The organism is Priestia sp. YIM B13490 (assembly GCF_042787735.1).
Classification (GTDB): domain Bacteria; phylum Bacillota; class Bacilli; order Bacillales; family Bacillaceae_H; genus Priestia; species Priestia megaterium.
Map to the genome: position 1 here is coordinate 230687 of NZ_JBHZOT010000006.1, position 57049 is coordinate 287735.

The 57049-nt window shown below is 39.2% G+C and carries 60 protein-coding genes, 1 tRNA gene and 1 other RNA gene (2 of these 62 cut by a window edge); 47 read left to right on the forward strand and 15 right to left on the reverse strand.

The window, feature by feature from the left end; genetic code table 11:
• The 15 genes from ACFX4R_RS19250 to ACFX4R_RS19320 form a co-directional block, all read left to right on the forward strand.
• A protein-coding gene (locus ACFX4R_RS19250; protein ID WP_043977360.1) for an ATP phosphoribosyltransferase regulatory subunit crosses the window boundary here: on the forward strand, nt 1-255 show its 3' portion. The gene continues 927 nt to the left of window position 1, outside the view; the window shows 255 of its 1182 coding nt (coding positions 928-1182); its start codon lies beyond the left edge, outside the window; its stop codon occupies nt 253-255.
• The gene (hisG, locus tag ACFX4R_RS19255) at nt 255-887 is read left to right on the forward strand and encodes an ATP phosphoribosyltransferase (RefSeq protein ID WP_013059721.1); all 633 of its coding nucleotides are present in this window, start codon (nt 255-257) and stop codon (nt 885-887) included. The genes ACFX4R_RS19250 and hisG overlap by 1 nt, the downstream gene beginning before the upstream one ends.
• Nucleotides 888-902: 15 nt before the next feature.
• Nucleotides 903-2171 carry a histidinol dehydrogenase gene (hisD, locus tag ACFX4R_RS19260; RefSeq protein ID WP_013085399.1) on the forward strand — a complete coding sequence of 423 codons (1269 nt, stop codon included), beginning with the start codon at nt 903-905 and terminating at the stop codon, nt 2169-2171.
• 75 nt (nt 2172-2246) lie between these two features.
• Nucleotides 2247-2831: an imidazoleglycerol-phosphate dehydratase HisB gene (gene hisB / locus ACFX4R_RS19265; RefSeq protein WP_043977358.1), complete on the forward strand. Its 585-nt coding sequence runs from the start codon at nt 2247-2249 to the stop codon at nt 2829-2831.
• Nucleotides 2832-3479 (forward strand): imidazole glycerol phosphate synthase subunit HisH, encoded by a 648-nt coding sequence (hisH, locus tag ACFX4R_RS19270; RefSeq protein ID WP_377570089.1) that lies wholly within the window; start codon nt 2832-2834, stop codon nt 3477-3479.
• Nucleotides 3466-4200 carry a 1-(5-phosphoribosyl)-5-[(5-phosphoribosylamino)methylideneamino]imidazole-4-carboxamide isomerase gene (hisA, locus tag ACFX4R_RS19275; RefSeq protein ID WP_377570091.1) on the forward strand — a complete coding sequence of 245 codons (735 nt, stop codon included), beginning with the start codon at nt 3466-3468 and terminating at the stop codon, nt 4198-4200. The genes hisH and hisA overlap by 14 nt, the downstream gene beginning before the upstream one ends.
• A complete protein-coding gene (hisF, locus tag ACFX4R_RS19280; RefSeq protein WP_016765868.1) occupies nt 4200-4958 on the forward strand; it encodes an imidazole glycerol phosphate synthase subunit HisF in 759 nt (252 codons plus the stop codon). Before hisA ends, hisF begins: the two co-directional genes overlap by 1 nt.
• Entirely contained in the window at nt 4955-5578 is a 624-nt protein-coding gene (gene hisIE / locus ACFX4R_RS19285; RefSeq protein WP_013059715.1) for a bifunctional phosphoribosyl-AMP cyclohydrolase/phosphoribosyl-ATP diphosphatase HisIE, read from the forward strand. The genes hisF and hisIE overlap by 4 nt, the downstream gene beginning before the upstream one ends.
• 181 nt (nt 5579-5759) lie before the next feature.
• Nucleotides 5760-7262, forward strand: a complete 1503-nt coding sequence (locus tag ACFX4R_RS19290; protein WP_043977338.1) for a tetratricopeptide repeat protein — start codon at nt 5760-5762, stop codon at nt 7260-7262.
• Nucleotides 7263-7373: 111 nt separating this feature from the next.
• Nucleotides 7374-8327 carry a thioredoxin-disulfide reductase gene (trxB, locus tag ACFX4R_RS19295; RefSeq protein ID WP_013059713.1) on the forward strand — a complete coding sequence of 318 codons (954 nt, stop codon included), beginning with the start codon at nt 7374-7376 and terminating at the stop codon, nt 8325-8327.
• A gap of 303 nt (nt 8328-8630) precedes the next feature.
• On the forward strand, nt 8631-9089 hold the full coding sequence (locus ACFX4R_RS19300; protein ID WP_013059712.1) for an 8-oxo-dGTP diphosphatase: 459 nt from the start codon (nt 8631-8633) through the stop codon (nt 9087-9089).
• Between the two features lie 41 nt (nt 9090-9130).
• On the forward strand, nt 9131-10024 hold the full coding sequence (gene rapZ / locus ACFX4R_RS19305; protein ID WP_013059711.1) for an RNase adapter RapZ: 894 nt from the start codon (nt 9131-9133) through the stop codon (nt 10022-10024).
• A complete protein-coding gene (locus ACFX4R_RS19310) occupies nt 10021-11007 on the forward strand; it encodes a gluconeogenesis factor YvcK family protein (RefSeq protein ID WP_097824888.1) in 987 nt (328 codons plus the stop codon). Before rapZ ends, ACFX4R_RS19310 begins: the two co-directional genes overlap by 4 nt.
• Nucleotides 11008-11040: 33 nt before the next feature.
• On the forward strand, nt 11041-11985 hold the full coding sequence (gene whiA / locus ACFX4R_RS19315) for a DNA-binding protein WhiA (RefSeq protein ID WP_013085390.1): 945 nt from the start codon (nt 11041-11043) through the stop codon (nt 11983-11985).
• A 28-nt stretch (nt 11986-12013) separates the two neighbouring features.
• The gene (locus ACFX4R_RS19320) at nt 12014-12268 is read left to right on the forward strand and encodes an HPr family phosphocarrier protein (protein WP_013059708.1); all 255 of its coding nucleotides are present in this window, start codon (nt 12014-12016) and stop codon (nt 12266-12268) included.
• Between the two features lie 34 nt (nt 12269-12302).
• Here ACFX4R_RS19320 and clpP read toward each other — a convergent pair whose 3' ends face one another.
• Complete coding sequence (clpP, locus tag ACFX4R_RS19325) at nt 12303-12890, reverse strand: ATP-dependent Clp endopeptidase proteolytic subunit ClpP (RefSeq protein ID WP_013059707.1); 588 nt, start codon at nt 12888-12890, stop codon at nt 12303-12305.
• A gap of 220 nt (nt 12891-13110) precedes the next feature.
• On the opposite strand from clpP, the gene ACFX4R_RS19330 reads away from it, so the two are divergent.
• The 15 genes from ACFX4R_RS19330 to ssrA all read left to right on the forward strand — a co-directional run bounded on the left by ACFX4R_RS19330 (nt 13111) and on the right by ssrA (nt 28357).
• Nucleotides 13111-13182 (forward strand) — tRNA-Arg (locus ACFX4R_RS19330).
• 201 nt (nt 13183-13383) lie between these two features.
• Complete coding sequence (locus ACFX4R_RS19335; protein WP_377570093.1) at nt 13384-14058, forward strand: hypothetical protein; 675 nt, start codon at nt 13384-13386, stop codon at nt 14056-14058.
• A gap of 286 nt (nt 14059-14344) precedes the next feature.
• A complete protein-coding gene (gene rpoN / locus ACFX4R_RS19340) occupies nt 14345-15655 on the forward strand; it encodes an RNA polymerase factor sigma-54 (RefSeq protein ID WP_043977325.1) in 1311 nt (436 codons plus the stop codon).
• Nucleotides 15656-15667: 12 nt separating this feature from the next.
• On the forward strand, nt 15668-15916 hold the full coding sequence (locus ACFX4R_RS19345) for a glutaredoxin family protein (protein ID WP_043977322.1): 249 nt from the start codon (nt 15668-15670) through the stop codon (nt 15914-15916).
• 133 nt (nt 15917-16049) lie between these two features.
• Entirely contained in the window at nt 16050-17078 is a 1029-nt protein-coding gene (locus ACFX4R_RS19350; protein ID WP_043977320.1) for a sugar-binding transcriptional regulator, read from the forward strand.
• A gap of 45 nt (nt 17079-17123) precedes the next feature.
• A complete protein-coding gene (gene gap, locus ACFX4R_RS19355; protein ID WP_013059702.1) occupies nt 17124-18131 on the forward strand; it encodes a type I glyceraldehyde-3-phosphate dehydrogenase in 1008 nt (335 codons plus the stop codon).
• Between the two features lie 309 nt (nt 18132-18440).
• Nucleotides 18441-19625, forward strand: coding sequence for a phosphoglycerate kinase (locus tag ACFX4R_RS19360; RefSeq protein ID WP_013059701.1), 1185 nt, complete (start codon nt 18441-18443; stop codon nt 19623-19625).
• A 175-nt stretch (nt 19626-19800) separates the two neighbouring features.
• On the forward strand, nt 19801-20556 hold the full coding sequence (gene tpiA / locus ACFX4R_RS19365; RefSeq protein ID WP_043977318.1) for a triose-phosphate isomerase: 756 nt from the start codon (nt 19801-19803) through the stop codon (nt 20554-20556).
• On the forward strand, nt 20556-22088 hold the full coding sequence (gene gpmI / locus ACFX4R_RS19370; RefSeq protein WP_377570095.1) for a 2,3-bisphosphoglycerate-independent phosphoglycerate mutase: 1533 nt from the start codon (nt 20556-20558) through the stop codon (nt 22086-22088). The genes tpiA and gpmI overlap by 1 nt, the downstream gene beginning before the upstream one ends.
• A 24-nt stretch (nt 22089-22112) precedes the next feature.
• A complete protein-coding gene (eno, locus tag ACFX4R_RS19375; RefSeq protein ID WP_377570097.1) occupies nt 22113-23408 on the forward strand; it encodes a phosphopyruvate hydratase in 1296 nt (431 codons plus the stop codon).
• Nucleotides 23409-23616: 208 nt separating this feature from the next.
• Complete coding sequence (gene secG / locus ACFX4R_RS19380) at nt 23617-23850, forward strand: preprotein translocase subunit SecG (RefSeq protein ID WP_013059697.1); 234 nt, start codon at nt 23617-23619, stop codon at nt 23848-23850.
• 267 nt (nt 23851-24117) lie between these two features.
• Nucleotides 24118-24858, forward strand: a complete 741-nt coding sequence (locus tag ACFX4R_RS19385) for an alpha/beta hydrolase (protein ID WP_013059696.1) — start codon at nt 24118-24120, stop codon at nt 24856-24858.
• Between the two features lie 38 nt (nt 24859-24896).
• Nucleotides 24897-27239 carry a ribonuclease R gene (gene rnr / locus ACFX4R_RS19390; RefSeq protein WP_097824880.1) on the forward strand — a complete coding sequence of 781 codons (2343 nt, stop codon included), beginning with the start codon at nt 24897-24899 and terminating at the stop codon, nt 27237-27239.
• A 151-nt stretch (nt 27240-27390) separates the two neighbouring features.
• Nucleotides 27391-27858 (forward strand): SsrA-binding protein SmpB, encoded by a 468-nt coding sequence (smpB, locus tag ACFX4R_RS19395; RefSeq protein ID WP_034648422.1) that lies wholly within the window; start codon nt 27391-27393, stop codon nt 27856-27858.
• Nucleotides 27859-27995: 137 nt separating this feature from the next.
• Nucleotides 27996-28357, forward strand: a transfer-messenger RNA (tmRNA) gene (gene ssrA, locus ACFX4R_RS19400).
• 155 nt (nt 28358-28512) lie between these two features.
• On the opposite strand, the gene modB is transcribed toward ssrA, so the two are convergent.
• From modB to fdhF, 4 genes are all read right to left on the reverse strand, one after another.
• A complete protein-coding gene (gene modB, locus ACFX4R_RS19405) occupies nt 28513-29169 on the reverse strand; it encodes a molybdate ABC transporter permease subunit (protein ID WP_377570100.1) in 657 nt (218 codons plus the stop codon).
• 7 nt (nt 29170-29176) lie between these two features.
• Nucleotides 29177-29974, reverse strand: coding sequence for a molybdate ABC transporter substrate-binding protein (gene modA, locus ACFX4R_RS19410; RefSeq protein ID WP_034648423.1), 798 nt, complete (start codon nt 29972-29974; stop codon nt 29177-29179).
• 125 nt (nt 29975-30099) lie between these two features.
• Nucleotides 30100-30579 (reverse strand): helical membrane plugin domain-containing protein, encoded by a 480-nt coding sequence (locus ACFX4R_RS19415; RefSeq protein WP_013085382.1) that lies wholly within the window; start codon nt 30577-30579, stop codon nt 30100-30102.
• 11 nt (nt 30580-30590) lie between these two features.
• A complete protein-coding gene (gene fdhF, locus ACFX4R_RS19420; protein WP_097824878.1) occupies nt 30591-33530 on the reverse strand; it encodes a formate dehydrogenase subunit alpha in 2940 nt (979 codons plus the stop codon).
• A 364-nt stretch (nt 33531-33894) separates the two neighbouring features.
• Here fdhF and ACFX4R_RS19425 point away from each other — a divergent pair, with 364 nt between their 5' ends.
• The 3 genes from ACFX4R_RS19425 to moaA all read left to right on the forward strand — a co-directional run bounded on the left by ACFX4R_RS19425 (nt 33895) and on the right by moaA (nt 36115).
• Nucleotides 33895-34239: a Na-translocating system protein MpsC family protein gene (locus tag ACFX4R_RS19425; protein ID WP_013085380.1), complete on the forward strand. Its 345-nt coding sequence runs from the start codon at nt 33895-33897 to the stop codon at nt 34237-34239.
• A gap of 66 nt (nt 34240-34305) precedes the next feature.
• On the forward strand, nt 34306-35052 hold the full coding sequence (gene fdhD, locus ACFX4R_RS19430; RefSeq protein ID WP_370506938.1) for a formate dehydrogenase accessory sulfurtransferase FdhD: 747 nt from the start codon (nt 34306-34308) through the stop codon (nt 35050-35052).
• A 46-nt stretch (nt 35053-35098) separates the two neighbouring features.
• The gene (moaA, locus tag ACFX4R_RS19435; RefSeq protein WP_377570102.1) at nt 35099-36115 is read left to right on the forward strand and encodes a GTP 3',8-cyclase MoaA; all 1017 of its coding nucleotides are present in this window, start codon (nt 35099-35101) and stop codon (nt 36113-36115) included.
• Between the two features lie 12 nt (nt 36116-36127).
• On the opposite strand, the gene mobA is transcribed toward moaA, so the two are convergent.
• Nucleotides 36128-36697, reverse strand: a complete 570-nt coding sequence (mobA, locus tag ACFX4R_RS19440; protein ID WP_098333930.1) for a molybdenum cofactor guanylyltransferase — start codon at nt 36695-36697, stop codon at nt 36128-36130.
• Between the two features lie 161 nt (nt 36698-36858).
• Here mobA and ACFX4R_RS19445 point away from each other — a divergent pair, with 161 nt between their 5' ends.
• Genes ACFX4R_RS19445 through moaD form a run of 5 tightly spaced genes read left to right on the forward strand, consistent with a single transcriptional unit; the run spans nt 36859 to nt 40370 of the window.
• Nucleotides 36859-37875 carry a molybdopterin-synthase adenylyltransferase MoeB gene (locus tag ACFX4R_RS19445; RefSeq protein ID WP_043977293.1) on the forward strand — a complete coding sequence of 339 codons (1017 nt, stop codon included), beginning with the start codon at nt 36859-36861 and terminating at the stop codon, nt 37873-37875.
• A 17-nt stretch (nt 37876-37892) separates the two neighbouring features.
• Nucleotides 37893-39158, forward strand: a complete 1266-nt coding sequence (locus tag ACFX4R_RS19450) for a molybdopterin molybdotransferase MoeA (protein ID WP_377570104.1) — start codon at nt 37893-37895, stop codon at nt 39156-39158.
• Nucleotides 39146-39673, forward strand: coding sequence for a molybdopterin-guanine dinucleotide biosynthesis protein B (gene mobB / locus ACFX4R_RS19455; RefSeq protein ID WP_237075057.1), 528 nt, complete (start codon nt 39146-39148; stop codon nt 39671-39673). The genes ACFX4R_RS19450 and mobB overlap by 13 nt, the downstream gene beginning before the upstream one ends.
• A complete protein-coding gene (locus ACFX4R_RS19460) occupies nt 39670-40134 on the forward strand; it encodes a molybdenum cofactor biosynthesis protein MoaE (RefSeq protein ID WP_013059682.1) in 465 nt (154 codons plus the stop codon). The genes mobB and ACFX4R_RS19460 overlap by 4 nt, the downstream gene beginning before the upstream one ends.
• Nucleotides 40135-40136: 2 nt before the next feature.
• The gene (gene moaD, locus ACFX4R_RS19465) at nt 40137-40370 is read left to right on the forward strand and encodes a molybdopterin converting factor subunit 1 (protein WP_013085372.1); all 234 of its coding nucleotides are present in this window, start codon (nt 40137-40139) and stop codon (nt 40368-40370) included.
• Nucleotides 40371-40403: 33 nt separating this feature from the next.
• Here the strand turns inward: moaD and ACFX4R_RS19470 are convergent, their stop codons facing one another.
• The 4 genes from ACFX4R_RS19470 to ACFX4R_RS19485 all read right to left on the reverse strand — a co-directional run bounded on the left by ACFX4R_RS19470 (nt 40404) and on the right by ACFX4R_RS19485 (nt 42593).
• A complete protein-coding gene (locus ACFX4R_RS19470) occupies nt 40404-41045 on the reverse strand; it encodes a nitroreductase family protein (protein ID WP_013059680.1) in 642 nt (213 codons plus the stop codon).
• 27 nt (nt 41046-41072) lie between these two features.
• Entirely contained in the window at nt 41073-41510 is a 438-nt protein-coding gene (locus ACFX4R_RS19475) for a MarR family winged helix-turn-helix transcriptional regulator (RefSeq protein ID WP_013085370.1), read from the reverse strand.
• A gap of 168 nt (nt 41511-41678) precedes the next feature.
• Nucleotides 41679-41804 (reverse strand): hypothetical protein, encoded by a 126-nt coding sequence (locus ACFX4R_RS19480; protein ID WP_255293604.1) that lies wholly within the window; start codon nt 41802-41804, stop codon nt 41679-41681.
• 162 nt (nt 41805-41966) lie between these two features.
• Nucleotides 41967-42593, reverse strand: a complete 627-nt coding sequence (locus tag ACFX4R_RS19485) for an undecaprenyl-diphosphatase (protein ID WP_043977288.1) — start codon at nt 42591-42593, stop codon at nt 41967-41969.
• A 153-nt stretch (nt 42594-42746) separates the two neighbouring features.
• Here ACFX4R_RS19485 and ACFX4R_RS19490 point away from each other — a divergent pair, with 153 nt between their 5' ends.
• From ACFX4R_RS19490 to ACFX4R_RS19500, 3 genes are all read left to right on the forward strand, one after another.
• Nucleotides 42747-43883 carry an MGDG synthase family glycosyltransferase gene (locus ACFX4R_RS19490; protein ID WP_230586501.1) on the forward strand — a complete coding sequence of 379 codons (1137 nt, stop codon included), beginning with the start codon at nt 42747-42749 and terminating at the stop codon, nt 43881-43883.
• Nucleotides 43884-44041: 158 nt separating this feature from the next.
• Nucleotides 44042-44767: a response regulator transcription factor gene (locus ACFX4R_RS19495; protein ID WP_013059676.1), complete on the forward strand. Its 726-nt coding sequence runs from the start codon at nt 44042-44044 to the stop codon at nt 44765-44767.
• Nucleotides 44745-46100 carry a sensor histidine kinase gene (locus tag ACFX4R_RS19500; RefSeq protein ID WP_043977285.1) on the forward strand — a complete coding sequence of 452 codons (1356 nt, stop codon included), beginning with the start codon at nt 44745-44747 and terminating at the stop codon, nt 46098-46100. Before ACFX4R_RS19495 ends, ACFX4R_RS19500 begins: the two co-directional genes overlap by 23 nt.
• Before the next feature lie 30 nt (nt 46101-46130).
• Here ACFX4R_RS19500 and ACFX4R_RS19505 read toward each other — a convergent pair whose 3' ends face one another.
• Nucleotides 46131-46844 carry an FTR1 family iron permease gene (locus ACFX4R_RS19505; RefSeq protein ID WP_043977283.1) on the reverse strand — a complete coding sequence of 238 codons (714 nt, stop codon included), beginning with the start codon at nt 46842-46844 and terminating at the stop codon, nt 46131-46133.
• Between the two features lie 218 nt (nt 46845-47062).
• Between ACFX4R_RS19505 and ACFX4R_RS19510 the strand changes: the two genes are divergently transcribed.
• The 3 genes from ACFX4R_RS19510 (at nt 47063) to ACFX4R_RS19520 (ending at nt 49559) form a co-directional block, all read left to right on the forward strand.
• Nucleotides 47063-47689 carry an FMN-dependent NADH-azoreductase gene (locus tag ACFX4R_RS19510; RefSeq protein ID WP_043977282.1) on the forward strand — a complete coding sequence of 209 codons (627 nt, stop codon included), beginning with the start codon at nt 47063-47065 and terminating at the stop codon, nt 47687-47689.
• A gap of 408 nt (nt 47690-48097) precedes the next feature.
• Nucleotides 48098-48991, forward strand: a complete 894-nt coding sequence (locus ACFX4R_RS19515) for a LysR substrate-binding domain-containing protein (RefSeq protein WP_043977279.1) — start codon at nt 48098-48100, stop codon at nt 48989-48991.
• A 136-nt stretch (nt 48992-49127) separates the two neighbouring features.
• Nucleotides 49128-49559: a carboxymuconolactone decarboxylase family protein gene (locus tag ACFX4R_RS19520; protein WP_016765843.1), complete on the forward strand. Its 432-nt coding sequence runs from the start codon at nt 49128-49130 to the stop codon at nt 49557-49559.
• A 37-nt stretch (nt 49560-49596) separates the two neighbouring features.
• Here the strand turns inward: ACFX4R_RS19520 and ACFX4R_RS19525 are convergent, their stop codons facing one another.
• On the reverse strand, nt 49597-50799 hold the full coding sequence (locus ACFX4R_RS19525; RefSeq protein ID WP_043977276.1) for an MFS transporter: 1203 nt from the start codon (nt 50797-50799) through the stop codon (nt 49597-49599).
• Between the two features lie 129 nt (nt 50800-50928).
• The gene (locus ACFX4R_RS19530) at nt 50929-51723 is read right to left on the reverse strand and encodes an SDR family oxidoreductase (protein WP_025752640.1); all 795 of its coding nucleotides are present in this window, start codon (nt 51721-51723) and stop codon (nt 50929-50931) included.
• Nucleotides 51724-51894: 171 nt separating this feature from the next.
• On the opposite strand from ACFX4R_RS19530, the gene ACFX4R_RS19535 reads away from it, so the two are divergent.
• A complete protein-coding gene (locus tag ACFX4R_RS19535) occupies nt 51895-52479 on the forward strand; it encodes a DUF502 domain-containing protein (RefSeq protein ID WP_043977273.1) in 585 nt (194 codons plus the stop codon).
• Between the two features lie 24 nt (nt 52480-52503).
• Here the strand turns inward: ACFX4R_RS19535 and ACFX4R_RS19540 are convergent, their stop codons facing one another.
• The gene (locus ACFX4R_RS19540) at nt 52504-53376 is read right to left on the reverse strand and encodes a TetR/AcrR family transcriptional regulator (protein WP_013085359.1); all 873 of its coding nucleotides are present in this window, start codon (nt 53374-53376) and stop codon (nt 52504-52506) included.
• Nucleotides 53377-53645: 269 nt separating this feature from the next.
• Here ACFX4R_RS19540 and ACFX4R_RS19545 point away from each other — a divergent pair, with 269 nt between their 5' ends.
• Nucleotides 53646-56756 (forward strand): efflux RND transporter permease subunit, encoded by a 3111-nt coding sequence (locus tag ACFX4R_RS19545; protein WP_043977269.1) that lies wholly within the window; start codon nt 53646-53648, stop codon nt 56754-56756.
• 36 nt (nt 56757-56792) lie between these two features.
• On the forward strand, nt 56793-56930 hold the full coding sequence (locus ACFX4R_RS19550) for a hypothetical protein (protein ID WP_014457868.1): 138 nt from the start codon (nt 56793-56795) through the stop codon (nt 56928-56930).
• 33 nt (nt 56931-56963) lie between these two features.
• Here the strand turns inward: ACFX4R_RS19550 and ACFX4R_RS19555 are convergent, their stop codons facing one another.
• Nucleotides 56964-57049, reverse strand: partial view of a YozQ family protein gene (locus tag ACFX4R_RS19555; protein WP_013085357.1) — the 3' portion only. Its footprint extends 88 nt past the window's final position; only the last 86 of its 174 coding nucleotides appear in the window; its start codon lies beyond the right edge, outside the window — the gene reads right to left on this strand; its stop codon occupies nt 56964-56966.

The following is a 57049-nucleotide window of genomic DNA, read 5'->3' on the forward strand; positions in this document are numbered from 1 at the left end:
ACAGGATTTGGAATTCAGCTCGACCGCTTAATTGAAGCGCTGGGCGAAGAAGTATATGAGCCTTCAGCAGTATACGGCATATTATATAGCCAGGAGCGTTTAGATGAGGCATTAGCTTTAGCTGCTGAACAGCGCAAGCAAGGATACCGGGTAGTGACTCAGGAAATTGCAGGCGTTGATGATGTTGATGTATTTACTGCACAGTTTGAAGAAGTCACGTTTCTAATTGGAAAACGAGGCAAGGGGGGACAATAATGAGTGAACTATTAACAATTGCAATGCCAAAAGGACGTATTTTTGAAGAAGCAGCTGAACTTTTGCGTCAAGCAGACTTTCAATTGCCGCCAGAATTTGACGATTCGCGCAAGCTGATTGTAGACATTCCTGAAGAGAACATGCGCTTTATTTTAGCAAAACCAATGGACGTTACTACTTATGTAGAATACGGGGTAGCGGATCTTGGTATTGCAGGTAAAGACGTAATGTTAGAAGAAGAAAGAGATGTCTATGAGCTGTTGGATTTAAATATTAGTAAATGTCATCTGGCCGTTGCCGGTTTGCCTAATGCTAAAAAATCAGAAATTGCTCAAAAAGTGGCAACCAAATATCCAAATGTAGCATCTACTTATTTCAGGGAGCAAGGAGAGCAAGTAGAAATTATTAAATTGAATGGTTCCATTGAATTAGCGCCTTTAATCGGCCTGGCTGATCGGATCGTTGATATTGTATCAACAGGACAAACACTAAAAGAGAACGGACTTGTTGAATTGGAGCACATTGAAGATATTACATCGCGTTTGATTGTGAACCCTGTGAGCTATCGTTTAAAAGACGAACGAATTGATGATTTAGTGAATCGTTTAGCCCAAGTGGTTCAACCTGTATAAAAGAGGTGACATACATTGAAAATTACACGTGTAACAGAACAAGTGAGCTTAAAACGTACGATTGATCAAGGAACGAGTGCTCAAAGAGAAATTGTCGTAAATATTTTAAAGCAGGTGCAAGAGCAAAAAGACGAAGCTTTAAAAAGGTATACAGCCCAATTTGACGGCGTTGAGCTTTCTTCTTTGCTTGTGACAGAACAAGAAAAGAAGCGTGCTTATGAGCTGGTTGATGCAGATATGCTGTCAATCATTCGTGAAGCTGCTGACAACATTCGTGATTACCACGAAAGAATGGTCGAGCAGTCTTGGATGACAACAAAAGAAGATGGAACCATTTTAGGGCAGAAAGTAACGCCTTTAGATGCAGTAGGTGTTTATGTACCGGGAGGCCTTGCGGCTTATCCTTCTTCCGTTTTAATGAATGTCATTCCTGCTCAAGTGGCAGGTGTAAAACGTATCGTGATGGTTTCACCTCCAGGAAAAGACGGCGCGCTTCCTGCTGGAGTAGTGGTAGCAGCGAGTGAGCTTGGGGTCAAAGAGATTTATAAAGTAGGGGGAGCTCAGGCAGTAGGGGCACTTGCCTATGGAACAGAAACAATTCAATCCGTCGATAAAATTGTAGGGCCAGGTAATATCTTTGTTGCATTAGCGAAAAGGGAAGTATATGGCTTAGTAGACATTGACTCAATTGCTGGACCTAGTGAAATTGTCGTACTAGCAGACGATACGGCTAAGCCGAACGAAGTGGCCGCTGATTTATTGTCTCAAGCAGAACATGACAAATTAGCTTCAAGTATTTTAGTTACACCTTCTATGAAATTAGCCGAAGCTGTTAAAGAAGAAGTGGAAAGACAAGTGGAATCTTTACCTCGTAAAGAAATTGCAAAACCTTCTATTGATAACCATGGCGCTATTTATGTGACCGGGTCATTAGAAGAAGCGATTGAAGCTGTTAATCAATTAGCTCCTGAGCATTTAGAAATTATGACTGAAAGTCCGCTTGAACTTTTAGGTTCCATTCGTCATGCCGGTGCTATTTTTCTAGGAAGATACAGCTCAGAACCTGTTGGCGATTATTTCGCGGGACCAAACCATGTTCTTCCAACAAATGGGACAGCAAAATTCTCAAGTCCTTTATCAGTTGATTCATTTGTGAAAAAGTCTAGTATCATTTCATACAGCCAACAAGCTCTGCAGAAAAATGTCTCGAAAATCGCAGCATTTGCTCGTTTAGAAGGGCTAGAAGCTCATGCAAGGGCGGTTGAAGAACGCTTTAAAAAATAAGGTGGAGATTAAAAGAAAAGAGTAGAAATGTTCTTTTCTTTACTTATTACATGCACAGTTGAAAGGAGTTTCACAATGAGAGAGTCAAGTATTAAACGTACAACAAACGAAACGGATATTGCATTAGCGATTGGAATCGATGGAGAAGGAAAAGCGAGCATTGATACAGGCGTTCCTTTTTTAAATCATATGCTCGATTTATTTACAAAACACGGACAGTTTAACCTTGATGTAAAAGCAGATGGAGACACGGAGATTGATGATCACCATACAACGGAAGATATCGGTATTTGCCTTGGTCAAACGTTCAAAGAAGCGCTCGGTGATAAAAAAGGAATTAAGCGCTATGGAAATGCTTTCGTACCAATGGATGACGCGTTGGCTCAAGTGGTAGTAGATTTAAGCAATCGTCCTCATTTTGAATTTAAAGGTGATATTCCCGCGCCGCGCGTCGGTACATTTGATACAGAGCTTGTGTATGAATTTTTATGGAAATTTGCATTAGAATCTCGCATGAATGTACATGTAATTGTACACTACGGTAAAAATACGCACCACATTATTGAAGCGGTGTTTAAGGCTTTAGCACGTGCTTTGGACGAAGCGACAACGATTGATCCGCGTGTCAAAGGTGTGCCTTCGACGAAAGGGATGTTGTAAATGATTGGAATTATCGACTATGGGATGGGCAACTTATACAGCGTAAGTAAAGCTCTTGAACGATTAAACTATGATTGTATTATCTCGGCAGATCCTGCAGAACTAAGAAAGGCAAAAGGGCTGATTCTTCCTGGAGTTGGAGCATTCAAAGATGCGATGGAACAGCTGAATCAAACAAAGCTGACGGACTTTATTAAAGAAGAAGTAGCAAAAGGAATGCCTTTGCTTGGAATTTGTTTAGGTATGCAGCTTTTATTTGAAGAAAGCGATGAGAACGGCGTAACAAAAGGGCTGGAACTGTTAAAAGGGAGAGTCGAGCGTATTCCCGGCATTACTGCCGAAGGACAGACATATAAAGTTCCCCATATGGGCTGGAACTCTTTAGATTTTCATCAGCAGTCTGCTCTGCTTGATGGAATCAGTGAAGGTCATGTGTACTTTGTTCACTCTTATTACGTAAAAACAAATGATCAAGACGTGCTTTTAGCAACAAGTCCTTATGATGTCGAAGTTCCAGCAGTTGTTGGAAAAGAACACGTATTTGGCACTCAATTCCACCCTGAAAAAAGCAGTGCAATCGGAATGCAAATGCTGCAAAATTATGCAAACTTCGTAGAGAAAAGGAGCCCATCGTATGAGCAAATTTGAAATATATCCAGCCATTGATATGCGCGGAGGAAAGTGCGTCCGTTTGCTTCAAGGAGATTACTCAAAAGAAACGGTGTACGGAGATTCTCCGGTAGATATGGCCACACAATTCGCAAGTGAAGGCGCTCAGTGGATTCACATGGTTGATTTAGACGGCGCAAAAGCGGCCAAGCGCGTGAATGATGAATTTGTGCTAGGCGTGAAAAAGAAATTAGATGTACGTGTGCAAATTGGAGGAGGCATTCGCTCAGAAGCTGACGTTGCTTACTATTTAGAAAACGGAATTGACCGTGTTATTTTAGGAAGTGCAGCTATTTCTAATCCTGAATTTGTGAAAAAAATGCTGAAGGAATATGGTGCGCGTATTGCTATTGGTATTGATGCACGTGATGGCTATGTTGCGACGGAAGGCTGGGTGGAAACATCTACAATCAAAGCGACAGAACTAGGAAAAGAATTGGCTAATGTTGGTGCGGAAACATTTATTTTCACGGATATTTCTACTGATGGTATGCTGTCTGGTCCTAATGTGGAAGGAATTGTTGAAATGGCTAAGGCTACTGGAAAAGGTGTGATTGCATCAGGGGGAGTTAGTAAACTTGCTGATCTAGATGCACTAAAGAAATATGAAGCTGACGGTGTTATTGGTGCCATCGTAGGGAAAGCACTTTATACAAATAAGTTTACAGTAGCTGAAGCACTTCAAGAGGTGAAAGCGTAATGATTACAAAACGAATCATTCCTTGTTTAGATGTAAAGGACGGCCGTGTGGTAAAAGGAGTTCAGTTTGTGGAACTTCGAGATGCAGGAGATCCTGTAGAATTGGCGAAATTTTACGATGAAGAAGGCGCAGACGAATTAGTCTTTTTAGACATTTCTGCTTCTCATGAAGGACGCAAAACGATGGTACATGTTGTAGAAGAAGTAGCATCTCAGCTAGCGATTCCTTTTACGGTGGGCGGAGGAATTAATGCATTAGAAGATATGAAAAGAATGCTTCGTGCTGGTGCAGACAAAGTGTCATTAAATACAGCGGCCGTACTCAATCCAACACTGATTACAGAAGGGTCCGACTTTTTTGGAGCTCAGTGTATTGTGGTAGCCATCGATGCTAAGTACGATGAAAGCTTACAATCATGGCGAGTCTACACACACGGAGGCCGCAACGCAACGGACTGGGAAGTAATCGACTGGGCCAGAGAAGCAGTGAAGCGCGGTGCGGGTGAGATCTTGTTAACGAGTATGGATAAAGACGGTGAAAAATCAGGGTTTGATTTAGCATTAACCAAAGCAGTCAGCCAAGCGGTGAGCGTTCCTGTTATTGCTTCTGGCGGCGCAGGAAATGGTCAAGATTTTGTGGATGCGTTTGAAAAAGGGGAAGCTGACGCGGCTTTGGCGGCTTCGATCTTTCACTATAAAGAAACATCTGTAAAAGAAATTAAAAGCTATGCAAAACAACAAGGAGTGAGCATTCGATGACGATTGAAAACATTAAATTCAACAGTGATGGACTTGTGCCAGCTATTGTACAAGATGCTGTGAGCAAAGAAGTTTTAACATTGGCTTATATGAACGAAGAATCACTTCAAAAATCAATTGATACACGTGAAACATGGTTTTACAGCCGTTCTCGACAAGAGTTGTGGCATAAGGGTGCAACCTCTGGAAACACACAAAAAATTGTGAGCATGGCATATGACTGTGATGCTGATTCTCTTGTTGTAAAAGTGGAGCCTCAAGGTCCTGCTTGTCATACGGGCGCTTACAGCTGCTTTAATGAAACAATTCTTGGTGAAAATAAACAAAATGATAATCGGTTTGCTATTATTAATGAGCTAGAAGAAGTAATCGCTAAGCGTGAAGCTGAAATGCCAGAAGGAGCTTATACGACGTACTTATTCGATAAAGGCGTAGATAAAATCCTCAAAAAAGTAGGAGAAGAAGCTGGTGAAGTGATTATTGCAGCAAAAAATCGTGACCATGATGAGCTGAAGTGGGAAGTTGCAGATTTATTGTACCACGTACTTGTTTTACTTCGTGAGCAAAAGCTGCCTTTAGACGATGTCCTATCAGTATTAAAAGAGCGTCACTCTAGCTAATAGCTACATAGTGAAAGGAGAGAAGGAGTTGTCTCATTTTAGATAAAAGAGGCAAAACCTTCTCTTATTTGTGTCCAGAAACGACTGTTTACAGGCTCCTTTTTTGAATAGAGGTATTAAACTTCTTGGCAAATGTGATATACTACGAACGTCGAAATTATCAACTTATTTGGAGGGCTTAATGGAAAAACACTCAAAAGTAATTCAAAAAATGGCACAAGTAATTCCATTTTCGCAAACGGGTGACTTCTATTTCGAAAAAGCGCTGCAGGCGTTTGAAGAAGAGGAGTCGGATAAAGCGCTCAAGTATTTAACGCGTGCAAACAAAGAAAATGCCCGTAATCCACAGCTTCTTACAAACGTTGGAGTAGCTTTAACGGAGCAGGGAGATTATCAAGATGCCAACGAGCTTTTTCTCCATGTGATTCATCATATGGACGATACATTAGGAAGCTGTTACTACTATATAGCCAACAGCTATGCGCATCTTGGACTGTTTGAAGAATCAAAAAAATACGCGATGTATTACATTGAGCATTTTCCAAATGGTGACCTCTTTCGATCGGCTACAGATCTGTTAGATTTACTATCAATTGATGTGGATGAAGAAGATGAAGAGCCTAAAAATCAGCTAGGCGACATGCTGATTATAAAACAAGAACAAGCAAAACGACTGCTTGAAGCAACGAATTTTGAAGAAGCAGTGGATTTGTTAACTGAAATAATTGATGAGTATCCAGAATTCTGGTCTGCATATAATAATTTAGCGTTAGCTTATTTTTATTTAAATAAAATTGATGAGGCAATGGATTTGCTGAATGAAGTATTGGAGAAAAACCCTGGAAATCTTCATGCGTTATGCAATCAGCTGATTTTCTATTATTATTGCCATAAGCATAAAGAAGTTGAGGAGCTTACAGACGGGCTTAGCCGCGTTTATCCAATGTCATTTGAACACCGCTATAAGCTTGGAGCAACATTTGCATTGATTGGTCAATACAAACTATCATACAGATGGTTAAAAAAGCTTTATACACAAGGATTTCAAGGAGACAACTCATTTCATTATTGGCTCTCATATGCCTCTTACTATACCGGACGTGAAGCGTTCGCTAAAGAAATGTGGAAGCTGGCATTGGAAGACGTTCCCGATAAAGAAGGAGAGGAGCCTTGGCGCATCAGTCAAAAAGCTGCGAAGGTTTTTCAATCGAAAGTGGATGTTACAGCGAAAAAGAAGTGTGCAACAAAAAATGTTCACGATCAGCTTTACAGCTTGTATATGGCGAAGAAGCTTCCTGAACAGCAGCGTCTGCTCCTTTTAGAAGAAATCAAGTCGTCCATACATATGAGTACACTTTTGGATGAAGTATATACGTATGTATGGCAGGATAAACAACATGTGATTTTTGAGGTGGCAGATGTTATTGAACTGGAGATGGAATCGCAGAATGAAAGTGATACCCAGGATCTTTTAAGCTTTTGGTTTTATGTATATGTACAGGTATATAAACAATCCTATGATTTTCAGCATGTGAACGTAAATGCATGGGCCGCAGCCGTCACATATATATGGGCGAAAGAACAAAACCAGTCTATTACTCAAGCCGATGCGGCAAAACAATATTCCATTTCCGCTGCAACAGTGAGAAAGTACAGTAAAATTGTGAATACGTTATTAAATTGAGCAAAAAAATAGACGGTAATAGGAAGAACATATTAGGATAGTGGTAACGAAATAATTATCCATAAATTTGGAATCAACTACGAAGGAATTTCCTAAAAGGAGTGTAAAGCAATGACAGAAGAAAAAATTTATGATGTCATTATTATTGGGGCAGGTCCAGCAGGTATGACTGCTGCTGTATATACATCTCGTGCAGATTTATCAACACTAATGATTGAACGCGGAATTCCAGGCGGTCAAATGGCTAATACGGAAGATGTAGAAAACTATCCAGGTTATGATCATATCCTTGGTCCTGACCTTTCTAACAAAATGTTTGAGCATGCAAAAAAATTCGGTGCGGAATATGCGTACGGTGATATTAAAGAAATCATCGACGGAGAAGAATACAAGACAGTTCGTGCAGGCAGCAAAGAATATAAAACACGTTCAGTAATCGTTGCTACGGGTGCTGAATATAAAAAATTAGGCGCGCCAGGAGAAAAAGAACTAGGCGGCCGCGGCGTATCTTATTGTGCTGTATGTGACGGTGCATTCTTTAAAGGTAAAGAGCTAGTTGTTGTAGGCGGTGGAGACTCTGCGGTTGAAGAAGGCGTATATTTAACACGCTTCGCAACAAAAGTAACAATTATTCACCGACGCGATGAGCTTCGCGCGCAGAAAATCCTACAGCAGCGTGCATTTGATAACGAAAAAGTTGACTTTATTTGGAATACGACGGTCAAAGAAGTAAATGAAAAAGACGGTAAAGTAGGAAGCGTAACGTTGGTAGATACAAAAACAGGTGAAGAGCGCGAGTTTGGTGCGGACGGCGTATTCATTTATGTTGGAATGGTTCCACTAACAAAACCATTCGAAAGCCTAAACATCACGAATAAAGAAGGATATATTGAAACGAACGAGCAAATGGAAACAAAAGTACCAGGTGTGTTCGCAGCTGGAGACGTTCGTGAAAAGGCTCTTCGTCAAATTGTAACAGCTACAGGCGATGGCAGCATTGCTGCTCAAGCGGCTCAGCACTATGTAGAAGAGTTAAAAGAAAAGTTAAAAGCTATTCAGCAATAAGGCTGAAATCAATCTTTTACAAAACGTAATTCGGTTTTAACTGTTCTGTAACACCTGTGAAACATTGATGGGGTACTATATAGATAGTAATTGACCCCCTTTTATAAAATATATGTATGTCGGGCATAGGACGTGTTCCTATGCCTCTTTTTTGTGACTATAACAGATTGAATTTACGTATATAACAGCAATGGATTATTTTCAGAAAATTTAGTAATAGTTAGTTCATCTCCGTTGTGAGAGAAGTTTGTTTCGTAGTATAATAAAAGAAAATGTCAGTATACATATGATGAGGTGGAAAACATGCAAAGGGTCACAAATTGTGTATTAATGAAAGATGATAAAGTATTGTTGCTTCAAAAGCCACGAAGAAACTGGTGGGTGGCCCCGGGTGGGAAAATGGAGCAAGGAGAATCTGTAAAAGACTCTGTTGTAAGAGAATTTCGTGAAGAAACGGGAATTTATTTGAAAAATCCCACTGTAAAAGGTATCTTTACTTTTACGATGAAAGAAAACGATCAAATTTCATCTGAATGGATGATGTTTACTTTTTTTGCTACAGATTTTGATGGGACAAATGTGCTAGAATCAGAAGAAGGCAAACTCGGTTGGCATAATTTGAGTGAAGTAAGTGAATTGCCGATGGCACCGGGAGATCATCACATTATCGATTATGTAGCAAAAGGGTCGGGTGTTATTTATGGCAACTTTACGTATACAACGGATTTCGAGTTATTATCTTATCGAATTGATCCTTGTTAATGATAAATAGACATGTATGCATAGATTGAGGGGGATGGAAAATGAGTACTGGGTCTGTAAGCGATATTCAATTGGTGATTATTACTGGAATGTCAGGTGCAGGAAAAACAGTAGCAATTCAGAGTTTTGAAGATTTAGGGTTCTTTTGTGTAGATAATTTACCCCCTACATTGCTACCGAAATTTTTAGAACTCATGAAAGAGTCAGGGAATAAAATGAATAAAGTTGCTCTTGTTATGGACTTGCGAGGCAGAGAGTTTTTTGAAAGCCTGTTTGAAGCATTAGATAACATGAGTGAAACAACGTGGGTCACGCCACAAATTTTATTTTTAGATGCAAAAGATTCTGTATTGGTGACGCGCTATAAAGAAACGAGACGTTCACATCCGCTAGCTCCTTCGGGTTTACCTTTAGAAGGAATTGGTATGGAACGTGAGCTTCTTGAGGAATTAAAGGGAAGAGCTCAGCTTATTTATGAGACGTCAGAGTTAAAACCAAGAGAGCTTAGAGAAAAGATTTTAACTCAGTTTTCGTCGCACGCTTCACAGGTTTTTACTGTTAATGTGATGTCGTTTGGTTTTAAATATGGTGTACCTATTGACGCTGATTTAGTCTTTGATGTGCGCTTTTTGCCAAACCCTCACTACATTGACCATATGCGCCCTAAAACAGGGCTTGAAGAAGAGGTTTCTTCTTACGTATTAAAATGGACGGAAACTCAAAAGTTCATTGAAAAAGTAGTAGACTTACTTTCGTTTATGCTTCCACAGTACAAGCGAGAAGGTAAAAGCCAGCTGGTCATTGCTATAGGATGCACAGGCGGACAGCATCGCTCCGTCACATTAGCTGAATATTTAGGTCACCATTTCCAGAATGAATACAAAACTCATATTTCTCATCGTGACATTGAGAGGAGAAAGGAAAATCATAGATGAGCAGTGAACAGCTTCCAAAAGTTGTCGTCATTGGGGGAGGAACGGGTTTACCAGTGCTGTTAAGAGGGTTGAAGGAATACCCTCTTGATCTTACAGCCATCGTAACCGTAGCAGACGACGGGGGAAGTTCTGGCCGATTGCGCGATGAACTTGAAATCCCTGCTCCTGGTGATATTCGAAATGTGCTAGTTGCTTTATCAGATGTAGAGCCACTAGTTGAAGAGCTTTTTCAGCATCGATTTGATACAGGAAATGAGCTTACAGGCCATTCTCTTGGCAATTTGTTGCTTGCAGCTATGACGTCTATTACTGGCGATTTTGTGCATGCTATACGAGAAATGAGCAAAGTACTAAACGTCAGAGGGAAAGTACTTCCAGCAGCTAATCAAAGTGTTGTGCTGCATGCGGAGATGCAAGATGGATCCATCGTAACAGGTGAATCTAAAATTCCAGAAGTTAATAAAAAAATTAATAAAGTATTTTTATCGCCCGCCGATGTGAAGCCGCTTGTCGAGACAATAAAAGCGATTCGACGCGCTGATTTAATTGTGTTGGGGCCCGGAAGTCTTTATACAAGTATTTTGCCGAATTTACTGGTGCGGGATATTTGTAACGAGCTTTGTTCGACAAAAGCAAAGAAAGTGTACGTATGCAACGTGATGACGCAGCCGGGTGAGACATTGGGTTTTAAGGCAAGTGATCATATTAAAGCGCTTTACAATCATATGCCGTGTGCATTTTTAGATGCGATTATCGTCAATAATGCGCCTATTCCAGCGCCTTTGAAAAAGAAATATCAAGTAGAGCAGGCTCAGCCTGTAGAATATGATCGTGAAGTATTGCTAAAATTAGGGTTAGAAGTGATTGAAGATCAAATTATTCAGTATGACGGCAGCGTAATTAGGCATGATACAAAAAAAGTAGCAAAGCTTGTGTATTCTATGCTGACATCGCTGCAAGGTAAAGCGAATACGGGTGTTTAACACTATTTCCGTATGTAGATTGGAGGTGAAGTTATGTCATTTGCATCAGAAACAAAAAAAGAGTTAACGAATTTAGAAGTCAAAGATTGCTGTGCAAAAGCAGAGCTTTCTGCATTAATTCGAATGAATGGTTCACTTTCTTTTTCGAATAAAAAATTCACGGTTGATGTTCAAACAGAAAACGCAGCGATTGCTCGGCGCATTTATGTCCTGCTTAAGAAAAATTATGATGTGTCAGTAGAACTGCTTGTGCGTAAGAAAATGCGGTTGAAAAAAAACAATGTGTATATTGTTCGATTAGTAGAGAAAACGAGAATGCTTTTGGAAGACTTAAAAATTGTAGAAGAAGGATTCACGTTTACACATCGTATTTCACCAGAGCTAGTACAAAAAAAATGCTGTAAGCGATCCTACTTAAGAGGCGCATTTTTAGCCGGCGGTTCTATTAATAACCCAGAGACATCATCGTACCATCTTGAAATCTTTTCATTGTATGAAGAGCACAACGAAGCTTTATGCAATTTAATGAACGAGTTTCAATTGAATAGTAAAACATTAGAACGGAAAAAAGGCTATATTAACTATTTGAAAGAAGCTGAAAAAATTACGGAGTTTCTAAATATCATTGGAGCCCATAACGCTCTGTTACGGTTTGAGGATGTAAGAATCGTCCGAGATATGCGAAATTCCGTTAATCGCTTAGTTAATTGTGAAACAGCTAACTTAAATAAAACGATCGGAGCGGCTATTCGTCAAGTGGAAAACATTCGTTATATTGATGAAACAGCTGGCTTAGACATCTTACCAGAAAAGCTAAGAGAAATTGCTCGTTTACGTGTGGAATACCAAGACGTTACGTTAAAGGAGCTGGGTGAGATGGTATCGGGAGGTCAAATTAGCAAATCGGGCATTAACCATCGGTTGCGTAAAATTGACCAAATAGCAGACAAGCTTCGCGCCGGTCAGCCAGTCACATAAGGGGAATTGCAAGGGGGAGGATTTTATTATGGAAAAACAAGTAGAAGTAAAATTAAAAACGGGATTACAAGCTCGTGTTGCCGCACTATTTGTGCAAGAAGCAACTCGTTTTACATCTGATGTGTACTTGAAGAAAGATGAGAAAGTGGTCAACGCTAAAAGTATCATGGGGTTAATGAGCTTAGCGATTAATAACGGTTCTCTTATTACGCTCATCGTTGAAGGGGTAGATGAAAAAGAAGCAATGGATGCGTTAGTAGCTTACGTAGAGAACGACGCATAAAAAAGCCTTTCCCGCTGCGGGAAAGGCTTTTTTTTTATTTAGGGTCGTTTTCTAATACTTTGTCAATTAGACCGTATTCTAAAGCGCGTTCAGCAGTCATGAAATTATCACGATCTGTATCACGTTGTAGCACTTCTAACGGTTGACCTGTACGCTCAGCTAAAATTGAATTTAGTTTTTCGCGTAAGAATAGAATACGTTTTGCCGCAATTTCGATTTCAGTAGCTTGTCCTTGAGCACCACCAAGAGGTTGATGAATCATTACTTCGCTGTTTGGAAGAGCAAAACGTTTGCCCTTTTCACCAGCAGCCAGTAAGAAAGCACCCATTGATGCAGCCATACCGATACAAATTGTAGAAACTTTTGGCTTAATGAATTGCATCGTATCGTAGATAGCCATTCCAGCTGTAATAGAGCCACCTGGACTGTTGATATAAAGTGAGATATCTTTTTCTGGGTCTTCAGCAGCTAAGAATAGAAGCTGAGAAACGATTGAGTTAGCTACATTATCATCAATAGCACTACCTAAAATAATAATGCGGTCTTTTAACAAACGTGAATAAATGTCATAAGCACGTTCACCACGGTTTGTTTGTTCAATAACTGTAGGAATTAAGTTCATATTAAATTCCTCCTTAACAAGAATAATTTGTTATGTACCTATAATACACGTATGGTCAATAAAGGTCAAACAAAAGAACCTCTACTACACATATTCGCTTAAAAGACTATGTATTCCTCTTTGACATTATTAAAATTTTTCCCCCTTCTAAAAAAAATAAACGTAGTATTCTATTGAAAAGAGAAGTTTTCTCTCCTATAATGGAAGTTGTGACAAATATGCCCTCGTAGTGTAGTGGATAGCACAAGAGATTCCGGTTCTCTTAGGGTGGGTTCGAATCCTGTCGAGGGCGTCTTAAAACGTTGCGGATTACGCAACGTTTTTTATTTTGAGTAAAAAGGCTCATCTTCTCAAAAAATAATATTTATTTTTCTCCTCCAACCCTTTATACGCGCAAGGAAGCAAGAAATTAATTCCATTGTACCGGTTGCGGAATTTGTCAGAATACTATAAAACAGTATATAAGGAAAAGAAACACGGAGGAGGAATAAATATGAAATATATGAACAAAATTTTCATTGTCAGTGCATCGGTAGCATTATTGCTGTCTGCATGCGGGACGAACGAAGATTCTGCTCAGCCGAAGTCTAATGATCAAGCAGAAAATGTTCAGCAGGACACAGCTTCTAAATCTGATCAAACATCAGGCGCTGCAAAAGAAGATTCGAAAAAAGATGCGGATTCTTCCGAGGTCTCAGCCAAACCTTCAGGAAGTCAATCATCAACTAGCGAAACAGCGGAAGATGGACAGTCAACGTCTTCTTCAGAAACAAAACTAACAAAAAGCCCAGAACAAGATTATTCTATTCAAGTAATGGACGGTTATAAACTAACGGGTGAAGAACCAGGAAAAGATGCATTAGTATTAACTTCAGATGATTCTCAATTTATGCGTATTGAAATGCTTTCATCAGAAGTATCGATGGATGACGCTGCTCAATCTGTTAAACAAACGGCAACAGCAGTTAATAAAAATGCAGCAGAGAAAAAGAATCTTGAAGAGAATGGAATCTTCAAAGATTCTGTTTGGTATGAAGCCACATCTGGGGACCATACGGTAAACGCCGTGTTGGTTAAAGGAAAGAAACCAATGAAGCTAATCATCTTCACGAAAAATGAAGAAGAAAACTTGGACAAGTTTATGCAAATGGCACAAACCATTCAATAAGCAATTTTTCTATATATTATACACATGCAGAAAATTCGACATGACGAAGAAAACGTCATGTCGGATTATTACTCGGATCATGTGGTTGGTGCGAATTATAATGAAAAGTTATAAAGGTGCATAACTCTATTACTTTTTTGATGGTTAATAATTAAAAATAGGATGAACCGCTTCGTTAACAAAGGTTGACGAAGATTTTTTGATGAAAAAATTACATATAAAAAATAGTTACATGCTCTTTGAAAGCGTTTTTATAGTAAAATAGATGAAGGGGAGGGGAGAAATAATGGAGATTGGATTATTTCAGCAGCAGTCGTTAAAGCTGACGATGTCAAAAGAATTATCACAAGCTATTTCTCTTTTACAATATTCATCGATGGATATTGTAGCGTTTTTACATGAGCAGGCGCTTCAAAATCCGCTTATAGATTTTTCAGAGCTGCCCGTCTATACATCTCACAATCAAAAAAATCATGCAACTTCTGATTCAACAGATTATATGAGCAGTATACCAGCTCCTAAAGAAACGCTGTACGAACATTTAATGAATCAATCCGCATTATTAAAGTTAGATGAATGTGAGCAGGCAGCCGTTGAGTTTGTTATTAATAGCCTGGATGATGCTGGCTATTTGCACGATGAGTTAATCATACTTGCTAACCAGCTTGGCCAAGATCAGGAGCAGGTTGAAAAGGCTCTCCAGCTTGTGCAGCAGATGGACCCGGCAGGAGTAGGGGCAAGAAGTTTACAAGAGTGCTTAATGCTTCAATTAAAAAGGAATAATCAATGGACAGAAAAAATAGAGCAAATTTTGACACATCACTTTGAGGAATTCGCGTATAAAAAATGGATGAAAATCTCAAAGTTATGTCAAATCTCACTTGAAGCTCTTCAACACTTACATGAACAGATTAAGAAATTAAATCCTCGTCCTGGATCGTTTTATATGAAGTCCAATGAACGATTCATTGTACCGGATTTTATTGTAAAAATTGAAGATGGAAATGTCGTTGCTTATGCAAATGAGGATTTGGAACCTCGACTTTCAGTGAATGAACAATACAAACTTCAGCTGAAAAATAGGCAGAACCAAGAAATGTTTTCTTATTTGCAAGAGAAATATCGTGAATTCCAATGGATTATGAAAAGTTTACACACACGCAAAGATACATTAAACGCATTAATGAATACCTTACTCGTTGAACAAGAAGCATTTTTTAAAAAGGGTCCTTCGTATTTGAAGCCGTTAACAATGAAGGAAGTAGCGGAACAAACGTCTGTGCATGAATCAACGATTAGCCGTGCTACTCGGCACAAATATATTCAAACGCCTTTTGGCACCTTTTCAATGAAATCTTTTTTTTCAACTAGTATTCAACTGGGCAACAACGAAGCGACTTCTACAACTCACGTAAAAGAACTGCTTAAAAAGCTAGTAGCAGAAGAAAACAAACAGCGTCCGCTTTCAGATCAGCAGTTGGCTAACGTTTTGCAAAGCAATTATAACGTTACTATTTCAAGAAGAACGGTAGCCAAATATCGAGATCAATTAAACGTTCTACCATCCAGTCAACGAAAACTTTTTGTCACGCAGTAAAGGAGTGGGAATGTGGAGGTCGTACTGTATACTAAAAATGGCTGTCACTTATGCGATGATGCAAAGAAGCTGCTTGCAGAGCTGCAGTCGGAGTTTCCCTTTCAGCTTATTGAACGAGATATTTACAAAAACGATGAGTGGCTGGAAAAGTATCACCTTGCCATTCCTGTAGTAGAAATGGATGGAGAAGAAGTAGAATATGGAAAAATAACAGGTATTCCGTTAAGAAAACGCTTACTTTTAAAAATAGGCAACACATGAGTTGAATAAAGGATTCACTCCTGTTAGAATAGATTTTGTAGCAGGGTGAATTTTTTTTGCGCAAGGTGGGACATAATATGTCTATACGGGACAAAAAATGTCCAGCGAGTTTATGCCTTAAGGGGATTTTAACATGCGTTCTTTAATAGAAGTACAACGAAAATTATTACCTGAACTTCTCTCAGTTATGCAAAAGCGCTATCAAATCTTGCAATACATACGTTTAATGCAGCCGATTGGCCGCAGAAACTTAGCTGTAAGCCTTGGGCTAACAGAGCGTGTGTTACGAAGCGAAGTAACATTCTTAAAAGAACAAGATTTGATTGACATTTATCCTAGTGGAATGACGCTTACAAATGAGGGAGAGCTCCTTCTGGCTGAATTAGAAGAAGTAATGAAGGAAGTTTCAGGACTTCGGTTATTGGAAACAACATTAAAAGAGGCGTTTTCTTTATCAGAAGTTGTTGTTGTATCTGGAGATAGTGATCAGTCTCCTTGGGTCAAAAATGAAATGGGTCGAGCATCTGTTTCGTGTATCAAGGAGCGCCTTGTTGGTCAAAAAAATACCGTTGCTGTTACAGGTGGTACGACGCTTGCCGCCGTTGCCGAAATGATGACACCTGATTTAAAACACCCTGATGTACTTTTTGTACCTGCTCGCGGAGGGCTAGGGGAAAATGTACAAAACCAAGCAAATACGATTTGTGCTAAGATGGCTGAAAAGTCCATGAGTCACTATCGCTTGCTTCATGTTCCAGATCAGCTTAGTGATGAAGCATACCGATCTATTATCGGTGAACCATCTATTAAAGACATGCTTCATTTAATTAAGTCCGCTGGTATGGTTGTTCACGGAATAGGAGACGCTATGACAATGGCAGAACGCCGTAAAACACCACAAGCAGACTTAGAAAAAGTGAAAAATGGACATGCTGTAGGTGAGGCATTTGGATACTATTTTAATCATCAAGGCGAAGTTGTTCATAAAGTTAAAACAGTTGGCATACAACTCGATGATTTAAAGAACAATAAATGTGTTATTGCTGTTGCAGGAGGTTCATCAAAAGCAAAGGCAATTAAAGCGTTTATGCAACAAGCGCATGATTCGATTCTCATTACAGATGAAGGCGCCGCAAAAGAGTTAGTAAGGGGTTTTAATTAATCCCTCATATAAAAAATACTTTTTACATTCAAGGAGGAAATACCCATGGCAGTAAAAATTGGTATTAACGGATTTGGTCGTATCGGCCGTAATGTATTCCGCGCAGCTTTAAAAAATGATAACGTTGAAGTAGTAGCAATCAACGACTTAACAGATGCTAACATGCTTGCTCACCTTTTAAAATATGATTCTGTACACGGAAAATTAGATGCAGAAGTAGTAGTAGATGGTAGCAACTTAGTAGTAAACGGTAAAACAATCGAAATCTCTGCTGAACGTGACCCAGCTCAATTATCTTGGGGCAAACAAGGCGTAGAAATCGTTGTTGAATCTACTGGATTCTTCACAAAACGCGCTGACGCTGCAAAACACTTAGAAGCAGGAGCTAAAAAAGTAATCATCTCTGCTCCAGCATCTGACGAAGATATCACAATCGTAATGGGTGTTAACGAAGACAAATACGATGCGGCTAACCACAACGTAATTTCAAACGCTTCTTGTACAACTAACTGCTTAGCGCCATTTGCTAAAGTGTTAAATGACAAGTTCGGTCTTAAACGCGGAATGATGACAACAGTTCACTCTTACACAAACGACCAACAAATCTTAGACTTACCACACAAAGATTACCGTCGTGCTCGTGCAGCTGCTGAAAACATCATCCCAACTTCAACTGGTGCTGCTAAAGCTGTATCTCTAGTATTACCTGAATTAAAAGGTAAATTAAACGGTGGAGCTATGCGTGTTCCAACTCCAAACGTTTCTTTAGTAGACTTAGTTGCTGAACTTGACAAAGAAGTAACTGTTGAAGATGTAAACAACGCTCTTAAAGAAGCTGCTGAAGGCGATCTTAAAGGTATCCTTGGTTACAGCGAAGAGCCACTAGTATCTGGTGACTACAATGGTAACATCAACTCTTCTACAATCGATGCATTATCTACAATGGTAATGGAAGGTAACATGGTTAAAGTTATCTCTTGGTACGATAACGAGAGCGGATATTCTAACCGTGTAGTAGACCTTGCTCAATACATCGCTGCTAAAGGACTATAAGAATAACTTAAAATTCGCTTCTATTTTATTCAATAAGACAGAAATCGACTAGACTTTCCTTTTTTATTGGATATCTGAAAATAGAACGACTATAATAAGACTTGCTAAGGAAGAGAGGGGCATACCCCCTCTTCCTTGATTTATGTATTGGCTTCTACATGAAAAAGCGTCATAAGCAGCTAACTGGAGTTTCACTTTATATAGAAAGGCGCCAATATATAAAATGAAATCTACGGTGGTTTGTGGATTGATGATTACATAGAAGCCTACTTGCTTAGTACCATAAATACTTAAGGAGGCCTTTTAACGATGAACAAAAAAACGTTGAAAGACATCGATGTAAAAGGAAAGCGAGTATTTTGTCGCGTAGACTTTAACGTACCAATGAAAGACGGAAAAGTAACAGATGAAACTCGTATTCGTGCAGCTATTCCTACTATTCAATATTTAGTAGAACAAGGTGCAAAAGTAATTTTAGCTAGCCATCTTGGACGTCCAAAAGGCGAAGTTGTTGAAGAGTTACGTCTAAATGCTGTTGCAGAACGTTTACAAGCTCTTCTTGGTAAAGACGTTGCAAAAGCTGACGAAGCTTTTGGTGAAGAAGTAAAGAAAACAATCGACGGCATGAGCGAAGGCGATGTTTTAGTACTTGAAAACGTACGTTTTTACCCAGGTGAAGAGAAAAACGATCCTGAATTAGCAAAAGCATTTGCTGAATTAGCAGACGTGTACGTAAACGATGCATTCGGTGCAGCTCACCGTGCGCATGCTTCAACAGAAGGAATTGCACAACATATTCCAGCAGTAGCAGGTTTCTTAATGGAAAAAGAGCTTGATGTGCTTTCAAAAGCATTATCAAACCCAGAACGTCCATTTACTGCAATCGTTGGTGGAGCAAAAGTTAAAGACAAAATCGGTGTAATTGACCACTTGCTTGATAAAGTAGATAACTTAATCATCGGTGGAGGACTTTCTTACACATTTATTAAGGCACTAGGCCATGAAGTAGGTAAATCACTTCTTGAAGAAGACAAGATTGAACTTGCAAAATCTTTCATGGAAAAAGCTAAGAAAAACGGAGTAAACTTCTACATGCCAGTGGACGTGGTAGTAGCAGATGACTTCTCAAATGATGCTAATATTCAAGTTGTATCAATTGAAGATATTCCAAGCGATTGGGAAGGCTTAGACGCAGGACCGAAAACGCGCGAAATCTATGCTGACGTAATCAAAAACTCTAAGTTAGTTATTTGGAATGGACCAATGGGTGTATTTGAATTAGACGCATTTGCTAACGGAACAAAAGCAGTAGCAGAAGCTTTAGCAGAAGCAACTGACACATATTCAGTAATCGGCGGAGGAGACTCTGCAGCAGCTGTTGAAAAATTCAACTTAGCTGATAAAATGAGCCATATTTCTACAGGTGGCGGTGCGTCACTAGAGTTTATGGAAGGTAAAGAACTTCCAGGCGTAGTTGCATTAAACGATAAGTAAGTTTATGTTTCAGTAAGACGGAGGACCGACCTGACGACTGATAATATAAAAAATTATCAAGCAGCGAAGATGGATGACCAAGAGATAAAAGAGACCGAATCACTTTTAACAGCACCCTCTTGGACATCTAACGCGTGAAGGGAAAACCCACAATAAACAAAGGACGGTGTTATACATGCGTAAACCAATTATTGCAGGAAACTGGAAAATGAACAAAGTACTTTCTGAAGCAACTAGCTTTGTTGAAGAAGTAAAAGGAGCAGTACCATCTCCTGAAAGCGTAGAATCAGTAGTATGTGCACCTGCACTATTTTTAGATCGTTTAGTAGAAGCGACTAAAGGCACAGACTTAAAAATTGGTGCACAAAACATGCACTTTGAAGAAAACGGTGCGTTCACTGGAGAAGTGAGCCCTGTTGCTTTAGCAGACTTAGGTGTGAACTATGTCATTTTAGGACACTCTGAGCGTCGTGAAATGTTTGCTGAAACGGACGAAACAGTAAACCAAAAAACAATTTCTGCATTCAAACACGGTTTAACACCAATCGTGTGCTGCGGTGAAACAAATGAAGAGTACGAACAAGATCAAACAAAAACAGTTGTAGCTAATCAAGTACAAAAAGCATTAGCTGGTCTAACTGATGAGCAAGTAAAACAAACAGTTATCGCATATGAGCCAATCTGGGCAATCGGTACAGGTAAATCTTCAACTGCTGAAGGTGCAAACGAAGTTTGTGCATACATCCGTAGCGTTGTTGCAGAACAATTCTCTCAAGATGTTGCAGATGCTGTACGTATTCAATACGGCGGTAGCGTAAAACCTGCTAATATTAAAGAATATATGTCTCAATCAGACATTGACGGAGCTTTAGTAGGTGGAGCAAGCTTAGAAGCAGATTCTTTCTTACAGCTTTTGGAGGCTGGTAAGTAATGAGTAAAAAGCCAGTAGCATTAATCATCTTAGATGGTTTTGCATTACGCGATGAAGATAAAGGTAATGCGGTAACACATGCAAAAAAACCAAACTTCGACCGTTTCTGGAACGAGTATCCTCATGCTACACTTGAGGCGTCTGGAGAAGCTGTAGGCTTACCAGAAGGCCAAATGGGTAACTCTGAAGTAGGTCACTTAAACATCGGCGCAGGCCGAATTGTGTACCAAAGCTTAACTCGTGTAAACGTAGCAATTCGTGAAGGCGAGTTTGAACAAAACGAAACGCTTCTAGCAGCTGTAAAGCACGCAAAAGAAAAGGGTACAAATCTTCATCTTTTCGGGCTTTTATCTGATGGCGGTGTACACAGTCATATCGAACATCTATATGCATTATTGCGTCTAGCTAAGAGTGAAGGCTTAGAAAAAGTCTACATTCATGGCTTCTTAGATGGTCGTGACGTAGCACCTCAATCTGCTGAAACGTATTTAAAAGAACTTAATGAAAAAATTGAAGAGTATGGCGTTGGTGAAATTGCAACAATTTCAGGACGTTACTACTCAATGGACCGCGACAAACGCTGGGAGCGCGTAGAGAAATCATACCGCGCAATGGTGTACGGCGAAGGTCCATCATATACAAGCGCTGAAGAGTGCGTAAAAGATTCGTATGAAAATGGAATCTATGACGAATTCGTTTTACCTTCTGTTATTACAAAAGAAGACGGATCGCCAGTTGCGACAATTCAAGACGAAGATGCAGTTATTTTCTACAACTTCCGTCCGGATCGCGCAATTCAAATTTCAAATACGTTCGCAAACGAAGATTTCCGTTCATTTGATCGTGGTGAAAAACATTCGAAAAACTTACATTTTGTATGTTTAACTCACTTCAGCGAAACAGTTGACGGATATGTAGCCTTTAAGCCAATTAACTTGGATAACACGCTTGGTGAAGTATTATCTCAAAATAACTTAAAGCAGCTTCGTATTGCCGAGACAGAAAAATATCCTCACGTAACGTTCTTTATGAGCGGTGGACGTGAAGCAGAGTTTCCTGGTGAAACACGTATCTTAATCGATTCACCAAAAGTAGCAACATATGACTTGAAACCTGAGATGAGTGCTTATGAAGTGACGGACGCGTTGCTTGCAGAAATCGAAGGCGATAAGCAAGACGCTATTTTATTAAACTTTGCAAATCCTGATATGGTAGGCCATTCAGGTATGTTAGAACCAACGGTAAAAGCAATTGAAACAGTAGATGAGTGCTTAGGCAAAATTGTAGATGCAATTTTAGCTAAAGGCGGTACAGCAATCATCACAGCAGACCATGGTAATGCTGATGAAGTGATTACGCTTGAAGGTAATCCAATGACGGCTCATACAACGAATCCTGTTCCAGTAATCGTAACCAAACAAGGCTTAGAGCTTCGTGAAGACGGTATTCTAGGAGATCTAGCTCCTACGATGCTTACTCTTCTAGATGTAGCACAGCCAAAAGAAATGACAGGTAAAACATTAATTAAATAATTAATTATAAAGGAGAGTTTTAAAATGCCAGCAATTCTTGACATTTATGCACGCGAAGTATTAGATTCTCGCGGTAACCCAACAGTTGAAGTTGAAGTATATACTGAATCAGGCGCTTTCGGACGCGCTTTAGTACCAAGTGGTGCTTCTACTGGTGAATACGAAGCAGTAGAATTACGCGATGGTGACAAATCTCGCTACCTAGGTAAAGGTGTATTAAAAGCAGTAGAAAACGTAAACGAAATTATCGCTCCTGAATTAGTAGGTATGGACGTAACTGATCAAATCGGTATCGACCGACTTATGATCGAGTTAGACGGTACTGAAAACAAAGGTAAATTAGGTGCCAATGCTATTCTTGGTGTATCTATGGCAGTAGCTCACGCAGCAGCTGATTTCGTAGGTCTTCCATTATACCGTTACCTTGGTGGATTCAACGCTAAGCAATTACCAACTCCAATGATGAACATCATCAACGGTGGTTCTCATGCTGATAACAACGTTGACTTCCAAGAATTCATGATCTTACCTGTAGGAGCTCCTACATTCAAAGAAGCAATCCGTATGGGTGCTGAAGTATTCCACGCGTTAAAATCTGTTTTATCTGCTAAAGGCTTAAACACAGCTGTAGGTGACGAAGGTGGTTTCGCTCCTAACTTAGGTTCTAACCGTGAAGCATTAGAAGTAATCGTAGAAGCAATCACAAAAGCTGGTTACGAAGCTGGTAAAGACATCCAATTAGGTATGGACGTAGCTTCTTCTGAGTTCTTCAACAAAGAAACTGGTAAATATGATTTAGCAGGCGAAGGCCGTACAGGCGTAACTTCTGCTGAAATGGTAGATTTCTACGAGCAGTTAGTTAACGAATTCCCAATCGTTTCAATCGAAGACGGTTTAGACGAAAATGACTGGGATGGTCACAAGCTATTAACTGAGCGCATTGGCGGAAAAGTACAGCTTGTTGGTGACGATCTATTCGTAACAAACACGAAAAAACTTGCTCAAGGTATCGAACAAGGCGTAGGTAACTCTATCCTTATCAAAGTTAACCAAATCGGTACATTAACTGAAACGTTCGAAGCTATCGAAATGGCTAAACGTGCTGGTTACACAGCAGTAGTTTCTCACCGTTCTGGTGAAACTGAAGATGCAACAATCGCTGATATCGCTGTTGCAACAAACGCTGGTCAAATCAAAACTGGTTCTATGAGCCGTACAGATCGTATTGCGAAATACAACCAATTACTACGCATCGAAGACGAGCTAGGTATTCTAGCTGTATACGATGGCGCTAAATCTTTCTACAACTTAAAAAAATAAGTTGAAAGTATAAAAAACGGATGACGATTGTCATCCGTTTTTTTACGTTAAAATCCGTTGTATTTCACTGCCATTACTTGTACGAGAGGGTTTTTTATGATAAATTAACGTTAGCGTAGTGCGCGTACTTTATCCCCGGTAATGCCAATCAGAAGGGATGAAGAAACCCCGCTGATTGACTATTACTTGGTGTAGGAGGTGTGTCTTAGTGCATACATTGCTGATTACTTTGCTAGTGATTGTTTCAATTGCTTTGATTGTTGTGGTCGTTTTACAATCAAGTAAAACTACTGGATTATCTGGAGCTATTTCCGGTGGAGCTGAAACGTTATTTGGGAAACAAAAAGCACGTGGAATTGACTTAGTTTTACACCGTTTGACAGTAGTGTTATCTATCTTATTCTTTGTGTTAACACTTGCTGTATCTTATTTCAAACTTTAATATGTTACTGGATAGACTGCCACCTAATGCATATGTACTTGGTGTATACCAACTTATGTATTAGGTGGTTTTTTAATGGGCGTGTTGAATACTTTAATTTCATTTTTAAGTAATGATATAATATAGCTTTAGAAAAAAGTACTAAATATAGTATAAAAGCGTAAAAGTTGATGGCTACATCTCTTTTTATGTGATGACCGTCACATAAATACATGTTTTTTTCTATTAGGACTGCAGATATTATAACTAAAAGGAGTTAAATGATATATGAAAATTGCACAACCAAAGCCATTTACATTTGAAGGCGGCGAAAAAGCTGTTTTATTACTTCATGGTTTTACCGGAAATTCTGCTGATGTTCGTATGTTAGGTCGTTTTTTAGAAAAAAAAGGATACACATGCCACGCACCTCATTACAAAGGACATGGCGTAGCGCCTGAAGAACTTGTTCATACTGGTCCAAAAGATTGGTGGAAAGATGTCATGGACGGCTATGAGTTTTTGAAAAGCAAAGGGCATGAAAGTATTGCCGCTGTAGGTCTTTCACTAGGTGGCGTATTTTCACTGAAATTAGGTTACACTGTACCTATAAAGGGTATTGTGCCTATGTGCGCCCCTATGTATATAAAGAGTGAAGAAGTCATGTATGAAGGTGTTTTAGCGTATGCACGCGAATATAAAAAGCGTGAAGGTAAATCGTCTGAACAGATTGAACAAGAAATGGAAGAGTTCAAGCAAACACCAATGAACACATTAAAGTCTTTACAGGAATTAATCGCTGAAGTGCGAAATTCAGTTGATATGATTTATGCACCGACATTTGTTGTACAAGGTCGTCATGATCATATGATTAATACAGACAGCGCCAATATTATTTATAATAGCGTCGAGTCTCCTACAAAAGATATAAAATGGTACGAAGAATCTGGTCATACCATTACCTTTGATAAAGAGCGTGATCAGCTTCACGAGGATGTATATGCATTTTTGGAATCACTTGATTGGTGATAGAGATAATACGAATAAAGAAAAAGGAGGGACATGATGTGAAAGAAGAAAATCAGCCCTATATAAATGAAATATTGGATTTTATGAAAAGGGATAATTACAAACCTTTGACTGTCCAAGAGCTTGCAAAAGAATTTAATACTGAGGATGCAGAGTCATTCAAAGAGTTTGTGAAGGCACTTGTTATTATGGAAGAGAAGGGTTTAATTATCCGAGCAAGAAACGATCGCTACGGGCTGCCGGAACAAATGAATTTTGTCAAAGGGAAAGTAAGCGGACATGCAAAAGGGTTTGCGTTCGTAGTTCCTGAAGAAAAAGATGCGGGTGATGTATTTATTCCCCCTACTGAAACAAACAATGCTATGCACGGAGATATTGTGCTTGCAAGAGTGTCATCAGAATCATCAGGTGCTCGTCGTGAAGGAACCATTGTAAAAATCTTAGAACGAGGTACCCAGCAAATTGTAGGTACGTATACGCAAAGCAAAAATTTTGGCTTTGTGATTGCGGATGACAAAAAAATTGCAGGTGATATTTTTATTCCCAAAGCAGCAAGAAACGGTGCGGTTGAAGGCCATAAAGTAGTAGTAGAACTGACAACCTATCCGGAAGGCCGCATGAATGCAGAAGGAAAAGTTGTTCAAATTCTTGGACATAAAAACGATCCGGGGATCGATATCATTTCTGTTATCCATAAGCACGGTCTTCCTCAAGAATTTCCTGCTGATGCTTTAACACAAGCAATTGATACACCTGAAACGATTGACGAAAAAGATATTGGCAACCGCCGCGATCTTCGTGATCAAGTTATTGTAACCATTGACGGAGCAGATGCAAAAGATTTGGATGACGCCGTAACGGTTACAGAGCTTGAAAATGGAAACTACAAATTAGGCGTCCATATTGCAGATGTAAGTCACTACGTTAAAGAAGGTTCTCCGATTGATGTAGAAGCAGCAGAGCGCGGAACAAGCGTCTATTTAGTAGACCGAGTTATTCCGATGATTCCTCACCGTTTATCTAATGGAATTTGCTCATTAAATCCAAAAGTTAACCGTTTTACGCTTTCTTGTGAGATGGAAATCGATCCACAGGGTGAAGTAGTGAAACATGAGATTTTTGAAAGTGTCATCAAAACGACAGAACGAATGACGTATTCAGACGTTAACAAAATCTTAGTGGATAAAGATGAAGAAGTGTTAGAACGCTACGAGCCAATCGTTCCGATGTTTGAGCGTATGGAAAATCTGGCAGCTATTCTTCGTAAAAAGAGAATGGATCGCGGGGCCATTGATTTTGATTTCAAAGAAGCAAAAGTATTAGTAGATGATGATGGCCATCCTCACGATGTTATTTTGCGTGAACGTTCGGTTGCTGAAAAGCTAATCGAAGAATTTATGCTAGCGGCGAATGAAACAGTAGCAGAACATTTTCACTGGATGAACGTACCGTTCATTTATCGTATTCATGAAGATCCAGATGCAGAGAAGCTTACTCGTTTCTTAGAGTTCATTACAAACTTTGGTTACACGGTGAAAGGAACAGGAAACGATATTCATCCGCGTGCGCTACAGGATATTTTAGAAGAAGTAAAAGGCACGCCTGAAGAGATGGTTATTTCAACTGTTATGCTTCGTTCGATGAAACAAGCGAAATATGAAGCAGAAAGTTTAGGCCACTTTGGTTTATCAGCTGAGTTCTATACGCATTTTACGTCTCCAATCCGTCGTTATCCGGATTTAATCGTTCATCGTCTCATTCGCACGTATTTAATTGAAGGAAAAACAGATCAGCAAACGCAAGAAAAATGGCGCGAGCTTCTGCCTGATGTTGCTGAGCATTCTTCTAATATGGAACGTCGTTCAGTTGACGCTGAGCGGGAAACGGACGATATGAAAAAAGCTGAGTTTATGGCTGATAAGGTTGGGGAAGTATTTAATGGTATTATTAGCTCTGTTACTAACTTTGGAATGTTCGTGGAGCTAGAAAATACGATTGAAGGTTTAGTTCACGTCAGTGACTTAACAGATGACTATTATCGTTACGACGAACGTCACTATGCGATGATTGGAGAAAAAACGGGCAATGTCTTCCGAATTGGAGACGAAATTGAAGTGAAAGTCGCCGATGTGAATAAAGACGAGCGTTCGGTTGACTTTATTATTGTAGGAATGAAAGAAAGTCGCAAACGCTTATCTAAAGACCGTCCTAAAGTGATTAAAGCAAAACAAAAGTCACGCAAAGATGATAAAGGAAAAGGTCGCGAGGGCAGCCGAAGCAAAAATGAAGAGTGGTCTACTCAAAAGCCAAAGAAGAAAAAGAAAAAGAGATTCTTCGAGGGTGCCCCAAATGTTAAGCGCAAAAAGAAAAAGCGTAAATAATCGAAATCGACAGCAGTGAAGCAGAAGGGTATTCCTTCTGCTTCAAAACAGCTCCATTAAACGTTTTAGTTGTTGTTTAGATTTCCATACAGTAAAATGATACATAATATCATACATATACGTAAGTACGGCTGAAGGGAAGGAACGTTTTATGCCAAAAGGTGAAGGGAAATTAATTGCACAAAACAAAAAAGCCCGCCACGACTTTTTTATTGAAGAAACATATGAGACGGGTATTGTTCTACAAGGAACGGAAATTAAATCAATTCGTAATGGGCGTGTAAATTTAAAGGACTCTTTTGCTCGTGTGCAAAACGGAGAAGTATTTCTACACAATATGCACGTTAGTCCTTACGAACAAGGAAATCGATACAATCATGAGCCGTTGCGTACACGAAAGCTATTGCTGCATAAGCGTGAAATCAGCAAGCTAATTGGCTATTCAAAAGAAACGGGTTATTCATTAGTTCCTTTAAAAGTGTATTTAAAAAATGGATACGCAAAGGTTTTACTAGGGCTTGGTAAGGGTAAAAAGAAATATGACAAGCGTGAAGACTTAAAGCAAAAAGAAGCGAAGCGCGATATCGAACGAGCATTTCGTGATCGTCAAAAGATGTAACATTACAAAATCTTACAATTGCAAAATGCTCATTTTGTGATATAATAAGTATTGTTATCAGTTAGATTTCATTTTGCACACTGAAGTCGCTATCTGATGTAAGATTTTTTCTTACACATTCCGACTCCCTTTTATATGGGGACGTTACGGATTCGACAGGGGTAGTTCGAGCTTAGGTTGCGAGTCGAGGAGATGGCCTCGTTAAAACATCAACGCCAATAATAACTGGCAAATCTAACAATAACTTCGCTTTAGCTGCATAATAGTAGCTTAGCGGTTCCTCCCTCCATCGCCCATGTGGTAGGGTAAGGGACTCACTTTAAGTGGGCTACGCCGGAGTTCGCCGTCTGAGGACGAAGGAAGAGAATAATCAGACTAGCGACTGGGACGCCTGTTGGTAGGCAGAACAGCTCGCGAATGATCAATATGCCAACTACACTCGTAGACGCTTAAGTGGCGATATTTCTGGACGTGGGTTCGACTCCCACCGTCTCCACCAATACATATTGTATGGTGGCTTACCTTACCTATAACAGGAGTTAATCAAATGTATGCTCTTCATTTGATTAGCTCCTTTTTAATTTATAATTTATGTAAAATTGAAAAAAGCAGGAAAGAAATAAAAGGATGCCTGTTACACAAAGAGGCATCCTTTTATTTTTGTTTAAGCTGAACAAAAAGCAGCATAAGAAAGGAAAGAAAGACGATTGAAATAACCCATAGCCAAGCGAGATTCATGTTTCCAGAGTCAATCGCTACGTAGATAGCGGTAGGCACAGTTTGAGTTTCACCTGGAATATTGCCGGCAAACATCAAAGTGGCTCCAAACTCTCCGAGTGCTCTTGCCAGACTTAGCACTCCTCCTGTTACGATGGCTTTAGAAGCTAAAGGGATAGAAATAAAGAAAAAGACTTTCCATTCGCTTGCACCATCTACTCGAGCTGCGTCTTCAATTTCGTAATCAACGCCTTGAAAGCCTGTTTTGGCAGATTGATACATAAGCGGAAACGCAACGACAACGGAGGCAATAACAGCTGCCCACCATGTGAAAATAACGGGTTGTTGAAAGACCCATTCAATTGCCCGGCCGAGCAGGCTGTGTTTCCCCAATATGACAATCAATAAAAATCCAACAACGGACGGAGGGAGCACCAACGGGAGCATTAACGCCGTTTCAATCATCACTTTTCCCTTAAAGTGTTTCCTGGATAACAGTTTTCCTATAACAGTGCCTAAAATAATAACGACAAATCCTGCTACTAATGCAATTTTAAGCGATAGCTGAAGAGGAGATAAAAATTCTTGAATCATAGCGGCCTCAATTTGCAGTGAAACCGTATTTCTTTAAAGTGTCAAGAGCCGTCTTACTTTGTAAAAATTGATAAAAAGCTTTTGCTTCTTGTGGATGTTTCGAATCCTTAATAACGCCTACAGGATATACAATTGGTTTGTGAGTGCTATTATCTGCAGTAGCGACAATCTTCACCTTTTTTGAAATCAAGGCATCGGTTTTATAAACCACCCCAGCTTCAACGTTTCCTGTCTCTACATAGGAAAGCACCTGGCGTACGTCTTTCGCATAGACGGTTTTTGGCTCAATGTTTTTCCAGAGATTCATGTGTTCAAAAGTCTCCTTCGCATACTGTCCGGCAGGAACGGATTCTGGTATTCCAAGTGCAATTTTTTGAACAGTCGGCTTTGATAGATCTTCAAAATTTGTGATAGCAGACGTATTATTCTTTGGCACGATAAGCACAAGGTCATTGCCAACCAAGTCAGCACCATTCTCTTTGGAGATAGCTCCTGCTTTTACTAGTGCATCAAACTTGTCTTCCGCTGCTGAAAAAAATAAATCAACAGGTGCGCCGTTTGTAACTTGCTGTTGCAGCGAGCCTGAAGCTCCAAAATTAAATTTCAAGTCTATATTTGGATGCTTTTTTTCATATTGCTTTTGAATATCAGTGAGCGCATCTTTTAAGCTGGCCGCAGCGGATATCGTTAAGCTGATGTTTTTGTGCTGAGCTGCGGATTGATCGGTATTTGTTTCGTTCGAACAAGCAGCAGTAAACATAATTAAAAATAATAGTGCGAATAAGGGTTTAAAGTATTGTTGCATCGTGTCACCTCAGTTAGTTGTAGTAAAGCAATTTAGTATAACTATATCACGTTCATTTTAAATTTGACTTCCTAAAAAGAAAACAGCGACTTGAAAGGGGGAAAACTTTCAAGTCGCTGCTTCATTTATTCTTCCAACGCTTTGCCCATTCCTTTTAAAAAGTGAAGCCCAAATCCAATTGCACGATTGACATCTGGATCGTTTAGCGCTTTTATAAGAGCTAATGCACTTACTTTTTTTCCGGTTTTTACATATTCATTCGCTTCGTTCATACCAGCTGTTGCGCTATTTACAAGTTTAGCAGTTACCTCTGGATCTGCCTTCATCAAACCGCTGCTTGCACCCATAAGAGTATTAATTAAATTGGTTACCGGTTCTCTGGAAATTTGATGAAGCGCAATTTTTGAGATTTTTTCTTTCGCTTGAATCATTGAATCAGCAGCTTCAAGAACACCCATGTCGTTAAGTTCGCCAACAATACCGAGAATACGGTTCAATGCTTCTTCATTATCTGCCAGCAGAGAAGTTAAATCTTCTAATTTTTGTTGTTTTTCTTCTTCCTCGCTTAGAAGAGGTTTCTTAATTTCTGTAATAGGTTGTGCCATCTTTTCTCCTCCTATTTACTTGTTAAATGGACGTAGCCAGGACGGTTCCATTTACGCTGAACCTCGACCCCATTTTGAGGATGACGTTTTTTGTTACGCGGATTTGTAGACGGTAAAGGCGTTTCTCCACCTTTACTTAATACTTCCATCCGTACTTTTGTTTGTTTGTAAGCCGGCGTATTTGTTCGTTGGTCGACTGCAGGTCCGGTCAAGAAGTTAATAGCCGAATCTTTATGAACAGAGTGCATTGGAAGATACAGCTCATTTGCTTTTACTCGCTCTGTAATTAATGCCTGTACTTTTACTGCTCCAAACGGTGAGATTAATCTGACAAGCGAACCTTCTTCAATTTCACGCTCCTTGGCAAGCTGAGGTGAAATTTCTACAAATACTTCCGGTACTTTTGATTGGATGCCGCTCGATTTATTGGTCATATTCCCTTCATGAAAATGTTCTAACATTCTTCCATTATTAATGTGTAGATCATATTCTTCTGGGAATTCGGCAGGAAGTACCCAATGTGATAAAGCAAAGCGCGCTTTTTTATCTGGGAAATTAAACCCATCGACGTAAAGTAACGGCGTGCTTTTTCCCTCTAAGCTCCCCCATAAGAAGCTATTCCAGCCTTCAAGATTTTCGTAGCTGGCTTGGCTGAATAAAGGTGATAGACTAGCCATTTCTGCAAAGATATCACCAGGATGTGTATACGTCCAGTTCGCACCTAAGCGGTTGGCAATCTCTTGAACAATCCACCAATCCGGCTTTGAATCACCGAGCGTTGGTAATGCTTGATACAATCTTTGGACACGTCGCTCCGTATTGGTAAATGTTCCGTCTTTTTCAAGAGAAGGAACAGCAGGAAGTACAACATCAGCATATTGAGCCGTTCTCGAAAGGAAAATGTCTTGGACGACAAAAAAATCTAAATTTGATAATATTTCGTGTACATGGTTAGCATTTGAATCAACAAGAGCCATATCTTCTCCGACAAGGTACATGGCCTTCATTTTTCCTTCATCAATTGAATGCAGCATTTGAATATTATCAAGCCCTGGCTTATCTTTAATTTTTACACCGTATGCTTTTTCAAATTTCGCTCGGGCGACTGAGTCTGTGACGTGCTGATAGCCTGGAAGCCAAGCAGGAAGAGTTCCCATATCACATGCTCCTTGGACGTTATTGTGGCCTCGGAGCGGATAAGCGCCCGCTCCAGGGCGTCGATAGTTTCCAGTAGCAAGCAACAGGTTTGAGATAGCCGCTGATGTATCAGAGCCTCCCGTATTTTGCGTTACGCCCATGCCCCACAGCACACAGGTTCCATCGGCGTCTCGAATCATTTCAGCTATTTGAATGAGCGTTGCTGCTGGAATACCCGTAATTTGTTCAGCATATTCAAGCGTGTACTTTTCAAGCAAAGAGTGAAAGTCTTCAAAATAGTTGACGTTTTCTTGGATGAATTTTTCATTGTGCCATCCTTGGTCAATCATGTATTTTGTTACAGCCATTAGCCATACTTGGTCCGTACCTTGTTTTGGACTGATGAAAATGTCAGAGCGTTCAGCCATTTCGTTTTTGCGCAAATCTGCGACGATTAGTTTTTGGTCATGAAGCTTGTGCGCGCGTTTGATGCGAGTTGCTAATACAGGATGACCTTCAGCAGGGTTAGCTCCAACGATGATAACCAGTCCAGCTTTTGCGATGTCTTTTATCGTGCCGGCATCGCCTCCCATTCCCACTGTTCGAAATAATCCATCAGTTGCAGGAGACTGACAGTAGCGAGAGCAGTTGTCTACGTCATTTGTTTCAAACATTTGGCGAGCCAGCTTTTGAATAACATAGTTTTCTTCGTTTGTAATCTTAGAAGAAGAAATAAAACCAACTGATCCATGTCCATACTGCTGATTAATAGAGCTTAACCTGCTTGCTACTAAGTCGAGGGCTTCTTCCCATGACGACTCTACAAATGCACCATTTTTTCGGATTAAAGGCTTAGTAATACGTTTTTCAGAGTTTACAAAATCCCAGCCGAATTTTCCTTTTACACAGGTTGAAATGGCATTTGCGGGAGCATCAGAGCTAGGCTGAACTTTAAGGATTTCACGGCCTTTTGTCCATACTTCAAATGAACATCCAACTCCGCAAAATGTACAGACAGTTTTTGTTTTTTTTGTGCGTGTTTCGCGCATAGCGGCTTCCACTTCTGAAACAGCAAAAATTCCGCTGTATCCAGGTTCTACTTCTTTAACTAAATCAATCATTGGATTTAAAACGTCTTTTGGAAGCCCAGTCATAAATCCAGCTTCTCCAAGCATGGATTTTTCCATCAAGGCATTACAAGGGCATACGGTTACACATTGACCGCAGCTCACACAAGAAGACTCATTGATTGCTACACCGTCATCCCAGAGAACGCGGGGGCGTTTCGCTTCCCAGTCGATAGAGAGTGTTTCATTAACTTGAAGATTTTGACAAACCTCTACGCATTGGCCACAAGCGATGCATTGATTAGGGTCATAACGGTAGAACGGATGAGACATATCGACTTCATTCTCTGAGGCCTTTGGCGTATAGGGGTATTTTTGATGTTCAATCTCCATCATTTCGGCTGTGTTATGTAATTTACAGTTTCCGTTGTTATTGTCGCAAACGGTGCAGTATAGCAAATGATTTTCTAATAAACGATCCATTGCTTCCGTCTGTGCCGCTTTTGCGGGTGCTGATTGTAATTCAATCTTCATGCCGTTTTCAGCTTTTGTAGAACAAGAACGAACTAACTCGCCATTCATTTCAACGATACATGTGTCACAAGTTTGAATAGGATCCACTTCAGGAACATAACAAATCTGAGGGTGCTCAATGCTTTGCTGATTAATAATTTCGAGTATGGTAGAGCCTGAAGCTGCCTTGTATTCGTTACCATTTATATGAACAGTGATGATTTCACGACTCATTTGTTTTCCTCCTTTATATAAAAACAAAAAACCACCATGAATACACACGCCTAATTAAATAAGGGAAGTGCAATCATGGTGGAATAGTTTACTAGCAGGTCTTACTAATATGCCAATCCGGCCCATTTATATCGTTAAGAAAAAGTGATAGAGTAATAACAATTCATTATTATTATTCCATCTCGGTTATTTATAATTATATCGCTACGTTTTTAAATGCACAACTTTTTTAAATACCCAACTCTCTTCAAAAGTTTTGCTGCAAAGATTTTGGGCTTTTATTTTTTGAAGTGTTGATTTATGATAAAAAAACTGTAGGAATAAAATGCACAATTTAATTTTAATCGGTGGGAGAGCGTTGATTATGTCAAAAACTATTCATGAATTTAATGATATTATTCGGAAGCTTCGAAAAGATTTATTTGGAAAAGGACCGGAAAGAATACATACGGTTTTTGTTGAAAATATGGCTGTCTCAACACTGTATGGAAATTTAACTCCGACAGAAACATTTATTGCAAGCACTGCTGAAGGATGTGACATGGTTCATCTAGCTCGAACAAAAATGATCCAAGATGTATATGCATCGAATCCGCCGGAAGGGTTAGAAGAATTGGTAGGAGCAAAGTTGGTTAATTTATTTTCAGATATGAAAATAAAAGAAAATATAGCGGTTTCCGTATTCGTTTTTGATAAAAACATTATTTAAAAAAGGAGACATCACATGAACTCGACCGTTAAGAAGCGTACAGTTCTTAGATTTAAAAATGGTCAAATGGAAAGCGTGGAAGATAAAATTGTAACGGAGTTTCCTGTGACTGTGAAAATTAATGAAGAAGAGTTTGTCACGATGGTATGTAGCCCACAATACATTGAAGATATGGTAATTGGCTATTTAGCATCTGAAGGGGTTATCCGAGCATACACAGACATTAAAAACATATGGGTTCAAGAAAAAGAAGGGTATGTTCATGTTACAATAGATAAATTAAACCCGTATTTTCAAAACCTTCAAAATAAACGATATATCACGTCTTGCTGCGGGGCGAGCAGACAAGGGTTTGTCTTTATAAATGATGCACTGACTGCTAAAAAAATGAACGATATATCGGTAGAACTTTCAATTAAGGATTGTTTTCAATTGATGAATAAGCTGCAGCAATCTGCTGCTACGTTTCAAGAAACGGGTGGCGTTCATAACGCTGCTATTTGTGATAAAAATGGCTTTATGCTTAGCAGAATGGACATTGGTAGGCATAATGCTCTAGATAAACTATACGGGTATTGCTTAAAACACCATATTTCAATTAGAGATAAAGTAGTCGTTTTCAGCGGCCGTATTTCTTCAGAAATTTTGTTGAAAGTAGCGAAGATTGGGTGTGAAGTGGTTCTTTCAAAATCCGCCCCGACTGAACTTGCTTTAAATCTAGCAGAAGAATTGGGAATTACAACGGTAGGGTTTATTCGAAATGATTCGTTGAATATTTATACATGCCCGGAAAGAATTTTAAGAGAGAGTTAATCTGCTGTGGAGAAGCTGACAGCTAGAGAGAGGAGAGATGAGGCAGATGTCATACGCTATAGTTGATACTTTAAAGCGTCCTTTACGAGACTTGCGTTTGTCAGTAACAGATCGCTGTAACTTTCGCTGTCGATATTGTATGCCTGAAGAAATTTTTGGGGCAGACTATCCATTTTTACCTGCCGAAAACATTCTTTCGTTTGATGAATTAGAGAGACTCACTAGATTATTCGCATCGCTAGGAGTAAAAAAAGTGCGTATAACGGGAGGAGAGCCGCTGCTAAGAAAAGGCTTGCCAGATCTAATCAATCGTCTGAAGCAAATTGAGGGTATAGATGATATTGCCATAACAACAAACGGCTCACTGTTAAAGAAGCATGCAGAAGCCTTATCAAAAGCGGGATTATCAAGAGTAACCGTTAGCTTAGACTCGCTTGATGAAGTGAGATTTCAAGAGTTGAATGGAAACCGAGGAAGCGTAAAACGAGTATTAGAAGGAATAGAAGCAGCAGCTCTTGCGGGGATTTCAATCAAAATAAACATGGTTGTCCAAAAAGGCAAGAATGAGCAGGATATTCTTCCGATGGCCCACTATTTTAAAGACAAAAAACATACGCTGCGTTTTATTGAATATATGGATGTTGGAAATTCAAACGGATGGAAAATGGATGAGGTTATAACAAAGAAACAAATTCTTGATATAGTTGGACAAGAAATGCCTCTTGAAGAAATTACGCCTCATTATACGGGAGAAGTAGCCACCAGGTATCGATACGTCGGGACAGAAGAGGAAATTGGTATCATTTCATCTGTCACAGATTCATTCTGTTCCACTTGTTCACGCGCAAGAGTATCGGCTGAAGGAAAGCTCTATACCTGTTTGTTCGCGTCAAAAGGATATGACCTCCGCACACTGATACGGTCAGAAGCCTCTGATCATACTGTTTGTGACACCATTTCTGATATCTGGAATCATCGGAAAGATCGTTACTCAGACGAACGAGCTAATGGAAGACAGGTCCAAGGCGCTGAAAAAGTGGAAATGTCTCATATTGGTGGATAATTCAAAGAAGCTTTATACTTCCCAATCACTGCGATGATTCACATTTATAAAAGTGGGATCTTCTGCTGAAAAAGGCACGCGAAGGACGTTTGTCTGATTCAACAATTGCGTAAGCCTTCTTTCACCTTGTGTAACGAGTTGTTCAATAAGAGGAAGCGTTCTACGGTGATAGAGTGCTAGAAGCGGGTGAATGTGATCAGGCTGAACAGGAAGAACAATGTCAGGTGAGTCCGTTTGGGTCAGTGTGATCATGTGATGAACAAACTCAGCATTAATAAAAGGAATATCGCAAGAAAGAATAAAGAACCATTCAGCGCAGCAATCGATCGCAGTTAAAGCGTGATGAATTGCATACAAAGGACCTTGATACGGGCATTTTTCAACTGCAAATGCAACATCCTTTCTTTGAAAATAAGGGAGTAAATCTTGGTTGGTAGACACAAGTATAGGTGTGACGTGATTTTCTTTTAATGCATCTATACTATATTCGTAAAATGATTTCTTGTTATAGGTTTCAAACATTTTTGGTTTACCGTAGCGAGAAGATTTTCCTCCTGCTAATACAATGCCTGCAATGGACATTTATTAAATACCTCCATCAAAATATATTTGTATATTTATGCAAAAAAGTCTCTGTAAAGCAGCGTAGCTTTATGTGTATAATAGCATGTTTCTAAAGAAATATCTTTGACGAAGGAATAGATAGTGAAGTCAGAGATTGAATGAGAAAGGGAGAGAAAAGAGTGACAGAACGTTATTCACGTCAGCAGCTTTTCCAGCCCATTGGAAACAAAGGGCAGCAGCAAATTAGAAGTAAGCATGTTTTAGTTGTAGGTGCAGGGGCTCTAGGCAGCGCTAGCGCAGAAGCCCTCGTGCGTGCTGGAATTGGAAAATTGACTCTTGTAGATCGTGATTATGTAGAATGGAGTAATCTACAGCGTCAGCAGCTTTATACAGAACAAGATGCGCAAAACAAACTACCTAAAGCTGTAGCAGCAAAAAATCGTTTGCGTCAAATAAACACGGAAGTGAAGATTGAAGCGCTGGTGATGGATGCTCAGCCTGCTAATTTAGAAAGTATCGTCCAAACAGCCGATGTGATCATCGATGCGACAGACAACTTCGACATCCGTTTTATTTTAAATGATTTGTCACATAAGTATGAAGTTCCTTGGATATACGGCTCATGTGTAGGGAGTTATGGCGCCACTTATACTGTTATCCCAAATGTAACCCCTTGTCTGCACTGCATATTGAAAAAAGTGCCTGTCGGAGGAGCAACCTGTGAGACAGCAGGAATTATTAGTCCCGCTGTTCAAATTGTGGCAGCCTATCAAATAACCGAAGCATTAAAAATTTTAGTCGAAGATGTTGAAGCTTTGCGCCACACATTTCTAACCTTTGATGCCTGGAATAATCAGCATGCTGAATTTAAGACGGGCAAAATGAAAAGTGATAAATGTTCTTCTTGCGGATCAACCCAAACTTATCCGTACTTAGCGTATGAAAATCAGCTTAAAACAGACGTTCTGTGCGGCAGAGAGACGGTTCAAATCAGGCCCTCGCAGCGCCATTTGTACAACTTCGATGAATTGGAAAAACGGTTAAAAAAACAGGGGAAAGTGGACCGCAATCCATATCTTCTGTCATGTCAGCTTCCAGAGCAGCGCTTTGTAATTTTTCAAGATGGCCGTGTATTTATTCATGGAACGAATGATATTCAATTTGCGAGAAGCTTATATTATCGTTTACTAGGATGAGTAAAGGAGTGAAAAGAATGAGAGAAAAGCGAACTCCTATCCCTGTCGGAGAATGCGTTGGACGAGTGATGCAGTATGCAAAAAACAGAAAGCAAGAAATCATTGCGCTTGAAGAAGCTCACGGCAGATTTTTAGCTGAAGATTTAATAGCAGATCATGACATTCCTGCTTTTGATCGTTCTCCATATGATGGTTTTGCCATTCGGTCGCAAGATACGAAAGAGGCATCATCACTTCATCCAGTAGAACTGGCTGTTCGAGGAGAAATAGGAGCGGGTTCTATTTTTGAACATACAGTCAGCGCGATGCAGGCTGTGCGTATTATGACAGGAGCTCCTATTCCCAAAGGCTGCGATGCGGTTGCCATGCTTGAAGTAACAAAAGAATATACGAAAGACAATCAGCCGATCGTTCAAATCAAGCGTTCGTTTAACAGCGGAGATAACATTTCTTTTCAAGGAGAAGAAACAACAAAAGACACTGTGTTAGCTTCGAAAGGAACGTATATCACTCCGGGAGTAGCTGCTCTTTTAGCCACATTTGGCTATAGTAACGTAGCTGTCTTCAAAAAACCTGTAGTTGGATTACTTGCAACTGGAAGTGAACTAGTGGAAGTGAGTGATCCTGTTGAACGGGGCAAAATTCGTAATAGCAATACTCATATGCTGCGTGCGCAAATTGAAAAAGCTGGAGGCGAAGTGAACTATTTTGGTATCATGCCCGATGATTTAAGTGAGTGCTACAATGCGGTAAAATCTGCACTATCAGAAGTGGACATGCTGATTACAACGGGCGGCGTTTCAGTAGGAGACTATGATTATCTACCAGATGTTTATAAGCAATTACAAGCCGAAGTTCTTTTTAATAAAATAGCGATGAGGCCAGGCAGTGTAACAACGGTTGCTCGTATGGAAGAAAAGCTTTTATTTGGCCTCTCGGGAAATCCTACAGCGTGCTATGTCGGTTTTGAACTTCTGGCTCGTCCGGTAATCAGTACATATGCGGGTAAGAGCGCCCCTCATCTTCGGAAAGAAAAAGCTTTGTTAGGAAAAGACTTTTTAAAGCCAAATCCTTTTATGCGATTTGTATCTGGCAGGCTTTCATACAGGGAAGGACAGCTCATTGCTTCTCCATTAAGCTTTACAAAATCTAGTGCTGTTTCTTCTTTAGCTCATGCAGATACATTAATTATATTTCCTGGAGGGACGAGAGGATACAAAGAAGGAATGCTGGTTGACGTCTTATTGCTAGATGACGTGCGGGGAAGTGAATGGCCTTGGTAGCTTGTTGTACCGTTTTACAAGTAGTTGGATTTCAAAACAGCGGAAAAACTACTTTAGTGGAAAAGCTCATTAAAAGAGCGAAGCAATTCAATCTATGTGTAGGTTCTATTAAGCATCATGGACACGGCGGACCTCCAGATAGCAGCAGTGAGCTAAAAGACAGTCATCGCCACCAGCAAGCAGGTGCCGATGTGGCAGGTGTAGAGGGAGGTGGAATCCTTCAGCTTACGGCAGCTAGTAAAGACTGGAGCCTAAAAAAGCTGATTGATTTTTATCAATTTTTCTCGCCAGATGTCATTTTTGTTGAAGGATATAAAAAAGAATCCTATCCAAAAGCAGTCTTGATTCGAAGTGAAGAAGATCTTGTTCTGCTTTCCTCTCTAACCAATATTATATGCGTGATTAGTCACGTTCCGCTAAAAAAAGAAGTGCAGGGAGCATATCCAATATTTCACTTACAAGAAGACGAACTTTATCTTAATTTTTTATTGAAAGAAGTGGGGGAAAGAAGATGAACCAGCACTTATTTGAAGTAGTAAATCAGCCAATTGCCGTAGATGAAATAATTAAAAAAGTTTCTAGAAGAGACGCGGGAGCTATTACGACATTTATTGGAACGGTAAGAGAATTTACAAAAGGCAAGAAGACGCTCTCTCTTGAATATCAAGCCTATGTGCCAATGGCAGTGAAAATGCTTAGCCAAATTGGTGACGAAATTCAGGAAAAGTGGCCCGATGCGTTGACAGCTATTACTCATCGAATCGGGAAGCTTGATATAACAGAAGTCGCAGTAGTTATTGCCGTTTCTTCTCCGCATCGCAAAACAGCTTATGAAGCAAACGAGTATGCTATTGAACGTATTAAGCAAATTGTGCCAATTTGGAAAAAGGAATTTTGGGAAGACGGAACAAAATGGATTGGAGATCAGTTAGAAACGAAAGAATATCCTGAAGGAAAGCCAATGAAGGAGATGTGAAAATGATTAACGTCTTATTTTTTGCTGCTATACGTGAAGAGGCTGGAGTGGAACAAGTAACAGTTGATAAGCAAGATATAACAGTGAAGGAATTAAAGGAATATGTGCAAAAAACGTATAAGTTGTCCTCTCTGAAGCAAACGATGACCGCAGTCAACGAAGAGTTTGTAACAGATGAAGAAACCATTGGAACGGGAGATACCGTCGCATTTATTCCGCCCGTTAGTGGAGGATAAAAAAAGGTGCTGAATACACAGCACCTTTTTTTATTATCTAAATTGAGCTACTTTTTCGATTGGTAAACGTACAGACGGGTAACCGCTATTTGCTGCTTTGCCGATTGAAAGTAACATAACCGGCGCATAGCGCTCTTTGTCTAAACCGAATGCTTCGGCAATTTGATCTTTTTCATAACCGCCAATAGCGTTTGTATCATAACCGTGAGCACGTGCAGCAAGCATTAACTGCATAGATACTAAACCGCCGTCAATTAATACTGTTTCTTTATTTAATTCTTCAGAAGCAGCTGCGTAGTGCGCTTTGATTTTAGGAATTTGCATATCTCTAATTTCTTGTGGCATATAGCCTAGTTCAACAGCTTTATCGTAAATTTCATCTAAATTTTCTTCACTTTTTAAATCGCCGAAAATCGCAATAACAGCTGCTGATGTTTCTACTTGTGATTGATTAAATTTAGCAAGCGGAGCTAATGTTGCCTTTCCTTCAGGGCTATCAATTACTAGAAAGCGCCAAGGCTGTGCATTAACAGAAGATGGAGCTAGCGTCGCTTCGGTTAAAATTTCTTTCATTTCTTCACGGCTGATTTTGACAGATGGGTCGTAATAACGAATAGATCTGCGCCCTGTAATAATATCTTGGAAATCATTGTTTAGTGTTTTTGTTTGCGTCATGATGAACTCTCCTTTATGTTAAAAATGTTATGACCGTTCAATGGCCGAAATGTTTACTTTTAAACGCTCAAGCATTTTGGAAAGCAGCAGCTGTTCTTCTTCGCTGAAATCTTTAAATGCTTCATCAATAAAGCGAGCTTTTTCGTTTCGAAATGCACCGATTTTTTCATGTCCGCTTTTCGTAAGCTTTACAAATGTTACGCGGTTGTCATCAGGGTTTTTACGGCGTGATACAACATCTCTTTCTTCGAGCTGCTTTAAATGCCTTGTAATTGCAGCATTGTCAATGTTTACTTGCTGTTGAAGCGCCTTTTGACTCATTTCACCTGTTTCATAAAGCTGATGTAAAATATCAAGACGTGATTGGCTAACACCGGTACAATGCTCAAACTTTTGATTAATTTGTTTATTAACTTCTTGCAGAGCATACAGAACATTTGCTTTTTCAGAACATGAATGTGACAAGAAAGTCGCTCCCTTTTTCTATGATATTTATTGATGAATTAATATTTGATACATCAATGTTTGATACATCAACTAATATAAAATAAATAAAAGTGAAAGTCAAGAAAGTGAACTTTGTTTTTTAAAAATAATAAAAAAGAGGCTGAGACGTAACGAAATGAATCCCATTCAAAGGTGAACAATCTGGCCTGCTTGCTCGACCGCAGTTGATTTCCGTGCAAGGCTTCGCTTTCCGCGAGCGGCCGCTGAGCCTCCTCGTCGCTTGCGCTCCTGCGGGGTTCTCACCTGTTCCACTGTTCCCGCAAGAGTCTTCGCCTTGCCCTCCAATCAACTGCTGGAAGGAACGAAACAGATAAAATCTACGTTCACCATAACAAAAAAAACGAACCACTAATCAAACAGTTTGATTAGTGGTTCGTTTTTCATTTCAGCTAAACTATTTTTGCCTCAGCCTCTTTAAGCTGAATGATTTTTTTTGCTAATTTGTTCATGCGTATAGGAAGATAGAAACGGAATACGCTTGATAATCAAATCGTGAATCCAGAATAATCGCTGAATAAGAGGAGTTGTTTTAGCTGAAACGTATATAATAAAGCATCCGATAGCTCCCGCAATCACCATGCCTCCAAGTACATCTGCTGGATAGTGAACGCCTACGTAAATACGTGAAAGGCCAGAAATGACAGCCCATATAAAAATGATGCTTCTCCATTTGTTTTTTCGTAACCACATGATCCAAGCAGCAGAAAAGACTAAAATCGAATGATCACTCACAAAAGATGAATTAGCCGGGTGCGGAATCAGCTTATGAACGTGATGAGTCACAAACGGACGCGGGTGGTAATACACCAGGTGAATGACCTCATTGATACATAGAGAAAGTACAATTGTAAACAACATGTATAAAGCCGTATAACGGTGATAAATTGTTCTTTCTGTTTTTCCGCTAAACCAAAGCAAAAGCAAACAAGCCATTATAAAATAAGGAACGCTATTCGTGATGATAATCATTACAGAATCCATTGCGCTGGATTCACCAGCAAACGAGTTAATCCATTGAAATACTTCGTAATTGAGGTTCATTTGTTTTCTCCTTATGCAGTACTTTTCACTCTTAGTTTAGATTGACACTCTAAAAAAACGATGAATTTCACATTAAAAATCAATTAAAATCCGAAATTTAAGGGTATTTAATGATATAAAAAGGAGAGGAAGAAACTGCTTTTAGAATAGGAGATGAAACAGTTGAAAAAGGTTTTATTTTTACCTCTTCTAAAAATGCCTTCTGGCCATCATCAAGTGGCAGAGGCGTTAATGGATATATTGGAAAGAAGAACAACAAATATTTGTTATAAAAAAATAGATTTATTAAGCTATACAAACGAACTATTAGAAAAAGTGGTCACAGGCACATATTTGAAATGGATTCGTTATGCTCCAGAAACGTACAATATGGCATACAAACATCTCTTTTATGAACCGCCTGTTCATTCATTCAAATGGTATCATCACGTATTCGCAAAAAAAATGGAGCACTTAGTTAAAGAAGAAAATCCGGATTTAATTATATGCACACATGGGTTTCCTTCTTATTTGCTCAGTCAATTAAAAGCAAAAGGCAAGTGCGATGTACCTATTATAAATGTCTACACGGATTTCTTTATTAATAATTTATGGGGAAAAGAAGAGATTGATTTTCACTTTCTCCCTAGTGAAGAAGTAAAAAAAGGACTTCGTGCTCAAAGTGAAATTCCACTTCAAAATATGATGGTCACAGGAATACCGGTACATGAAGAAATAACAAAAACAAGAACATTTAAGCATCCTGGTAATCGAAATATTTTAATTGCTGGAGGCAGCAGCGGTTTAGGCAATATTATGGATTTCTACAATGATTTAAAAGATGCGAGCCATTTTCATTACTTTGTCTTATGCGGCAAAAATCAAAAGCTATATGAAGAAATCAAGGGATGGGAATTACAGCACGTTACACCGATTCCGTACATTTCATCACGCACAGAAATGAATGAACTGTATGAACAAGTGGATGCTATTGTAACAAAGCCAGGTGGTATCACGGTCAGTGAAGCTCTTCGCAAGAATTTACCGATTTTTGTTCATTCTGCTTTACCAGGTCAAGAAGAAGTGAATTTACGCTATTTAACAGAACGAAACTTAGTTCAAGAACTAAAGGCGGATCAATCGTTAGAAAGTCAGCTGCAGGCAGTGCTGCAGGATGCTGATAAAATGAGCACATTATATAACGCGATTGCTGCTTACCATAAAGAAATCGAAGCACAAACGCCTGAAGAACTTTTAGCAGTAGTCAATTGGATTTTAGGCGAAAAGCAAACGATTGGTCTTCATGCGTAAAACATTCATGTTTACAAACAATAAGGATAAGCTAAAAGACAAGTATGTTGAAAAAGTAGGGTTTAGATAAAAAAACAAACATCTTTTGAAAAAGGTGTTGTTTTTTTATCTAAAGAAGCTATTCTTTCACTTAAGACATTTGGTGAGAGGTGTATAACATGAAAGAGAAAATTTTAATTGTGGAAGATGAAGCGCAAATTGCGAAAGTGTTAAAGATTGAATTGGAATTTGAAGATTATGAAGTAGATGTTGAGTACGACGGGAAAGCGGGGTTAGAGACGGCAACATCCGCTCAATATGACCTCATTTTGCTAGACGTGATGCTTCCAAGTCTGAGTGGTATTGAGGTGTTAAGAAGACTTCGGAAAGCGGAAGTATTTACGCCAGTTATTTTATTAACTGCCAGAAATACGACGCTGGATAAGGTAATGGGCTTAGACCAAGGGGCTAATGATTATGTTACAAAACCGTTTGAAATTGAAGAACTGTTAGCACGGGTTCGCTCTTGTATTCGCTATCGTTCGCTCGTAGAAGCATCAGGAACGAAAGAAGCTGAAGCGGAGCTCTTAACGATAAGTGATTTGACCATTAATCTTGAAACAAGGGAAGTCCTAAGAAACAATGAATCCATTACGTTGACACCGAAAGAGTATGATTTAGTCGTGTATTTGCTTACGAATAAAAATAAAATTGTCACGAGAGAAGGAATTCTCACAAACGTTTGGGGCTATGAATATGAAGGAGAAACGAACGTAATTGATGTGTATATTCGCCACTTAAGAAAAAAAGTAGATGAAGGTTTTTCTACTTCTCTCATTCATACGGTGCGGGGCGTAGGATATATGATGAAAGAGGAGAAACATGAAGATCACGACGAAGATTAATTTACTGACAACAGCATGGCTAGTGGTTATTTTATTAATCATGAACATCGTTGTTTTTTTCTCCTTTACTAAATCTACCGTGAATATGGAACAGGACATTTTATTCGAAAAAGCACGTGAGATTATTCAAAAAGGTCAGCAAGATCATTCCGTGGAGCTCTCGCCGGAGTTACTAAAATTTTATTTGACCAACCATTCATTTATCCGAACAGTCTCAGAAAATTCTACGGTCATTAACCAGGTATCAAATGACCCTCATCTGGTGAAAATTAAGCCCGAATTTTCAAAGAAAAAAAAGGTGAAACTTCGCAAAATCAGAGAAAAGCAAGTATTGGTTATTCGCATGCCTGTCAAAGTCAATAATCAAGTCGTTGAAACGCTTGAGATTGGTGAGCTCCTGACTGGTTTTGAAACCCGTAAAGATATTTTGCTATCAATTTTGATTTTTTGTTCGCTTGTGTCCATTTTACTGTCTCTTTTAGGAGGAAGATGGTTATCACGCGTCATTATGCATCCTATTAAAAATATGGTCACAACGATGAAAGAGATCGAAGAGAGCGGTGTTCCTAAAAAAGTCCTCATTCAAACCGAAACGAGAGATGAACTGCAGGGGATGACCGTTACCTTTAATCATATGATTGACCGCTTACGAGAAAATATTGAAAAGCAAAATCAGTTTGTTTCCGATGCTTCTCATGAATTAAAAACCCCTCTAACCGTTATTCGCAGTTATTCTAATTTATTAAGAAGAAGAGGGATTAAAAATGAAGAAATTACGCTCGATGCGATCGACACTATCTATGCCGAAGCAACCAAAATGCAAAAAATGATTGAAACGCTGCTTGATCTGGCAAGTGTGGAAAAAGAACAAACGCTTGATCTGAAGCAAACAGATCTTTTTCTTATTTTTGAACAAATCGTTAAGCAGCTGCAGCAGGTATACAAAAGAGAATTAGTTCTTCATTATGATCAAACGCCCATTATGATTGAAGTGGATGAACTAAAAATGAAGCAAGTATTGATTATTTTGCTTGATAATGCAATTAAATACAGTACGGATAAAATTGAAGTGACCGTTGAAAAAAAGCAGGAAGATGTCATTATCAAAGTAAAAGACTATGGAATTGGCATTCCAAAAGAAGATCTTGCACATATTTTTGAACGTTTCTATCGAGTCGATAAAGCCAGAAGCAGAGCTACGGGAGGAACGGGGCTTGGACTGTCGATTGCACAAACTATTGTCCGTCAGCATAAAGGCGAGATTTTTATTAAAAGTGAAGAAGAACAAGGGACGGAAGTTGTGATTCACCTTCCCGTTTCATCTACAAACTGAGAAAGCCGCCGTTAGGCGGCTTTTGTGTGATTATGATGCTGATTTTTGTTTTCTTACTCTTAATTTTTTTAACTCCGTTTGGAAGAATAGATACAGTGATGCAACTGTAAATACACTAAATCCAATTATTTCAAGGGGTTCTCCACCAGCTTCAAATAGCTTAACCAAGCCTTCACCGCATAACTCTCCTCCAATAAAAATAAGGAAAACACCAAGCGCTTTAAAAATAATCCACAGGTTCAGCTTAATAGCTGTTTTGAACAGAATGTATGTAATAACGATGGCCAGCAAAATGCCACTTATACTGCCGAATACAATAGAAGAGGCGTGTTGATTCACTTGTGTCAGATTAAAAATAATTAGTTCTGTTCCTTCACGAAAGACAGATAAAAAGGCTAAAACGATTAATCCCCATTTGGAAGAGCTTCTGGAAATTTTTGATGTAACCGAAGATGTCATTTCTTTGCTCCGATGCAACCACAGAATAAAGTAAGCGATAAGACCTGCAGCTAAAAGCATCATGACTCCTTCAAAAATTTCTTCTGACTCTTCTTCTAACTCTCTCGCCTCATTAAAGCCAATAAAGCCAAATACTAAGCTGAAAATAAGGCCAGCAGCAGCGCCAATGAAGACGGAATACTTTAAGTCTTTTCGGCCAATTTTTGTAACATGAGCTAAAATAATTCCAATAATAAGTGACGCTTCTAAACCTTCACGAAGCGACAAAGCCAAACTCGACCACATAAAAAGCTCCCCTTACTTTAAATGATAGTAATAATTAAATTCTCTCTAATTTTAATGATAATGATTATCGTTGTCAATTTGTTTTTTTTGCTCTTTAATAAAAATCTAATATAGGATTTTTCAGACTAAAGTATGAAGGTATTTCATTATAAAGTCGTTCGAAACGCACGAAAAAAGCGAATAAAATAAGAGTATGAACAATCAGTGGAGGTTTTAGTATGAGTTATACTCTTTTTATAAAAGCAAATGACAGATCGGCAAGTGAAGCGGTTAGCATGAAATTATATGATGCATTTTTAAAAAGCTATCAACAATCGCATCAAGATGAAGAAATAATAGAGCTAAATTTGTTTAAAGAAGAACTTCCTTATTTAGGTGCCGACATGATAAACGGTCAGTTTAAATTAGCAAGAGGGCTAGAAGTGACGGCAGCGGAAAACAAAGCAGCAGAAACTGCTAATTCCTACTTAGAACAATTTGTGAGAGCAGATAAAATTGTTATTGCCTTTCCGCTTTGGAATTTTACTGTGCCAGCCGTGCTTCATACGTACCTTGATTATTTAAATCAAGCAGGCAAAACGTTTAAGTATACGCCCGAAGGTCCGGTGGGATTACTAGGCGATAAAAAAGTGATGTTATTAAACGCGCGAGGCGGAGTGTATTCAGAAGGTCCAGCAGCTGAGGTCGAAATGGCCGTTAAATATGTCAGCAGCGTACTTCAATTCTTTGGAATCACGGATGTGAACTCTGTTATTATTGAGGGACATAATCAGTTTCCAGATCGTGGGCAAGAAATTATTGAAAGTGGTCTAGAACAAGCAGCACAAGCAGCCAAAACATTTTAAATCATATTCGTAAAAGAAGACGGGACAACAGTATTTTAGGTGAAGGTATATCCGAACGATGAATCGTTCGGATTTTTTGATGTTATGGTAAGCGTAGGTTTCATGCATGTAGTAGCTTCTAGATGTTGATTGGAGGGCAAGGCGAAGACTCTTGCCGGAAAAGCGGAACAGGTGAGACACCGCAGGAGCGCAAGTGAAGAGGAGGCTCAGCGGTCGCCCGCGGAAAGCAACAGCGGTGTCACAAGCGGTCCATACCAGCGCCTTTATCCCATTTGTCCTTATTTAGATTAAATTGATTTATTATGTGTCCATCTTTTCTTTATATTTTTACTGTATATCCTAAAAAATAATAGGTAAAATGAATAAAAAATATAAAAGATATTCGCCTTATCTATAGGAGGAGCAGAGATGGATATTCGTCAGCTTAATTATTTTTTAGAAGTCGCTAAATTAAGGAGCTTTACTAAAGCATCTCAAAGTCTCCATATTTCACAGCCGACCTTGAGCAAAATGGTGAAAAACTTAGAAGAAGAATTGGAAGTAGAATTAATTGATCGGTCCGCAAGACAGATTGATTTAACGGATGCCGGGGAAGTGGTGTATGCGCAAGGACAAAAAGTCATGGCATCCATTGATGAGCTATCGACTTATTTATATGATGTGATGAATCTGAAGAAAGGAATGATTAAAATTGGAATTCCTCCATTGATTGGAGTTCTGTTCTTTCCAAAGATTATCAAAGGGTTTCAGCAGCTCTATCCAGATATTACGATTAAACTTATTGAATACGGAGCCAATCGTGTTCAAAAAGCAGTAGAAAAAGGAGAGTTAGACTTAGGTGTAGCGGTGCTTCCGGTAAATGAACATCTTTTTGATATTAATCCTTTTATCTCTGAAAAAATGCTTTTATATGTTCACCATTCCCATCCTTTAGCCTCTAAAACTCATGTGGAAATGAATGAATTGGCCCAAGAGAAATTTATTTTATTTAATGAAGATTTTACGCTTCACGACCGGCTTATTCATGCATGTCAACAAGCAGGATTTGAACCTAACGTAGCTTACGAGAGCTCTCAATGGGATTTTATTGGTGAAATGATTGCCGAAAACTTAGGAGTATCTATCTTTCCACAGTCCATTGCGGCAAAAGTAGATTCCTCTATTGTAAAAGCAGTTCCTATTACTAACCCTTCAATTTCATGGGATTTAGGATTGATTTTAAAAAAAGATAAGTATATTTCATATGCCTCTAAGCAATTTCTTCACTATATGAATGAACAGCATTCTGCTTTATATAGATAAAATGCATATGTTGTATTGAATATATGTATTTTACGAAAGAGAGAACGTGCGTTAAAGTAGATAGTGTAGAAAACATACAAGAAAACAAACATTGATTCCGCGCGGTGTCAGTAAAAAATACGGAGGTTGATTTTACATGGCACAAGATAGTTATCAAAAAGGTTTAGATAAATTAATGGAATATACATTAACGAGTAACGATGATATTTCAACTCATTTAAAAATTACAGAAGACTTAAAAGACCTAGCTCCTGACGTTGGGAAATATATTATTGAATTTGCCTATGGAGACATTTATTCACGACCGGGTCTAACCAATAAGCAACGAGCATTAGTTACCATTTCATCATTAGTCACTCAGGGTACAGAGCCTCAGCTTGAGCTGCATTTAAATACAGGTTTAACAGCTGGACTAGAGCCGAAGGAGATTGTGGAGAGCATTATTCAATTAATCCCATACACAGGCTTCCCTCGCGTGTTAAATGCTTTAAGCGTAGCCAAGAAAGTATTCGCTCAGCGTGACGTGGAAGTAGAGGCAGATGAAAAAGAGCTGGTAGAAAATAAATAATAAGCACAACAAAGACGCTCTAAAAGAGCGTCTTTGTTTATACGAGCTGCTTTTGTTTGGTTTCTTTTCCTAGAAAAACAACCGAACAAACACCGATTAAAATAGCTCCACAAAAGATTGAGAACGTAACGGTTAAAGACGTACCTTGCGTTGACATATATCCAACTAACAGCGGCCCTAAAATTCCTCCAATTCGTCCAAAAGAAGCAGCCATTCCAGCTCCTGTGCCTCGGATAGATGTCGGATATTGCTCAGGTGTATACGCGTATAAAGCACCCCAAGCACCTAAGTTGAAGAAAGACAACAGCATACCTGCTGTTAGCAGCAGCCAAAGTGACTCCGCATTTCCGAAGATATATGCGCTGGCAGCCGTACCTAACAGATATGTGACCAATACGAATTTTCGGCCCATGCGTTCAATAAACCAAGCAGCCGTATAATAGCCAGGCAGTTGAGCTAATGTCATAATCAATACGTATTCAAAGCTTTTGATCAAGCTAAAACCTTTAATGACCATGACGCTAGGTAGCCATAAAAACATGCCGTAATATGAAAATACAACGCAAAACCACAGAACCCAGAGCATAATGGTAGATTGACGATAAGGCTTAGACCACACGCTTCTTACATTGTCCGCAATCGACGGTTTCTTTTCTTTTGTCGCTTCCACAAACTGAGGAGAATCGGGCAGTTTAATGCGCAAATAAATGGCATAAAACGCTGGAATAGCCGTTAGGATAAGCGCTAGCTGCCACCCGTAAGCTGGGATTACAAAATAAGAAATAAGCGCTGCCAGTAGCCAACCGAACGCCCAAAAACTTTCTAACAGCACGACCACTTTACCGCGTTTTTCCGGCGCCACGGTCTCAGAAACAAGTGTAGAAGCAACAGGCAGCTCTCCTCCTAAACCCATTCCAATTAAAAATCGAAATACTAAAAAAGCAGCAAGGGTAGTAGTAAGAGCCGAAAGGCCGCTTGCCACTGAAAAAAGAACAAGAGTTACAATAAAAACAGTTTTTCGCCCAATTCGATCAGCCAGTAACCCAAACACCAAAGCTCCAACCGCCATTCCGATCGAGTTAACGCTGCCTATCCAACTCATTTCAGTAGGGGAAAGTCCCCATTCAGCGTGAAGAGCTGCAATGATAAAAGACAAAATGCCAACATCCATTGCATCAAAGAGCCACCCGAGCCCTGCGATGCCAAGAAGCTGACGTTCTGATAATTGTTTTGTTTTCATGTCTTCCTCCTAGAAGCAAAGAATTTTGCTTTAAGTTTACACCTGTCTTGACATAATGTCACGTCTATTTTAAAGAAAAAATTCAAACGGAAAAGCTCTATACCTACTGGTATAGAGCTAATTTTATTCTCACATTTTATCGTAAAGCATTTTTCCAGGCCACGTATACGCCATATGACCGCCGTCTACAGTAATGCAATCACCTGTCACATATGAGCTGTCATCAGATGCTAAAAATAATACAGCACCGGCTACTTCTTCCGGTTTTCCTAGACGCCCCATCGGATCGACCCATTCATATGCTTTTCTGAATTTTTTTCCTTCTTCAGCGCCTGATAAATCATCAAGAAGAGGTGTTTCGATTGTTCCAGGAGCAATTGAGTTAACGCGAATACCTTCACGAGCGTAGTCAATTGCCATGGTTCTTGTTAGGTTGGTAATAGCACCTTTCGCCGCGTTATAGCCAGAACGATCTAAGTCTGCTGCCAGTCCGGACACAGATGAATTATTAATAATCGATCCGCCATTTTCTAACATCAGCGGAATAACGTATTTGCTTACAAGAAACGTTCCGCGTAAATCTACCGACATTAAGCGATCCCAAAGTTCTACTGGATATTCGTGAAGCTTGCCGCCTTCTGTGTCTGTACCGGCATTATTAAAAAGAATGTCCACTTTACCAAATTTCTTTTCAATTTCTGCTGTGAATTCTTTTACTTTTTCTTCTTCAGCTACATCGATATAGTAGGCGTAGGCTTCACCGCCAGCATCTTTAATTTCTTGTGCTACTTTTTTCACACCGTCTAAATTAATATCGGCACAAATAACAACCGCGCCTTCTTTCGCGAAGCGCTCAGCGGTTGCTTTTCCTATGCCAGAGCTTGACCCTGTAATAACAGCAATTTTTGATTCTAAACGTCCCAATTGTATCCCTCCGAAAAAATAAATATATAAGTATGTATGTTCATGTACCCATCTATTATTTTGATAAAACGTCGCTAGTTTATACGTATGTGAATAAGAATAAAGAGGGGCAGCGAAAATAAATCCATTGTATAATGAACAGCAGTATGTTAGAAAAAATGAGGTGTTTGCATGAAAGCAATCATAAAAAGTTTTATTAATGGGCTCTTAACGATTGTTCCTATTATCCTCGTTATTTATATTTTGGTAAGAGTGTTTAATTTTTTAGACAGCATTTTAGGAAACGTATTGAAGCCCTACATGAAGCAGGATTATATACCGGGGGTTGGGATCTTAGCGACTCTTGTCTTAATTACGTTCTTAGGATGGTTATCAACTCGTTTTTTTGCAGGGAAAATCATTAACTTAATTGACCGGTTGTTAGAAAGAATACCGCTTGTTAAAACGCTATATATCGTCATTAAAGATACGCTTCAATCTTTTCTTGGAGAAAAAAAGTCCTTTTCAAAAGTAGTTTTAGTGATGATGCCCGGCACGTCAATGAAAGTCATAGGGTTTGTGACCTCTGAAGAAGTAGAAGAGGTGATTCACTCGTTAAAAGACCACGTAGCCGTCTATGTTCCGCAAACTTTTCAAGTAGCTGGTTTTACTTTTTTGATTCCAAAAGAAGAAATTGAATGGTTAGATATTAAGCCGGAAGAAGCAATGAAGTTCGTGTTATCTGGGGGAGTATCTAGTTCAAAAGCAGAAAAATAACAGAAGGCTTGTTGAAGCCTTCTGTTATTTTTGTTGGAGTAAGGCTGTTAAAAGATTAAGCGGTTCTTCCAACGGTTTAAGTTCCGTTAAATTTCCAACCATGCCTTTTACAATAGCAGCGGTAGGCTTATCTTTTTTTAGCTCCGTTTGTAAAATGTGAAAGCTGTCTGCGTGTTCATCAGAAATATGATCGCTGGTGTCTAGCAGATGTTTAATTTCCTCAAGAGCTTGTTTTACCTGCTCATTTTTACTGAGAAAAGTCGTTCTTTCCTTTCCATATATATCTTCACCAAAAGAAGCAGGAATAAGGGGACGAGGTTTTCTAGCTAATAAATCTTCTACTAATACATCAACTCGATCCATTATGTACTGTGCTACTTCTTTAAATGTAAGTTCGAATTGATTGAAGATAATAATTTCTAAAAAGGAATGATGAATACCTTCAATCATTTTCGTTAAATCCGAGATATAAGGAGTTACGTCTTCTCCGTATACGCTAACGAGGCTTTTGCGATGAAAGTAAAACGTTTCTCGCTGCATTTTATGAACAAAGGTCTCCACTTCTTTGTTAAATGGAATAGATTTTTCACGAATTTGCATGATAATAAAATCTCTGTGCTCCGTAATAAATTCATAGAAATAGATGAGCTGATTCATATAGCGGCTGCGGGCATCGTTTACTTCCTCGTCGAGAGCATAAACAGAGCTAAACAGCTTTTCATAGTAAAAGTTTAGAATTGATAATAAAAGTGCATCCTTAGATTTGAAGTGCAGGTAAAATGCACCTTTTGAAATGTTGCATTCATCTACAATTTCTTGCACAGAGGTAGCATTAAATCCTTTTTTTGCAAAAAGCTTAATCGAAGCTTCAATTATTCTCTTTTCTTTTTCTTTCATGTATTCTACCTCCTTTATTGAACAATTTAGCCATTCATTTCGTTAGATAATAGTATCATACACTAAAAAAGATAAAGGTATATATCAAAGTTAAAACCGGGAGTCAGTTCCTTTAAAAAACGATTTATCGTAAATATGTCTTTATTATGAACATGTTAGGAGAAAGCCTGCTTAGGGTTGACACTGACCGATTAGTCATTTATATTTTAAGTTGTTGTGACCGATCAGTCAATTTTATTAGTATACATATATTTGAAGGAGGATATGCATTGGGGAAGTTTATTAAATTTTCATTGAAAAATAAATTTGCAGTATGGCTGTTAACACTCTTTGTCATTATTGCAGGGCTGTATTCAGGGTTTAATATGAAGCTAGAGACCATTCCTGATATTTCAACGCCTGTTGTAACAGTCAGTGCAACTTATCCGGGAGCCACTCCGGAACAAGTGGCAGATAAGGTGAGTAAGCCGATTGAACAAAAGCTTCAGGGACTGAGCGGCGTTGACACAGTTAGCTCATCTTCTTATGAAAATATGGCTACTATTCAAGTTGAATATAGCTTTAGTAAAGATATGGAGAAGGCAGAAGACGAAGTTAGACGAGCTCTTTCAAACGTAGATCTGCCAGATGATGTAGAGGAACCAAATGTTTCAAGACAAAGCATTAGTGATTTTCCGATTATTTCATTAAGCGTTTCAGATGATAAAAAATCATTAGAAGAATTAACGAAGTATGTAAAAAATACTGTTGTTCCACAAGTTGAAAAAGTGCAGGGGATTTCTTCGGTCAGCGTGTCAGGAGAACAAGTTGAAGAAGCAGAACTTGTATTCAAACAAGACAAGCTCAAGCAGCTGGGACTCGATGAAGATACGGTGAAAAAGCTTATCCAAGCATCTGATGCAAAAGTGCCGGCTGGTACGTATACGATGGATGGATCTCAAAAATCTGTTGTGGTAGACGGAAAGATGACAACAGAAAAAGATTTGGAAAACTTAGAGATTCCAGCTGTGCCTAGTCAAGGAGCTGCTCGAGATCAGCAACAAGGAATGAGCCAGCAGCAGACACAAGGAGCCGTTCAGCAGGCGCCGTCCGCAGCTTCTATTCCCACTGTGAAATTAAAAGAAATTGCGGATATTAAAGTGACGGGGAAAGCAGAATCTATTTCTCGCACGAATGGAAAACCTTCAATTGCTGTACAAGTTGTCAAAGCGAAGGATGCGAACACAGTAAATGTTGTAAATGATATTAAAGAAAAAATGAATAGCCTAGAAAAGAAAAACAAAGACCTTCATGTTGACAATATTTTTGATCAAGGTAAACCGATTGAAGATTCTGTTCATACGATGCTAAATAAAGCTATTATCGGTGCGGTCTTTGCGGTTATTATTATTCTTTTATTTTTACGTGATATTCGTTCAACGATTATTGCCGTTATTTCGATTCCGCTTTCGTTATTAATCGCCATTTTAGCGCTCAAATCAATGGATATCTCTTTAAATATTATGACGCTCGGAGCGATGACTGTAGCCATTGGAAGGGTTGTAGATGATTCCATTGTCGTTATTGAAAATATTTACCGCCGCATGGCTTATCAGGAAGAAAAGCTTAAAGGAAAAGATTTAATTGTCGCGGCAACGAAAGAGATGTTTGTTCCAATTTTCTCTTCTACAATCGTAACCGTGGCCGTATTCTTACCGTTAGGTCTAGTAGAAGGACCGGTAGGAGAGCTATTCTTACCGTTTGCGTTAACCGTTGTTTTTGCACTGTTAGCATCACTGCTAGTAGCGGTAACACTCGTGCCAATGCTTGCTCATTCGTTATTTAAAACAAATGTAAAAGTAAAAGAAGAAAAACCAAGCAAACTAGCGCACGGATATAAGCGAATTTTGAACTGGACGCTAAACCATAAGCTTATTTCCTTTGGGTTAGCCGTACTACTGTTAGTAGGAAGTTTATTCTTAGTTCCTTCTATTGGCGTGAGCTTCTTATCATCCGATCAAGAAAAAACGCTGACGCTTACGTATACACCGAAAGCCGGACAGTCTCAAAGCGACGTAGAAAAAGCAGCAAATCGCGCAGAAGCGTACTTGATGAAGCGAGATGGTGTCAAAACGGTTCAGTATTCGTTCGGTGAAGGTAACTCTTTTAATCCGGGAAGCAAAAATAACGTTTTAACATTTGTGCAATATGACGAGGATACACAAAACTTTGATAAAGAGCAGGATAAAGTATTAAAAGCTCTTAATAAACAAGCGAATCAAGGTGAATGGGGCTCAATGAATACGGCGTCTAGCGGTAGCAATAATTCATTAAACGTCCTTATTTACGGAGATAGCTTAGATGAAATCAAACCTTATGCTGATAAAGTTCAGCATGTTTTAGACAAGCATAAAGAACTGAAAAATGTCGATTCTACGCTTTCAGATACGTTTGATGAATATACGCTAGTACCGAATCAAAAGAAAGCCGCTAAACTGGGCTTGTCTGCTAGTCAAATCGGCATGCAAATTTCGAACCTTGGCCAGCGTGAAGTATTAACGACTATCCAAAAAGATGGAAACGAAATTAACGTATACCTTCCAAAAGAAAAAGAGGATTTCTCTACTTTTACCGAACTTTCAAGCACAAAAGTGACCTCTCAAACTGGACAGGAAGTTACATTAAATGAAGTTGTCGATATTAAAAAAGGTAAAACATCGAATACGGTAACTCGCCGTGATAATAAAATTTATGCAGAGGTAAGTGCCGATATTAAGAGTGACGATGTAGGCGGCGTTTCTTCTAACGTTCAAAAAGAAGTGAAGAAAATTGATTTGCCAAGTGATATGGATATTAACTTTGGCGGAGCATCAGAGCAAATTAATGACTCATTTAGTCAATTAGGAATTGCTATGCTCGCAGCCATCGGTATCGTGTACTTCGTACTAGTACTGACATTTGGTGGAGGGCTAGCACCGTTTGCTATCTTATTCTCACTTCCATTTACACTTATTGGTGCACTAGTGGCGCTGTTAATATCTGGAGAAACAATCAGCATTTCTTCGATGATTGGAGCTCTTATGCTGATTGGAATTGTGGTAACCAATGCAATTGTTCTGATTGACCGCGTGATTCATAAAGAGCAAGAGGGTCTGTCGACGCGTGAAGCGTTACTAGAAGCTGGAATGACCCGTCTTCGCCCGATCTTAATGACAGCTATTGCAACGATTGGTGCACTGCTTCCATTAGCGTTTGGATTTGAAGGTGGAGGCCTTATTTCAAAAGGGCTAGGGGTTACGGTAATCGGAGGACTAACAAGTTCTACGCTGCTTACGCTCATTATCGTTCCAATTGTCTATGAGTTTTTTATGAAGTTTAAGCGCAAAAAAGTAAAAAAGTAGAAGCAAAACAAATTTCCGCTTTTGAGGTGAATAGCGATGAAGTCAATTGATAAACTAATGAAACAGCTGATTCAACAAGGAATTAAAGCAAAGAAAGTAACGATTGATAAATCAAAGCGCCAGCAGTGGATGTCCATGTCATTGCCTAAAACGGCATGGCAGCATTCAAAATAAAAAAGAGCTGACTTAGAGTCAGCTCTTTTTTTATTAACGATCTGTATCTTCAAATGATCCTTCTTGATAGGCATCGCTTACTTGCTCATGTGTTTCTGCTAGGCCTTGTGAGAGTGCAT

Coding starts and splice junctions, on each gene's coding strand:
- modA (WP_034648423.1), bottom strand. CDS start 29,974: ATGCAACAATACTTTAAACCCTTATTCGCACTATTATTTTTAATTATG.
- ACFX4R_RS19415 (WP_013085382.1), bottom strand. CDS start 30,579: ATGGCACAACCTATTACAGAAATTAAGAAACCTCTTCTAAGCGAGGAA.
- ACFX4R_RS19450 (WP_377570104.1), top strand. CDS start 37,893: ATGAGAGAAAAGCGAACTCCTATCCCTGTCGGAGAATGCGTTGGACGA.
- whiA (WP_013085390.1), top strand. CDS start 11,041: ATGTCATTTGCATCAGAAACAAAAAAAGAGTTAACGAATTTAGAAGTC.
- rapZ (WP_013059711.1), top strand. CDS start 9,131: ATGAGTACTGGGTCTGTAAGCGATATTCAATTGGTGATTATTACTGGA.
- ACFX4R_RS19550 (WP_014457868.1), top strand. CDS start 56,793: ATGAAGTCAATTGATAAACTAATGAAACAGCTGATTCAACAAGGAATT.
- hisF (WP_016765868.1), top strand. CDS start 4,200: ATGATTACAAAACGAATCATTCCTTGTTTAGATGTAAAGGACGGCCGT.
- moaD (WP_013085372.1), top strand. CDS start 40,137: ATGATTAACGTCTTATTTTTTGCTGCTATACGTGAAGAGGCTGGAGTG.
- ACFX4R_RS19460 (WP_013059682.1), top strand. CDS start 39,670: ATGAACCAGCACTTATTTGAAGTAGTAAATCAGCCAATTGCCGTAGAT.
- ACFX4R_RS19470 (WP_013059680.1), bottom strand. CDS start 41,045: ATGACGCAAACAAAAACACTAAACAATGATTTCCAAGATATTATTACA.
- mobB (WP_237075057.1), top strand. CDS start 39,146: ATGGCCTTGGTAGCTTGTTGTACCGTTTTACAAGTAGTTGGATTTCAA.
- fdhF (WP_097824878.1), bottom strand. CDS start 33,530: ATGAGTCGTGAAATCATCACTGTTCATATAAATGGTAACGAATACAAG.
- ACFX4R_RS19485 (WP_043977288.1), bottom strand. CDS start 42,593: ATGAACCTCAATTACGAAGTATTTCAATGGATTAACTCGTTTGCTGGT.
- rpoN (WP_043977325.1), top strand. CDS start 14,345: ATGGAGATTGGATTATTTCAGCAGCAGTCGTTAAAGCTGACGATGTCA.
- hisA (WP_377570091.1), top strand. CDS start 3,466: ATGAGCAAATTTGAAATATATCCAGCCATTGATATGCGCGGAGGAAAG.
- ACFX4R_RS19515 (WP_043977279.1), top strand. CDS start 48,098: ATGGATATTCGTCAGCTTAATTATTTTTTAGAAGTCGCTAAATTAAGG.
- ACFX4R_RS19360 (WP_013059701.1), top strand. CDS start 18,441: ATGAACAAAAAAACGTTGAAAGACATCGATGTAAAAGGAAAGCGAGTA.
- hisG (WP_013059721.1), top strand. CDS start 255: ATGAGTGAACTATTAACAATTGCAATGCCAAAAGGACGTATTTTTGAA.
- tpiA (WP_043977318.1), top strand. CDS start 19,801: ATGCGTAAACCAATTATTGCAGGAAACTGGAAAATGAACAAAGTACTT.
- gpmI (WP_377570095.1), top strand. CDS start 20,556: ATGAGTAAAAAGCCAGTAGCATTAATCATCTTAGATGGTTTTGCATTA.
- trxB (WP_013059713.1), top strand. CDS start 7,374: ATGACAGAAGAAAAAATTTATGATGTCATTATTATTGGGGCAGGTCCA.
- ACFX4R_RS19310 (WP_097824888.1), top strand. CDS start 10,021: ATGAGCAGTGAACAGCTTCCAAAAGTTGTCGTCATTGGGGGAGGAACG.
- modB (WP_377570100.1), bottom strand. CDS start 29,169: ATGATTCAAGAATTTTTATCTCCTCTTCAGCTATCGCTTAAAATTGCA.
- ACFX4R_RS19495 (WP_013059676.1), top strand. CDS start 44,042: ATGAAAGAGAAAATTTTAATTGTGGAAGATGAAGCGCAAATTGCGAAA.
- ACFX4R_RS19335 (WP_377570093.1), top strand. CDS start 13,384: ATGAAATATATGAACAAAATTTTCATTGTCAGTGCATCGGTAGCATTA.
- ACFX4R_RS19350 (WP_043977320.1), top strand. CDS start 16,050: ATGCGTTCTTTAATAGAAGTACAACGAAAATTATTACCTGAACTTCTC.
- ACFX4R_RS19500 (WP_043977285.1), top strand. CDS start 44,745: ATGAAGATCACGACGAAGATTAATTTACTGACAACAGCATGGCTAGTG.
- fdhD (WP_370506938.1), top strand. CDS start 34,306: ATGGAAAGCGTGGAAGATAAAATTGTAACGGAGTTTCCTGTGACTGTG.
- hisIE (WP_013059715.1), top strand. CDS start 4,955: ATGACGATTGAAAACATTAAATTCAACAGTGATGGACTTGTGCCAGCT.
- mobA (WP_098333930.1), bottom strand. CDS start 36,697: ATGTCCATTGCAGGCATTGTATTAGCAGGAGGAAAATCTTCTCGCTAC.
- clpP (WP_013059707.1), bottom strand. CDS start 12,890: ATGAACTTAATTCCTACAGTTATTGAACAAACAAACCGTGGTGAACGT.
- ACFX4R_RS19540 (WP_013085359.1), bottom strand. CDS start 53,376: ATGAAAGAAAAAGAAAAGAGAATAATTGAAGCTTCGATTAAGCTTTTT.
- hisH (WP_377570089.1), top strand. CDS start 2,832: ATGATTGGAATTATCGACTATGGGATGGGCAACTTATACAGCGTAAGT.
- ACFX4R_RS19320 (WP_013059708.1), top strand. CDS start 12,014: ATGGAAAAACAAGTAGAAGTAAAATTAAAAACGGGATTACAAGCTCGT.
- hisB (WP_043977358.1), top strand. CDS start 2,247: ATGAGAGAGTCAAGTATTAAACGTACAACAAACGAAACGGATATTGCA.
- smpB (WP_034648422.1), top strand. CDS start 27,391: ATGCCAAAAGGTGAAGGGAAATTAATTGCACAAAACAAAAAAGCCCGC.
- ACFX4R_RS19425 (WP_013085380.1), top strand. CDS start 33,895: ATGTCAAAAACTATTCATGAATTTAATGATATTATTCGGAAGCTTCGA.
- moaA (WP_377570102.1), top strand. CDS start 35,099: ATGTCATACGCTATAGTTGATACTTTAAAGCGTCCTTTACGAGACTTG.
- ACFX4R_RS19510 (WP_043977282.1), top strand. CDS start 47,063: ATGAGTTATACTCTTTTTATAAAAGCAAATGACAGATCGGCAAGTGAA.
- eno (WP_377570097.1), top strand. CDS start 22,113: ATGCCAGCAATTCTTGACATTTATGCACGCGAAGTATTAGATTCTCGC.
- ACFX4R_RS19505 (WP_043977283.1), bottom strand. CDS start 46,844: ATGTGGTCGAGTTTGGCTTTGTCGCTTCGTGAAGGTTTAGAAGCGTCA.
- ACFX4R_RS19490 (WP_230586501.1), top strand. CDS start 42,747: ATGAAACAGTTGAAAAAGGTTTTATTTTTACCTCTTCTAAAAATGCCT.
- ACFX4R_RS19535 (WP_043977273.1), top strand. CDS start 51,895: ATGAAAGCAATCATAAAAAGTTTTATTAATGGGCTCTTAACGATTGTT.
- ACFX4R_RS19385 (WP_013059696.1), top strand. CDS start 24,118: ATGAAAATTGCACAACCAAAGCCATTTACATTTGAAGGCGGCGAAAAA.
- gap (WP_013059702.1), top strand. CDS start 17,124: ATGGCAGTAAAAATTGGTATTAACGGATTTGGTCGTATCGGCCGTAAT.
- ACFX4R_RS19290 (WP_043977338.1), top strand. CDS start 5,760: ATGGAAAAACACTCAAAAGTAATTCAAAAAATGGCACAAGTAATTCCA.
- ACFX4R_RS19300 (WP_013059712.1), top strand. CDS start 8,631: ATGCAAAGGGTCACAAATTGTGTATTAATGAAAGATGATAAAGTATTG.
- ACFX4R_RS19520 (WP_016765843.1), top strand. CDS start 49,128: ATGGCACAAGATAGTTATCAAAAAGGTTTAGATAAATTAATGGAATAT.
- ACFX4R_RS19525 (WP_043977276.1), bottom strand. CDS start 50,799: ATGAAAACAAAACAATTATCAGAACGTCAGCTTCTTGGCATCGCAGGG.